The sequence below is a fragment of the Marinirhabdus gelatinilytica genome, from assembly GCF_003353425.1.
GTDB lineage: Bacteria > Bacteroidota > Bacteroidia > Flavobacteriales > Flavobacteriaceae > Marinirhabdus > Marinirhabdus gelatinilytica.
Window position 1 is genome coordinate 1 of record NZ_QRAO01000003.1, and the last position, 57,671, is coordinate 57,671.

Annotated in this window: 52 protein-coding genes (1 of these 52 running past the window's edge); 28 read left to right on the top strand and 24 right to left on the bottom strand. The window is 42.4% G+C overall.

What is annotated here, in order from left to right; all coding sequences use genetic code 11:
- Nucleotides 1-614: 614 nt before the first annotated feature.
- From C8D94_RS09005 to C8D94_RS09025, 5 genes are all read right to left on the bottom strand, one after another.
- A complete protein-coding gene (locus C8D94_RS09005; RefSeq protein WP_115123625.1) occupies nt 615-3,497 on the bottom strand; it encodes a T9SS type A sorting domain-containing protein in 2,883 nt (960 codons plus the stop codon).
- Nucleotides 3,498-3,515: 18 nt separating this feature from the next.
- Nucleotides 3,516-4,211, bottom strand: a complete 696-nt coding sequence (locus C8D94_RS09010; protein WP_115123626.1) for a response regulator transcription factor — start codon at nt 4,209-4,211, stop codon at nt 3,516-3,518.
- Nucleotides 4,208-5,587: a sensor histidine kinase gene (locus C8D94_RS09015; RefSeq protein WP_170134748.1), complete on the bottom strand. Its 1,380-nt coding sequence runs from the start codon at nt 5,585-5,587 to the stop codon at nt 4,208-4,210. Before C8D94_RS09015 ends, C8D94_RS09010 begins: the two co-directional genes overlap by 4 nt.
- A gap of 81 nt (nt 5,588-5,668) precedes the next feature.
- Entirely contained in the window at nt 5,669-6,067 is a 399-nt protein-coding gene (locus C8D94_RS09020) for a thiol-disulfide oxidoreductase DCC family protein (RefSeq protein ID WP_115123628.1), read from the bottom strand.
- A 59-nt stretch (nt 6,068-6,126) separates the two neighbouring features.
- The gene (locus C8D94_RS09025) at nt 6,127-8,286 is read right to left on the bottom strand and encodes an endonuclease MutS2 (protein WP_115123629.1); all 2,160 of its coding nucleotides are present in this window, start codon (nt 8,284-8,286) and stop codon (nt 6,127-6,129) included.
- 97 nt (nt 8,287-8,383) lie between these two features.
- Between C8D94_RS09025 and ung the strand changes: the two genes are divergently transcribed.
- Complete coding sequence (gene ung / locus C8D94_RS09030) at nt 8,384-9,049, top strand: uracil-DNA glycosylase (protein WP_115123630.1); 666 nt, start codon at nt 8,384-8,386, stop codon at nt 9,047-9,049.
- Between the two features lie 26 nt (nt 9,050-9,075).
- Nucleotides 9,076-10,509, top strand: a complete 1,434-nt coding sequence (locus C8D94_RS09035; RefSeq protein WP_170134749.1) for a CotH kinase family protein — start codon at nt 9,076-9,078, stop codon at nt 10,507-10,509.
- A 209-nt stretch (nt 10,510-10,718) separates the two neighbouring features.
- Here the strand turns inward: C8D94_RS09035 and C8D94_RS09040 are convergent, their stop codons facing one another.
- The 4 genes from C8D94_RS09040 to C8D94_RS09055 all read right to left on the bottom strand — a co-directional run bounded on the left by C8D94_RS09040 (nt 10,719) and on the right by C8D94_RS09055 (nt 13,795).
- Nucleotides 10,719-11,567: a substrate-binding domain-containing protein gene (locus C8D94_RS09040; RefSeq protein ID WP_115123632.1), complete on the bottom strand. Its 849-nt coding sequence runs from the start codon at nt 11,565-11,567 to the stop codon at nt 10,719-10,721.
- A complete protein-coding gene (locus C8D94_RS09045) occupies nt 11,554-12,435 on the bottom strand; it encodes a nucleoside phosphorylase (protein WP_245946251.1) in 882 nt (293 codons plus the stop codon). Before C8D94_RS09045 ends, C8D94_RS09040 begins: the two co-directional genes overlap by 14 nt.
- An 81-nt stretch (nt 12,436-12,516) precedes the next feature.
- Nucleotides 12,517-12,843: a translation initiation factor gene (locus tag C8D94_RS09050; protein WP_115123633.1), complete on the bottom strand. Its 327-nt coding sequence runs from the start codon at nt 12,841-12,843 to the stop codon at nt 12,517-12,519.
- A gap of 1 nt (nt 12,844) precedes the next feature.
- On the bottom strand, nt 12,845-13,795 hold the full coding sequence (locus C8D94_RS09055) for an isopenicillin N synthase family dioxygenase (RefSeq protein WP_115124027.1): 951 nt from the start codon (nt 13,793-13,795) through the stop codon (nt 12,845-12,847).
- Nucleotides 13,796-13,917: 122 nt separating this feature from the next.
- On the opposite strand from C8D94_RS09055, the gene C8D94_RS09060 reads away from it, so the two are divergent.
- From C8D94_RS09060 to C8D94_RS09120, 13 genes are all read left to right on the top strand, one after another.
- Entirely contained in the window at nt 13,918-15,924 is a 2,007-nt protein-coding gene (locus C8D94_RS09060) for an alpha-ketoacid dehydrogenase subunit alpha/beta (protein WP_115123634.1), read from the top strand.
- A gap of 99 nt (nt 15,925-16,023) precedes the next feature.
- On the top strand, nt 16,024-16,185 hold the full coding sequence (locus tag C8D94_RS09065; RefSeq protein WP_115123635.1) for a DUF1328 domain-containing protein: 162 nt from the start codon (nt 16,024-16,026) through the stop codon (nt 16,183-16,185).
- Nucleotides 16,186-16,240: 55 nt separating this feature from the next.
- Entirely contained in the window at nt 16,241-16,726 is a 486-nt protein-coding gene (locus C8D94_RS09070; protein ID WP_115123636.1) for a lipocalin family protein, read from the top strand.
- 4 nt (nt 16,727-16,730) lie between these two features.
- Nucleotides 16,731-17,441, top strand: a complete 711-nt coding sequence (locus C8D94_RS09075) for an OmpA family protein (RefSeq protein WP_115124028.1) — start codon at nt 16,731-16,733, stop codon at nt 17,439-17,441.
- Nucleotides 17,442-17,535: 94 nt separating this feature from the next.
- Nucleotides 17,536-18,651, top strand: a complete 1,116-nt coding sequence (locus C8D94_RS09080; RefSeq protein WP_317047716.1) for an NAD(P)/FAD-dependent oxidoreductase — start codon at nt 17,536-17,538, stop codon at nt 18,649-18,651.
- Complete coding sequence (locus C8D94_RS09085) at nt 18,648-19,388, top strand: methyltransferase domain-containing protein (protein ID WP_115123637.1); 741 nt, start codon at nt 18,648-18,650, stop codon at nt 19,386-19,388. Before C8D94_RS09080 ends, C8D94_RS09085 begins: the two co-directional genes overlap by 4 nt.
- Before the next feature lie 51 nt (nt 19,389-19,439).
- A complete protein-coding gene (locus tag C8D94_RS09090; protein ID WP_245946284.1) occupies nt 19,440-20,498 on the top strand; it encodes a type III polyketide synthase in 1,059 nt (352 codons plus the stop codon).
- Nucleotides 20,498-21,268 (top strand): SDR family oxidoreductase, encoded by a 771-nt coding sequence (locus C8D94_RS09095; RefSeq protein WP_115123639.1) that lies wholly within the window; start codon nt 20,498-20,500, stop codon nt 21,266-21,268. Before C8D94_RS09090 ends, C8D94_RS09095 begins: the two co-directional genes overlap by 1 nt.
- 9 nt (nt 21,269-21,277) lie before the next feature.
- Entirely contained in the window at nt 21,278-21,718 is a 441-nt protein-coding gene (locus C8D94_RS09100) for a 3-hydroxyacyl-ACP dehydratase FabZ family protein (protein ID WP_115123640.1), read from the top strand.
- Between the two features lie 111 nt (nt 21,719-21,829).
- Complete coding sequence (locus C8D94_RS09105; protein WP_115123641.1) at nt 21,830-23,095, top strand: beta-ketoacyl-[acyl-carrier-protein] synthase family protein; 1,266 nt, start codon at nt 21,830-21,832, stop codon at nt 23,093-23,095.
- An 8-nt stretch (nt 23,096-23,103) separates the two neighbouring features.
- A complete protein-coding gene (locus tag C8D94_RS09110; RefSeq protein ID WP_115123642.1) occupies nt 23,104-23,349 on the top strand; it encodes an acyl carrier protein in 246 nt (81 codons plus the stop codon).
- On the top strand, nt 23,349-24,569 hold the full coding sequence (locus C8D94_RS09115) for a class I SAM-dependent rRNA methyltransferase (RefSeq protein WP_115123643.1): 1,221 nt from the start codon (nt 23,349-23,351) through the stop codon (nt 24,567-24,569). Before C8D94_RS09110 ends, C8D94_RS09115 begins: the two co-directional genes overlap by 1 nt.
- Nucleotides 24,570-24,662: 93 nt before the next feature.
- Nucleotides 24,663-25,025: a hypothetical protein gene (locus C8D94_RS09120; protein ID WP_147278528.1), complete on the top strand. Its 363-nt coding sequence runs from the start codon at nt 24,663-24,665 to the stop codon at nt 25,023-25,025.
- Between the two features lie 71 nt (nt 25,026-25,096).
- Here C8D94_RS09120 and C8D94_RS09125 read toward each other — a convergent pair whose 3' ends face one another.
- From C8D94_RS09125 to C8D94_RS09135, 3 genes are all read right to left on the bottom strand, one after another.
- Nucleotides 25,097-25,561, bottom strand: a complete 465-nt coding sequence (locus C8D94_RS09125) for an arsenate reductase family protein (protein ID WP_147278529.1) — start codon at nt 25,559-25,561, stop codon at nt 25,097-25,099.
- A gap of 20 nt (nt 25,562-25,581) precedes the next feature.
- Nucleotides 25,582-25,884, bottom strand: coding sequence for a ribosome hibernation-promoting factor, HPF/YfiA family (hpf, locus tag C8D94_RS09130; protein ID WP_115123646.1), 303 nt, complete (start codon nt 25,882-25,884; stop codon nt 25,582-25,584).
- 66 nt (nt 25,885-25,950) lie between these two features.
- A complete protein-coding gene (locus tag C8D94_RS09135; protein ID WP_115123647.1) occupies nt 25,951-26,916 on the bottom strand; it encodes a TerC family protein in 966 nt (321 codons plus the stop codon).
- Nucleotides 26,917-27,057: 141 nt separating this feature from the next.
- Here C8D94_RS09135 and C8D94_RS09140 point away from each other — a divergent pair, with 141 nt between their 5' ends.
- The 6 genes from C8D94_RS09140 to C8D94_RS09160 all read left to right on the top strand — a co-directional run bounded on the left by C8D94_RS09140 (nt 27,058) and on the right by C8D94_RS09160 (nt 31,303).
- Nucleotides 27,058-27,648: a nitroreductase family protein gene (locus C8D94_RS09140; protein WP_115123648.1), complete on the top strand. Its 591-nt coding sequence runs from the start codon at nt 27,058-27,060 to the stop codon at nt 27,646-27,648.
- Nucleotides 27,649-27,652: 4 nt separating this feature from the next.
- Nucleotides 27,653-27,901, top strand: coding sequence for a hypothetical protein (locus C8D94_RS09145; protein ID WP_147278530.1), 249 nt, complete (start codon nt 27,653-27,655; stop codon nt 27,899-27,901).
- Nucleotides 27,902-28,009: 108 nt separating this feature from the next.
- A complete protein-coding gene (locus C8D94_RS15310; RefSeq protein ID WP_170134750.1) occupies nt 28,010-28,147 on the top strand; it encodes a hypothetical protein in 138 nt (45 codons plus the stop codon).
- Between the two features lie 153 nt (nt 28,148-28,300).
- Nucleotides 28,301-29,422, top strand: coding sequence for an alkene reductase (locus C8D94_RS09150; protein WP_115123650.1), 1,122 nt, complete (start codon nt 28,301-28,303; stop codon nt 29,420-29,422).
- A gap of 26 nt (nt 29,423-29,448) precedes the next feature.
- Nucleotides 29,449-30,846 (top strand): NAD-dependent succinate-semialdehyde dehydrogenase, encoded by a 1,398-nt coding sequence (locus C8D94_RS09155; protein WP_115123651.1) that lies wholly within the window; start codon nt 29,449-29,451, stop codon nt 30,844-30,846.
- A gap of 58 nt (nt 30,847-30,904) precedes the next feature.
- Nucleotides 30,905-31,303: a GlcG/HbpS family heme-binding protein gene (locus C8D94_RS09160; protein ID WP_115123652.1), complete on the top strand. Its 399-nt coding sequence runs from the start codon at nt 30,905-30,907 to the stop codon at nt 31,301-31,303.
- A gap of 30 nt (nt 31,304-31,333) precedes the next feature.
- On the opposite strand, the gene C8D94_RS09165 is transcribed toward C8D94_RS09160, so the two are convergent.
- Nucleotides 31,334-32,542 carry a multidrug effflux MFS transporter gene (locus C8D94_RS09165; protein ID WP_115123653.1) on the bottom strand — a complete coding sequence of 403 codons (1,209 nt, stop codon included), beginning with the start codon at nt 32,540-32,542 and terminating at the stop codon, nt 31,334-31,336.
- A 77-nt stretch (nt 32,543-32,619) separates the two neighbouring features.
- Here C8D94_RS09165 and C8D94_RS09170 point away from each other — a divergent pair, with 77 nt between their 5' ends.
- On the top strand, nt 32,620-33,345 hold the full coding sequence (locus C8D94_RS09170; RefSeq protein ID WP_115123654.1) for a DUF6090 family protein: 726 nt from the start codon (nt 32,620-32,622) through the stop codon (nt 33,343-33,345).
- A 793-nt stretch (nt 33,346-34,138) separates the two neighbouring features.
- On the opposite strand, the gene C8D94_RS09175 is transcribed toward C8D94_RS09170, so the two are convergent.
- The 3 genes from C8D94_RS09175 to C8D94_RS09185 form a co-directional block, all read right to left on the bottom strand.
- Nucleotides 34,139-34,597, bottom strand: a complete 459-nt coding sequence (locus tag C8D94_RS09175) for a cold-shock protein (protein WP_115123655.1) — start codon at nt 34,595-34,597, stop codon at nt 34,139-34,141.
- A 146-nt stretch (nt 34,598-34,743) separates the two neighbouring features.
- Nucleotides 34,744-36,879, bottom strand: a complete 2,136-nt coding sequence (locus C8D94_RS09180) for a catalase (RefSeq protein WP_115123656.1) — start codon at nt 36,877-36,879, stop codon at nt 34,744-34,746.
- Between the two features lie 204 nt (nt 36,880-37,083).
- Entirely contained in the window at nt 37,084-39,105 is a 2,022-nt protein-coding gene (locus C8D94_RS09185; protein ID WP_115123657.1) for a M13 family metallopeptidase, read from the bottom strand.
- Nucleotides 39,106-39,358: 253 nt separating this feature from the next.
- Here C8D94_RS09185 and C8D94_RS09190 point away from each other — a divergent pair, with 253 nt between their 5' ends.
- The gene (locus C8D94_RS09190) at nt 39,359-39,949 is read left to right on the top strand and encodes a hypothetical protein (RefSeq protein ID WP_115123658.1); all 591 of its coding nucleotides are present in this window, start codon (nt 39,359-39,361) and stop codon (nt 39,947-39,949) included.
- A gap of 4 nt (nt 39,950-39,953) precedes the next feature.
- Here the strand turns inward: C8D94_RS09190 and C8D94_RS09195 are convergent, their stop codons facing one another.
- The gene (locus tag C8D94_RS09195) at nt 39,954-40,808 is read right to left on the bottom strand and encodes a winged helix-turn-helix domain-containing protein (protein ID WP_245946252.1); all 855 of its coding nucleotides are present in this window, start codon (nt 40,806-40,808) and stop codon (nt 39,954-39,956) included.
- Nucleotides 40,809-40,925: 117 nt separating this feature from the next.
- Between C8D94_RS09195 and C8D94_RS09200 the strand changes: the two genes are divergently transcribed.
- On the top strand, nt 40,926-41,501 hold the full coding sequence (locus C8D94_RS09200) for a YceI family protein (RefSeq protein ID WP_115123660.1): 576 nt from the start codon (nt 40,926-40,928) through the stop codon (nt 41,499-41,501).
- A complete protein-coding gene (locus C8D94_RS09205; RefSeq protein WP_115123661.1) occupies nt 41,498-42,100 on the top strand; it encodes a hypothetical protein in 603 nt (200 codons plus the stop codon). The genes C8D94_RS09200 and C8D94_RS09205 overlap by 4 nt, the downstream gene beginning before the upstream one ends.
- 98 nt (nt 42,101-42,198) lie before the next feature.
- On the opposite strand, the gene C8D94_RS09210 is transcribed toward C8D94_RS09205, so the two are convergent.
- The 5 genes from C8D94_RS09210 to C8D94_RS09230 all read right to left on the bottom strand — a co-directional run bounded on the left by C8D94_RS09210 (nt 42,199) and on the right by C8D94_RS09230 (nt 48,696).
- Nucleotides 42,199-43,146, bottom strand: a complete 948-nt coding sequence (locus tag C8D94_RS09210) for a carbohydrate kinase family protein (RefSeq protein WP_245946255.1) — start codon at nt 43,144-43,146, stop codon at nt 42,199-42,201.
- Entirely contained in the window at nt 43,143-44,315 is a 1,173-nt protein-coding gene (locus C8D94_RS09215) for a glycoside hydrolase 100 family protein (RefSeq protein WP_115123663.1), read from the bottom strand. The genes C8D94_RS09210 and C8D94_RS09215 overlap by 4 nt, the downstream gene beginning before the upstream one ends.
- Nucleotides 44,316-44,324: 9 nt before the next feature.
- Nucleotides 44,325-45,596 (bottom strand): MFS transporter, encoded by a 1,272-nt coding sequence (locus C8D94_RS09220; protein WP_394340214.1) that lies wholly within the window; start codon nt 45,594-45,596, stop codon nt 44,325-44,327.
- A gap of 45 nt (nt 45,597-45,641) precedes the next feature.
- Entirely contained in the window at nt 45,642-45,977 is a 336-nt protein-coding gene (locus C8D94_RS09225) for a glutaredoxin family protein (RefSeq protein ID WP_115123665.1), read from the bottom strand.
- A 91-nt stretch (nt 45,978-46,068) separates the two neighbouring features.
- Nucleotides 46,069-48,696: a TonB-dependent receptor gene (locus tag C8D94_RS09230; RefSeq protein WP_115123666.1), complete on the bottom strand. Its 2,628-nt coding sequence runs from the start codon at nt 48,694-48,696 to the stop codon at nt 46,069-46,071.
- A gap of 153 nt (nt 48,697-48,849) precedes the next feature.
- Here C8D94_RS09230 and C8D94_RS09235 point away from each other — a divergent pair, with 153 nt between their 5' ends.
- Together C8D94_RS09235 and C8D94_RS09240 are read left to right on the top strand one after the other, a co-directional pair.
- A complete protein-coding gene (locus tag C8D94_RS09235) occupies nt 48,850-49,872 on the top strand; it encodes a LacI family DNA-binding transcriptional regulator (protein ID WP_115123667.1) in 1,023 nt (340 codons plus the stop codon).
- Nucleotides 49,873-49,982: 110 nt separating this feature from the next.
- Nucleotides 49,983-50,777, top strand: coding sequence for a cation transporter (locus tag C8D94_RS09240; RefSeq protein WP_115123668.1), 795 nt, complete (start codon nt 49,983-49,985; stop codon nt 50,775-50,777).
- Between the two features lie 55 nt (nt 50,778-50,832).
- Here C8D94_RS09240 and C8D94_RS09245 read toward each other — a convergent pair whose 3' ends face one another.
- The gene (locus C8D94_RS09245) at nt 50,833-51,477 is read right to left on the bottom strand and encodes a papain-like cysteine protease family protein (RefSeq protein ID WP_115123669.1); all 645 of its coding nucleotides are present in this window, start codon (nt 51,475-51,477) and stop codon (nt 50,833-50,835) included.
- A 115-nt stretch (nt 51,478-51,592) separates the two neighbouring features.
- Nucleotides 51,593-54,691 (bottom strand): WD40/YVTN/BNR-like repeat-containing protein, encoded by a 3,099-nt coding sequence (locus C8D94_RS09250; protein ID WP_115123670.1) that lies wholly within the window; start codon nt 54,689-54,691, stop codon nt 51,593-51,595.
- A 194-nt stretch (nt 54,692-54,885) separates the two neighbouring features.
- Here C8D94_RS09250 and C8D94_RS09255 point away from each other — a divergent pair, with 194 nt between their 5' ends.
- Nucleotides 54,886-57,671, top strand: partial view of a VPS10 domain-containing protein gene (locus C8D94_RS09255; RefSeq protein WP_115123671.1) — the 5' portion only. The gene runs 493 nt beyond the window's last position; 2,786 of the gene's 3,279 nt are visible here — the first part of the coding sequence; its start codon is at nt 54,886-54,888; its stop codon lies off the right edge, out of view.

A 57,671-nucleotide genomic window follows, 5' to 3' on the forward strand; every position in this document is an offset into this window, starting at 1 on the left:
GACAGAAACTGACTGAATGTAACACCGATTTAGCCACAAAAAAAATTTCGGATACGGTTCCTCTTTGGATACAGAAACTACACCCACAGAAAGGAAAAGGCAACTCTGGTGTTTAGTTCCCAAAAAAGGACTCAGACATAAACCACAGCAAAAAGTTACTCATAAATGATGAGGCCTCTTTACTCCACTAAAATGCTGAAATTTCGCTGAGGTACTGTTTTTGCTAACTTGTTATATAAAGTAATTTATCGTCGTTATACCGTAAATGGATTAGGATAATAACGCAAAATCGTCGTTGTTATCCCGTAAAGTTACTATATTTTTTAAATAATACCATGACAGTAGCCCTTAAGGTCGCAAACAGTTTTAAACATTCCTATCCGTCTCGGCCAATCCCATACTATTGCTTTTTCTACACCACGACTTTACAAGAGTTTTACCATAGCTACTCCATATGTAGTCCAAGTCAAAATCCAAGTGTAGTTCAATACATCTCAAAACCATTCGCTGGTAATCTTGGGATGTATATGCCAACCTAGGTAAGGGACCTAAAAAAAAAAGCGGAGGCACTACCTCCGCTCTTTTTTAAATAGAACGCTGTAATACTACAGTACTTATTGTTTTACCAACTTACGCATACTGGTTTCGCCCTGTACGGTTATCTGTACCAGGTAGGTTCCTGCTGCAAGTGTGCTCACGTCCAGGGTGGTTTTGGCCTGTGTAGCCGTTTGCTGCAGTACTTTTTGCCCCAATAGGGTGTATATGGCCACCCCATCTATAGGCTGCGTAGTGGCAGTCTCTATGGTAACCGTCCCTGTGGTTGGGTTGGGGTACATCGCAAAGTTGTTCATGGTAACGTCCTGTGTCCCCAGGAAGAAGTCGCCATCTATCACAATATCGGTGGGTCCTCCTGTATTGGCTACGTACACATAATAGGCCTGTCCTGCCGTTACGGGAATACTGGCATCTGCACCGGGAGCACACTGGTTGTCAAAATAATCTACCAAGGCAAGGTCTGTCTCTACGGCATTCTCGTCTGGAGCGGTATAAAACGTAACCGAGGTAAATCCAGCTGGCGTAGTTACCAAGGCTGTAGCAGTTCCACCTTGTGTAGGCACAAAGTTATACCAAACGCCCAATACACCTGCATTATCACAGCCTGCTGGGGTACCGGCCTCGGTCGTCGCAGCCTGCATCACCACACCCGGATCTGTGTAAGGGAAGCCTATCTCATCTACATCAATACTGTTCTCAATCATATCGTTGGGAGGGGGGAGTAGGGTGCACTCCAGGTTAAGGGAGAAGTCTCCAGTGTTGGTTCCAAAACCGTGTACCAGGATATAGTACGTTGTGCTACCATCACCCTGGAACGAGACTTCAGACTGTAACCCACAAGCATCATCGTTATCTACCTCGCACACCAAGGCGCCACAATCGCCACTGTAAACGGTTAACTTACTGTCGTAGGTTGTACCGCCATCACATAAGGAGAGGGTATAATCTGTAGTAAATCCGCTGGTATCCTCAAACACATACCAAACCCCTGGTGCCGTAATGTCCTGTGTACACACGGGAGAGGTATCCAACGTAGCCGTTGCGGTACTTCCTGTAAGGGTCTCCCCGCAAGTAATGGGCAATGCACCACTACAAAAGTCGTTATCCGGTAGTTCCTGGCAGGTAATCTCCATACTGAAGTTGCCTGATTCCATATCGTTCCCTTCAATCATGATATAGTATGTAGAAGCACCATCGGAAAGAAACTGAACTTCAGACTGAAGCCCACAAGCATCATTGTCCATCGCTATCTCATTCATAAGGTCACAATCGTCATATATTCTAATTACCGAATCATAGTCGGTATTGTTACATAGCGAAACTGTAACCAGCTCCAAGGAACCATTTCCTGTATAACTGAAGAATTCGTCCGGCGCTGGGTTTCCACCGCTATCGGTATCAAAAATTGTTTCACCGGCAATAACATCGCCACAGGCTACGGTGATAGCCCCAGCACATTGGTCGTTGCTAACAACAAAAGGGAAGTAGCGTGACACATACGAGTCTATACTTGCAACAGCAGTAAAGATATCTTCCCCGGCAAAGGGATCCATATCTACCATATCCCTAAAAGACCCTATGGCCAATAGCTCTCCCGCCATATTAAAAACGTTATGCGGATTGTTCTCAGACCCAGATCCACCTACAAACCAGTGGTTTTTATAGCTTCCATCGGCAGCTTGGTGAACGGTAAAGTTATCTCCCACACCATTGGAAGTACCGGATGCCATCCCTGGGCCTGCATCAAAATCTGAAGTACCAATAAACGACCCTGAAATAAAGAGATCGCCATTGGGCGCCTGTACAATACTATATACATCTTCCAAGTCTGCATTGCCCTCGCCACCTGTTACGTAGCTCATCAAATAGTTACCATCGGTATCAAACTTAGAGTAAAAAGCATCAGATGTTCCGTTGGTGGTAATGGTGTTGTCACCAACGCTAGGGTCTAGATCTACGGTTCCGCTCACGGTTCCACCTACATAGATTTCAGAGTCAATTTCAGTGATAACATTCGCTAGTTCCAGTCCAGAACCTCCAAATACCTGGCCCCAGATATAGTTTCCATCGTTATCCACCTTGCTCACAAAAATATCGTCACTTCCGTTTGTAGTGTAGTTATCCACACCGGCACCTGGATCAAGATCTACTTGGTTCCTGAACCTTCCAGTTACCAGGATGTCCTCATTGGCATCCAGTTCAATGTCCTCAACTTCTACAATGCCTCCAGCACCTTCGTAGGTTTTAACCCATACAAAGTTACCATCGGTGTCCAATTTCAGTAAAAACCCATCGGGTGTAGAACTATCTGCCGAAAAGATGGTATTGTCCACTGCTGGGTCTGGATCAAAATCTGCCAACAAGAAAGAGCCGCCAATATATACGTTCCCGGCACTGTCCACTTCAATGGTTTGTGCGTCTTCGTTTATGGGACCAAAACCAAACGGGTTACTCACCTGTTTTGCCCAAACAAATTCCTGGTTGCTATCCAGCTTTATAACAAATATATCTCTACTCAAACCAGGCGCTGGTTGCAGTAAGGGAAAAACACCGGGTCCCGGGTCTGCATCAAACGGGTTGGCTGCGAGTGCCCCTTGGAAATATCCTGTAAGATACAAATTGTCATTTGCGTCTATGGCAACATCTATAACCACATCGTCAAAACCGCCACCAAAACCTAATACGCCCACTGGATCTCCATTGTTATCGTGTATGGCCACATAGCCATCTGCATTTCCACCGGCAATTGTAATCGTGTCCGGCCCAATGGTAAGGGTGTTCTGGTACAATCCTGTTGAAAAAATTGTTCCATTGCTGTCCATAGCAGTACTGAACACAATATCTATACCTAGATCGCCATAGGTAGAAGTTCCAAAATATTGCTGTGAGAACCCAAATAGGGGAGCTAGCAAAAATTGTAAAATAAGTAACTTTGTTTTCATGATCTTCTTTATTAATAGTTATTGAGAGAGGTTAAACTGAAGGCCAATCCCACGAACACTCTCAATGCTTATGTTGGGATCTTCCTTTAAATACTTTCTAATTCGGCTCACAAATACATCCATGCTGCGGCCCGAGAAGAAGTCGGTCTTTCCCCAAACTTGGCTCAATATTTCTTCCCGCCGAAGCAACTGGTTGCTATTGCTGAACAAATAATAGAGCAGCTTGGCTTCCTTTTCGGTAATTTTTGAAGTGTTGTTGTGTATGGTAAGAGTAAGGTTTGGATAATCGAAGGTGTATTTTCCTATGGCAACAGTCTCGGTAGTTCCTTCTACGCCATAATTGCTTTGCTGTGAGGCTCTTTTAATGATGTTATGCAACCGAAGTACCAATTCTTCGGCTTCAAAAGGTTTTACTATATAGTCGTCTGCCCCTAGTTTCAACCCTTTTATACGATCTTCCTTTGTCTTTCTGGCCGTAAGGAACAGGAAAGGGGTATCAGGTTTTAATTCAACTATCTTCTTGGCAAGGGTAAAACCATCCATAATGGGCATCATTACATCCACTATACAGAGGTCGAAATCTTTTTCCTTGATAATTGTATACGCCTCCTCACCGTGCAGTGCCCAGGTTACCCCAAATTTGTTCAACGTGAGGTATTGTTTCAGCATAGTGCCAAAATCTTTATCATCTTCTACCAGTAGGATCTTTTTCATGCGCTCACGGGTATTTTAATGGTGAATGTGGTTCCTTCTCCTTCGTTGCTGTACACCTCAATGGTTCCGTTGTGGGCTTTTATGATCTGGTCTGTATAATAGAGCCCAAGTCCCAAGCCCTTGTAATTGTGGGTATCCTTTTCGCCCACACGATAAAACTTTCCGAAGATATATTTCTGGTATTTTGGAGCAATCCCAATGCCATTGTCCATTACCGAAATGGTGTGGGAGTTAAGCTCTGTGTCCAGACTGTAGGTTACCTGTAAATGGGTGCCACCATACTTTACGGCGTTGTTCAATAGATTAATGATGGCCGTACCTATATAAAAGGTATCCGCAACCAATAGCACCCCCGTGTTTTCAATATCTCGCAATATGGAAACGTCTTCTGAAAGGGTATGCCCATAATCGTCCAACAGGTCGTTGAGGAAGGTGGTAGCGTTGCATTCTTCTTTGTTCAACTGGATTTCTTTGTACCCCAGACTGCTTTTTAATACCTGGTCTATCAATTTTTGAAGCCTCGTGTTCTGTCTTTCCACCACGGCTATTGCTTCGTTGGCTACTTCTTTATTTCCTTTGGCATATTCGCTCGTGAGGGTCTTTGTGGCTAACGATAGTGTGGATAAGGGCGTTTTAAGTTCGTGGGTAATATTATTTATAAAGTCTGTCTTAATTTCGGCAACCCGCTTTTGTTTCAGCAAATTTTGAATGGAATAGTAGAGCAAACCAACTACAAAAAGGAATAGCAGGGTAGAGAGGATGAGCAATACTGAAAGTTCACGGATGAGGAGTGAATTCCAGTTTGAAATGTTCATATAGATGCTGGACTTAAAATCAAGATCTACAGTTTCAATTCCGTTTGGGGTTGTTACGTCATGGTCTTTTTTCCACGAACTATTGTTAATGAGCAGTGCCTCATTAGAATTGAAATTTTCCCCCAGCAGCACTATGGTATCGGTACGGCTTTCTGGATATAGGGTCTCGGTACTCCCCAGCGAATCTGTCACGGTAATGGAAGTGACTATTTTTTTTATTTTAATGTCGAAGTCGGCATCATACTTTTTAAGACCCTTATTAAAAATCTCTATAAAGCCCGGGTTTATTTCCGTGCTTTTTTCTTCCAACCGTTTCAAAAGCTCCCCGTTATCTATTTGGTTGTTCCTATAGGCCTCGAGATTGGTAAGGAAATCGTTTCGGTAGCGCCACGCAATGGAGTCTACTTTTGGGGAGGTGTAAATTCTTGCAATGGCATTACGAGCGTCTATGGTAATGGTCTTCTGTTTTAGCTCGTAGGTATTGTAGATTAAATACCCCTGTATTCCTACCAGCGAAAGCAGGGTAAAAATAGAGATTGCTATAAGTATCTTAAACTTCATTGCAACACAAATGTAGCGCATTGAGCTTCAAACTTGTGCACAAAAAGCGTGCGTTAACCGTTCGTTAACTTAACGGTTCACCTACAAAAACTTCCCCCGTAGTTCAGGAGTCGGAATCATACAGCTCTCTTTCTTGCCGTACCATGTGTAGCGGTTTTTTGCCACATAGTCGTACACCCAATTACGGATACACTTGGGAACAACCATAAAACCATAGAGTAGGGGGTACAGTCCTCCCAAATGGCGGGCTACCCTTAAAGCGGCTGTTGATTTTGTATACGCCTTGCCCCCGTCTATCAATACAATGGAATCTACCACGGAAGGATCAATATGGTGCTTGGCCAATAACGAGGTGCCAGGTTCTTCCTGCAAGGCGGCAAACCGGAACAGGTCCTTCTTGTCCCGCTGTATCACAAACGTAACCGAACCGTTGCAAAGATTACAAACACCATCAAATAAAATGGTTTTATGCTTTTTCATTACTATTTACATTTGGACGTACACCCCTGTAGTCCCCTCGAGGGGACAACTTTTGTTTATTACACTTTTTCTAATTCTTCCAAGCTCACGTTGGTGGTGAACATGCCGTAGTTTACAAAAGCCTTGTTTTTTTCTATAGCATCTATAGTCCCAATGGCACGGCCATCGATCATCCGTACCCGGTCACCCACTTTTAAGGTTACCTTTGGTTTGGGTGGGGGTGCTTTCTTGGCCTTGGCTTTTTCCTTTTTCTTCTCTTTCCTAATTTTGGCTACTTTTTGCTCTACTTCCTGTTTTAACTCATGCTTTTTCCTCTTTACCGCTTTTTTTTGTTTAGGAGCCAGTTTTTTTCTTTTGCTGTTCTCGGTCATTACCAATTTGTACAGCTCGTCCATCAATTGCTTTTTCTGCTTGTTGTTAAAGAACTTTTCAGCAAGACTATCAAAACGTCTTCCTAGGGTAAGCAGCTTTTGGTTGGCATCGTACAGTTCTTGGTAGCTCTCCAGCTTTTCCTGCACCTTTGCATTTACCTCGGCCAATTGTTCGCTCTCCTTTCGGGCCTTCTCTGCTGAAGTTTCCAAGGTTTCCGAAGTCTTCCGAAGCTTGGAGCGTTCCTTCTGCAAATTTGCAATGGTCTTATCAAACCGTATCTTTCCCCGCTCGATCTTTTTTTTGGACCTGTTTATCAAACTATACGGAATACCGTTTTTCTGCGCCACCTCAAAGGTGAACGAGCTACCTGCTTCGCCCATTTGTAGCTTATAGACCGGGGCAAGGGACTTACTGTCAAACTGCATATTGGCGTTCACGGCGTGTGGGAGCTCGTTGGCCAACAGTTTCAAATTTGCATAATGGGTAGTGATAATACCAAATGCTTCCCGCTCGTAGAAGACCTCCAAGAACGTTTCGGCCAGCGCACCACCCAGTTCTGGATCACTCCCCGTACCAAACTCATCTATTAAAAAGAGGGTGTTCTCGTTGCATTTCCGCAAGAAATGTTTCATCTTCTTCAGGCGGTAACTGTAGGTACTCAAATGATTCTCGATACTTTGGTTGTCGCCAATATCGGTAAGCAATTTGTCAAAAAAACATACTTCGCTCTGTGGTTCCACGGGAATCAACAAGCCACTCTGCAACATAACCTGCAACAGTCCCACGGTTTTAAGGGTAATACTTTTTCCACCTGCGTTGGGCCCGGAAATCACGATTATGCGCTTATCTTGGGACAACTGTATGGTTTGAGGATAGGTTTTTTCTTTTCGTTTACGATTGGAAACCAACAGCAATGGGTGGTATGCATCCAGGAGATGAAGCTGGCGTTCCTTGGTGAGCAGGGGTAATACACCATTAATTTCAACTGCGTACTTGGCTTTTGCATACATAGCATCTATTACTGTGAGATACTCTTGATAGGAAGCAAGATGGTGGTTGTAAGGGCGTACAAACTCTGTAAGCACTTTTAAAATGCGCTTCACCTCTTCACGCTCCTCGTACTCAAGATTACTCAGTTCATTAGCATACTCCAGTGTTTCCTGTGGCTCCATATACACAATACTCCCTGTCTTGGATTGTCCCAGGACGGTACCTTTAATCTTGCGGCGGTACATTGCCGTTACGGCCAGCACACGCCTGTTGTCCACAACAGTTTCCCGTATGTCATCTAAATAGTCGGAGCCCGCATATTTGCTCAATGCTTTCGAGAACGAGGAGTTTATCTGTCCTTTCACCACGTTCAATCTACGCCGTATCGTGCCTAACTCTGTAGAAGCTTCATCCTTTACGTTTCCGTATTTATCGAAGATCTTTTTAATTTCCTCCGCAATGCTGGGTGCAAACTCAATTTGTTCTGAAAATTCTTGTAATGAAATATAGAATTCCTCAAATTTTTTGAAAAACTTCAGAAGGCTTTGTGTAGTTTCTGAAAGCGATAACAACTTCCTAAAACTAAAACTTTCCAAGGTGCTGTTTTCAATCTCCAATAATTGAAGTTCCTTGTAAATAGGCTCAAAACCGTGATTGGGAATAGGGGAGTCACTGCCAAAAGAGGCCGTGAATTCCTTGACGCGTTTCAGCGAAGGCAGTACTTTTTCGGTATTCTTGAAAGGTGTAATTTCCAGCACCATCTTATTTCCGGGAGCTGTGATGCAAAATTCAGAGACTTGCTCCAAGACCTTCGGAAACTCTACATCTTCCAGTGTTTTTTTATCAATCTTTACCATAGTTTTTCCTTGCAAATGAAGGATATACGCACAATTTTTTCTTAAACGCTTCACAAAAAAGCGCTAGGCTACGTAATTTTACACAAAAGTACATATAATGGATGTAAAAATTGAACCGAGTTGGAAGCAGGTTTTGGCTCCTGAATTTGAGAAACCCTATTTTCCGCAGCTCATTCAGTTTGTAAAACAAGAATACTCCCAAAATACCTGCTACCCACCAGGCTCGCAGCTATTCTCGGCTTTTGACCATGCACCCTTCCACGATGTGAAAGTGGTTATTTTGGGGCAAGATCCCTATCACGGCCCACAACAGGCCAACGGGTTGTGCTTCTCGGTGGCAGATGGGATTGCGCTACCACCCTCATTACAGAATATTTTTAAGGAATTGCAAACCGATGTAGGCACACAACCACCCACATCGGGAAATCTGGAACGATGGGCAAGACAAGGAGTGTTGTTGCTCAATGCCACCCTCTCGGTAAGGGCACACCAGGCAGGAAGCCATCAGGGTAAGGGCTGGGAACAATTTACCGATGCTGTGGTCTCAAAACTTTCGGCGGCGCGTGAAGGTTTGGTCTTCTTGCTTTGGGGCGGTTACGCCAAACGGAAAGGAGCGAAGATTGATACCTCCAAGCACCTTGTCCTCACCTGCGGACACCCATCGCCATTAAGTGCAAACAGAGGCTATTGGTTTGGCAATAAACATTTCAGCAAAACCAACAAATACCTTGAAGACAACCAAAAAGAACCCATTAATTGGTAAACGGAATGAAAATTGATTTTAATACTATGATGAAAACTACACAACATATCGCTTTGCTGTTCACACTTTGTGTAACCTTGCTGGCCTGCGGACAAAACTCGCCCACCTTTACACCCACACAAAACAGTTTCCAAATAGACCACGACAAAAACATCATCGTACTGAATATTGATGTTGAGGACGACATAACCCACGATCTCACGATGCTTCAGCTAGATGAAACGTACCATTTTTCAACTACTGCCGAAGGATTGAGGGATACCGAAAATTATGAAGTAGAAAAGGACGGGGAAACCTATAAACTGTTTATCACCAAATCTCCTATCATCGCCATTAAAATAAAGGACAGCTTGAGTAAGCACCCCAGAAAATTAGGGTTTTTTCGCTATTTTGATGCAGGTACTACCTTTACCAGCGTGATAGGGATGGACCTGCGCGGTAACCTCTCGCTTACATACCCGAAGAAGTCTTTCAACCTAGAGTTTTATACAGATTCGGTTTCCAAAGGTCAAAAGGATATTAAGCTAAAAAAACTGCGAAAAGACGATGACATTATCCTTGACGGACTCTACAACGAACCTCTTTTGTTACGCGCCTACACCTCCCAAAAACTTTGGAAGGACATCCACACGCCTCACTATGCCTCTGAAGAAAAGAAAGCACGGGCTACGGTAGATGGTTTTTATGTAGACCTGTTCGTGAACGACGAATACCGAGGCATTTATCTGGTTTCAGAAAAAATAAACCGCGGATTGCTAAAATTGAAGAAAAAGAAAGATGGTGTAGTGCGTGGCGAATTGTTTAAAGCAGGCTACTACGATCCCGGGACATCGTTTAAAGGAGCACCGGATTTTAAAAACTCGTTACCCACTTGGGCGGGCTGGGAAATGGAATATCCCTATGAAGACTACACAGCTCACTACGACAATCTCCATAAAGCCATAACTTTTGTAACTACTAGCACAGATGCTGAATTTACCCAGCAACTACCCAACTATTTTGAAGTAGACAACTTGGTGGATTATTTTCTGTTCATCAATTTAATACGTGCAACCGACAACCTGGGGAAGAACTTTTACCTTGCCAAATACACTGTGGACACCCCCTATTTTATTGTACCGTGGGACATGGATGGCGTCCTGGGTACCATACAGGCAGGGAAAAGGATCCCAACCACCGATGATATATTGAGCAACCATCTTTTTGATAGAATGGTGAAGGATGTAACCTTCAAACAAAAAATGAACCAACGTTGGGCTGCATTGCGAAGCACGTTTTTTACTGAAGAAGCTCTTGAAGAAAGAATACGGGATACGTACACAGAACTATTGGGCGAAAAAAAATACGAAAGGGACCTACTGGCGTGGAACAAAGGCCACGAAGAGGAACACCTCACGTATATGCTGGACTGGTTACAAAAAAGAATAACGTATTTGGATACGTATTTTAAGGAAGAATAGGAGAGGAGTACCTAGTCTTCGGTTTCCTGCTCGGTGGCATTACAGCTAAATTGTAACAAAAGAAAATTGGTTACAAGCAAAGCCCCCAAAATGATAAAAAATATGCTCATACTATTACTATTTACAGTAGTAAGATGCAAAGACAAGAAACGGGTTGCGTTTGAGTGTTGAAAAAAAGAATAATTAATGGAGGGAAATAATACTGTAGGTTACCTCAGGATATGCGCTACGGGAACATTTTTTTCAATCAATTCTAATTGCAGTAATTTTTCCTGAACCCTTTCAATTTCTGCTGAGGTTAGTTGCTGTTGGCTCCACTCGGTCAACGAGAGCCATTCTTGCACATCATCCAATTGCTGGTTGTATCTATTGCTTATCATCCTGTCGATACTTGGAATATCCTTAAATTCTGAAGTAGTGCGATTGATGATTTCCAAAATAGTATTCACGTTATATGCATCATCCCGCAACACTTGGTCACGCACCGCTATAACAAAACAGGGCCAAGGCGTGGGACATTCGCCCACTCTACGAAAAGGGCCATTGTCCACATAAGGTTTTGTGGTGAATTTTTCCCACATAAAATAATCGCCGTTTCCCTTTGGAAGCTCCTCGAGAGCGCCCTCAAGGTTTTTTATCACTTCAAAATTCAGGTCCTTTTCAAGATCCCAACCTTGATTTTCGGCATTCACGTAAGCCATTAGGTGCGAACCCGAGCCAAAACGGCTAATGGCAGCATCGGTCCCCTTTAGATCTGAAATATTTTCATACCTGGAATTTTCAGCAACATGGATACCCCAAAGCAATGGAGACTGCACAAAACCCTGCACAATTTTTGACGGATTGCCGTTCACGATATCACGAATGATACCCTCGGTTAATATCACTGCCATATCGATCTCTCCCTCCCGCAGTGCCTTATTCATCTGTCCAGTGCCGCCGTGATAGTCTATCCACCGCAGGTTGATGTCGTGCTCGTGGTATTCCTTGTTTTTAAGCGTGATGTACCACGGAAGGTTAAAATGCTCTGGTACACCTCCTATTTTAATTTTTTTCATCTACAAGAAGGTCTAATGTTTTAACAATAAGGCTATCTATGGTTTGTTTCGGGTTTTTACTGAAATCTCCTGTAGCCCTGTTTGCCAAGATAGCATTCAAAGATACGGCACGGTGGCCTAAAAGTTTCGCCAACCCATAAATTCCCGATGTTTCCATTTCAAGATTGGTTATGTTTTGGCCTTTATATTCAAACGAATGTAACTTGTTATTGAGTTCACCATCCTGAAGTGATAGTCGTAATTTCCTACCCTGAGGACCGTAAAAACCAACGTTCGTGGCGGTAACCCCTTTCAGAAATCCTTCTGAAACAAACGTGGAAACCAATGTATCATTTCCCGAAACTACATAAGGTGAAGATTTGTGGATGCTCCAATTTGTGTGTTCTTTGAAGGCTTCGGAAAAATCTTGATCCAAAAAATCTGTATTGCCGTAATAATGAAGCAATCCGTCAAATCCGATGGCTTTTTCAGACACCAAAAAACTATCCAAGGGAATACCTTCTTGGATGGCTCCCGAAGTCCCAATACGTACAAATGTAAGTTCTGTGTGGTTTTCTCTGATCGTTCGGGAATTTAAATCGATGTTCGCCAAGGCATCCAGTTCGTTAAGGACGATATCAATATTATCGGTCCCGATCCCTGTGGAAATCACCGTGAGGCGTTTTCCCTTGTAGGTTCCTGTTTGGGTTTTAAACTCTCGTTTGTGTACCGTACATTCGATACTATCAAAATAATTGGTAACATCGCTCACCCTGTCCGGATCGCCCACCGTGATAATGGTAGTTGCCATTTGTTCAGGGGTTAAGTCAAGATGGTATATACTACCGTATTCGTTTAGGATAAGTTCGCTGGGAGGGAGAGGTTTCAATGGTCTAATGTATTGTTTGTAGTTTATTGTTTGTGGGGTTGGCTTCAATTTAAAAATCAGCAATCAAAAATCAACTATCTTTCAGCCTCCAACACGCTTGGTCTTAAAGCCTTTTTCTTCCAAAAAAGCCATAATTTGTTTACGGTAGTCGCCTTGTATGATAATTTGTTCGTTCTTAAAGCTACCGCCCACACCCAGCATGGTCTTTAGTTCCTTGGCAAGTTGCTTAAAGTCACTCTGGGCGCCATTGTAACCATCAATTATGGTAATAGGTTTTCCTTTTCGCTTTTCATATTTGCAGAGCAGGGGCTCGTCCTGTAACCAAACCGTGGGCTCTTCATTAGTCTCAGGTGTTTCCTCAGGTTCGTGGTCGGGAAAAAGGTTTTTGAGTTGGTCCTGTAAATCCATTTTACTTTTTAATGAGTCCGATTTCCACCAAACGTTGGTGTAAAAATTCACCTGCCGTGATATCCTCATACGCTTTTGGGTGCTCTTTGTCCACACATTCTGGCATACAGCTTAAGTCCATATCGCTTCGCGGGTGCATAAAGAAGGGGATGGAGTAGCGCGGGGTCCCCCATTGGTCCTTGGGTGGGTTTACTACACGGTGGATGGTAGAGCGCAGTTTATTGTTGGTGTGCCTTTCCAGCATATCGCCCACGTTTATAACCAATTCGTCTTCCTCGGGGATGGCATCTATCCACTCGCCATCTTTGCGCAATACTTGCAAACCACCGGTAGAGGCTCCCATTAACAGGGTGATCAAGTTGATATCCCCATGGGCTCCTGCACGCACGGCGCCTTTTGGTTCTTCGGTAATGGGTGGATAGTGGATTGGGCGTAAAATACTATTCCCGTTGGAGGCCCAATGGTCAAAATAATGCTCGTCCACACCAATGTACAATGCCAAGGCACGTAATACGTAAATTCCTGTTTTTTCCAGCATCCGGTAGGCCTCCATACCTGTTTTGTTGAATTCTGGCAGCTCTTCAACCTGAACGTTCTCAGGATATTCATCAATCAAATTTGCATCTTCATCGGGTTCTTGCCCAAAGTGCCAAAACTCTTTGAGGTCGCCTTCTTTCTTGCCCTTAGCGTGTTCCTTCCCAAAGGATACGTACCCACGTTGCCCGCCCAGGCCTTCAATTTCATACTTCTTCTTTGTTTCAACAGGGAGTGCGAAAAAAGATTTTATTTCCTTGTAAAGATCTTCCACTAAAGCATCACTTAAAAAATGATTTTTTAGGGACACAAACCCTATTTCTTCGTAAGCTGTACCTATCTCATCCACAAATTTTTGCTTTCGCTTGGGGTCGTCGCTCAGGAAATCGGCTAAATCTACACTGGGTATATTGTTCATAAGTAAAGATTTTATACCGCAAAGATACCAAAATAGCGGCTCTTTTGTAAGTTCAAAAAAAAATTGGCTTCCATATATGCTCCCACTTAAATTTTCTACATTTGAACTAACAAATAGCACCCATGGAAACGGACACCAAAACAACTATATATTTCGATTATAACCGTGAAGGTATTTCCAACGAAAAATTGGAAGCACTCTACACCCGTATGCTGAAACCTAGACTTATAGAGGAGAAGATGCTCATATTGTTGCGGCAGGGGAAAATTTCCAAGTGGTTCAGTGGGATAGGGCAAGAAGCTATTTCGGTTGGGATTACCTCAGTACTGGAAAAAGACGAATATATTTTGCCCATGCACCGTAATCTCGGGGTGTTTACTGGACGTGACATTCCGCTACACCGTTTATTTTCACAATGGCAGGGCAAGGCAAACGGTTTTACGAAAGGTCGGGACCGTAGCTTCCATTTTGGGACACAGGAATACAAAATCGTTGGGATGATCTCCCACCTAGGGCCACAGTTTGGCGTGGCCGATGGAATTGCCTTGGGAAACAAATTGAAAGAGAACAACCAAGTTTGCGCTGTATTTACAGGCGAGGGCGGTACCAGCGAAGGCGATATACACGAGGCACTCAACGTAGCTTCGGTATGGCAGTTGCCCGTGCTGTTCTGTATTGAGAACAATGGTTATGGCCTCTCGACCCCAACTAGCGAACAGTATCACTGCAAAAATTTGGCCGATCGCGGCAAGGGTTACGGGATGGAAAGCCATATTATTGAAGGCAATAACATCCTTGAGGTATACAGTAAGGTAAATGCTCTAGTTGAAGATATGCGTAAGAACCCACGCCCTGTGCTATTGGAATTTAAAACCTTTAGGATGCGTGGGCACGAGGAGGCCAGTGGCACCAAATATGTTCCAGATGAATTGATGGATCAATGGGGTGAACGAGACCCGCTATTGAATTTTGAAAAGTATCTGCTTGCTGAAGGAATTCTTACTGAAACAAAAAAGGAGGTACTCTACACTGAAATAAAGAACGAAATAAACGAGAACCTGGAAATAGCCTTTAATGAAGAAACCATAAATTCAACTGAAAGTATAGAGTTAAATGATGTTTATGAACCTTTTAACTATCAGGAAGTTAAATCAGATACAAAAACTGAAGAACTGCGTCTTGTAGATGCTATTTCCCAAGGCCTGAGACAGAGTATGGAGCGACATGATAATTCAGTTATCATGGGGCAGGACATTGCAGAGTATGGCGGTGTTTTTAAAATAACCGAAGGCTTTGTAGAACAGTTTGGTAAAGATAGGGTGAGAAATACACCTATTTGCGAAAGTGCCATAGTTTCCGCAGCCATGGGACTTTCCATCAACGGCTTTAAAGCAATAATGGAAATGCAATTTGCAGATTTTGTGACTTCAGGTTTCAACCCAATTGTAAATTATCTCGCAAAGAGCCATTACCGCTGGAACCAAAAAGCAGATGTTGTGATACGGATGCCCTGTGGAGCCGGAGTAGGGGCAGGCCCGTTCCATAGCCAGACCAATGAGGCCTGGTTTACACATACCCCTGGCTTAAAGGTGGTGTATCCTGCATTCCCATACGACGCCAAGGGACTATTGGCAACCGCCATCGAGGATCCAAATCCAGTATTGTTCTTCGAGCACAAAGCATTATATCGTAGTATCCGCCAAGAAGTACCTACAGATTATTATACGCTCCCCATAGGAAAAGCATCATTACTAAAGGAAGGTGAAGATATAACCATTGTTACCTATGGTGCCGGTGTACATTGGGCATTGGATACCTTAGAGGAAATGAAGAATATCTCGGCAGACGTCTTGGATTTAAGGACGTTGGCCCCGCTGGACTCTGAGACTATTTTTGCTTCGGTAAAAAAGACTGGAAAACTCATCATCTTACAAGAGGATAGTTTGTTCGGGGGGATTGCCAGTGACATTTCCGCTCTGGTTTCAGAAAACTGCTTCGAGCATTTAGATGCTCCCGTACAGCGTGTAGCCAGTATGGAAACACCCATACCCTTTGCTGCTAGTTTGGAGGAACAATACCTTCCCAACCATCGGTTTAAAGCCATTTTAGAAGATTTAATAGCTTATTAATCCTTTAACATTTGCTGTTAAACTTCACACAAACAGTAATGGGTCGCTCCAAGTTTGCCGTATCTTAGTACTATTACTAATCACTAAAACTTATATATTATGGTACGCTGGATAATTATTTTTCTTGTAATCGCATTAATCGCTGCAGTATTTGGCTTTGGAGGCATTGCCGAAGGTGCTACAGACATTGCAATGATCATCTTCTGGATTTTTATAGTGCTCTTTGTACTATCTTTACTATCAAGGTTGTTTAGAAAGTAGAAACACACTTCACAACCAAACCAATTAAACACTTAAAATAACCAAACTTAAACAAATGAAAAAAATCATCATACTCATGGTTTTGGCCGTTACTGCATTTTCTTGTGGGACGCCTAAAACCGTAATCGAATCAAAAAAAGTAATCAAGGGCTATTGGTCGCTGGACAACATTAGTTACAGCGAAGCAGGAACCTACAATGTGACTATCTTTAACGATACATCAAAAGAATGTTTTGAAGGTAGTACTTGGCGTTTTATCCCTAACAACAATAGCGGGTTATATACTATAAATAACGGTAACTGCCCAACTGGTGATAGAAATTTTATCTTCACCATTCAGCAGGTTGATGAAACCACTGGTCTTTACGATTTCTTGTTAAAGCCAACAATGAAACTAGGGAAGCCCGATAAGGACAATTCTGTTGGTTTCAGGTTACGCTTAACGCAATTGAGCGAAAACAACATGCAATGGGAACAAACAGTTAGTGTAGATGGGAGCCCTTTTACAATAAGTATGAATTTTTCTAAAATAAATGAATAAACACATGAAAACAATCTATAGAAAATTAGCAATAGTAAGTCTAGCACTTGCAACCTTGGTATTCTTTACCAACTGTGAAGCCACTAGAAATGCCAACAACTCACAAAAAGGCGCCGTGATAGGTGCTGCCGGTGGTGCTATCCTAGGTGCAGTCCTAGGAAACAACATTGGTAAAGGAGGGAATGGTGAACTAGGAGCCGTAATTGGTGGTGTAGCCGGTGGAGCCGCAGGAGCCATTATTGGTAGACAGATGGACAAACAAGCCCAAGAAATTGAAAACGAGATCCCTGGTGCACAGGTAGAGCGTGTAGATGATGGTATTGTGGTAACTTTTGATGAAAATTCTGGAGTGTATTTCGATACTAACAAATATAACATCAACGCAGCCTCACAAGCTACATTGGATAAGTTAACGGGAGTATTGCGTGAATATCCAGACACCAATGTACTGGTAGTAGGTCATACAGACAGTACCGGATCAGACGAATATAACATGACGCTATCCAAGCAACGTGCACAATCGGTAACCTCATATTTTACCAATACCAAAGGGTTGAGCTCTAGCAGATTTACCACAAACTGGTATGGTGAGCAAAGCCCCGTGGCTGACAATAGTACTGCTGAAGGTAGAGCACAGAACAGACGTGTAAATGTGGTAATTGTACCGAATGAAAAAATGGTGCAAGATGCCGAAAACGAGGCTAACAAAGGATAATCACCTTTTTGAATAAATTCAAAAAATCCTGTGTCTAATTATAAGCACAGGATTTTTTTATGTCCAAAACTATCCCGTACTTTAATTTCGAGACGTGAAAACAATAAATGACTTCGATATTGCAATTATAGGAGGCGGACTTGCTGGATTGGCCACCACCATTGCGATGGGCAAAAACCACCGAATCCTTCTTATTGAAAAAGACAGGTACCCACGCCACAGGGTATGCGGCGAGTATGTATCCAATGAAGTATTGCCGTATTTAAGATCATTGGGGGTATATCCTATCGAGCATGGCGCAAAGGAAATAAACACATTACAAATCTCTACCCATACCGGAAAAAGCATTACGTCAAACCTTCCTATGGGAGGTTTTGGGATAAGCCGTTATGCCCTAGAACAATTATTGTACGAGCAAGCAATACAACATGCTACTATACAATTTGAAACGTGTCTCGAGATAGATTTTAAAGAGGATAGATTTAGCATTACCACGAAAGAAGGAAGCCAGCACACAGCGAGATATGTTATTGGCGCCTTCGGTAAACGATCTAACTTAGACAAACAGCTGGAACGGAAGTTCATCCAAAAAAAATCACCTTGGCTGGCTGTGAAGGGTCATTATCAATATAATTTCGAGGATAACCTTGTGGCACTACACAATTTTAAAGGAGGCTATTGTGGCCTTTCAAAAACAGAGACCGGTGTAGTGAACGCTTGTTATCTCACTACCTATTCTTCATTCAAAAAAGTAAAGAGTATCCAAGAGTTTCAACAAAAGGTGATGAGCAAGAATCCGTTATTGGATGTATTCTTCAGCAATGCAAAATCCCTTTTTGATGAACCGCTAACCATAAGTCAAATTTCGTTTGAGAACAAAAAGCCAGTTGAAAACCACATATTTATGGTGGGAGACTCCGCAGGTCTTATTCACCCACTGTGCGGCAACGGCATGGCAATGGCAGTACATAGTGCCAAGATACTTTCTGAAGTTTTTGAAAAACACCCGTTAACAGAAAGAAAAAAATTGGAAGTAGCCTATGCAACCCTGTGGAAAGACACTTTTTCTGGCAGGTTACGAACAGGGAGGCTAATCCAAAAAATACTATTGCGCCCCTCTTTGGCAAAGACAAGTTTCGGTATTGCAAAATTGTTCCCCAGTATGGTTCCTTTTGTTGTATCAAAAACCCACGGAGACATTATTGTATGATTCAATTTTCACCAAAATATCGCTCCAAACAGGTAGAAATACTCGACAGCTTTGAGCTCAAGGGTCCAGAAATGGAACAAATGCTCATAGACCTTAAAATAGTGAACAAGCTATTGGGAGGACAACAGGTAACCATTAACGGTGTTGAAAAGTTACTTAAGGGAATTTCAAAAAACGAAAGCATAACAATTGTAGATATAGGCTGCGGCGACGGAGAAATGCTAAGGAATATCGCGAGGTTTGGCGCTAACAACAATTACAATTTCAACCTTATAGGAGTTGATGGCAACGAACACATCATCAAGATAGCCCAATCAAGGTCCACAGCATTCCAGAACATTAAATTTGAAACAAAAAATATTTTTTCTGAAGGCCCCATAGTTCCCCATTACCACATCGCATTATGCACATTATTTCTACATCATTTTAAAAATGAGGATATTACAACAATTCTTGAAAAGCTTTCAAGCCAAGCGAAAGTTGGAGTAGTGGTCAACGACTTACACCGAAGCCGCATTGCCTTTTGGTTGTTTAAGCTATTCAGCCGTATCTTTATAAAAAGTAAGATTGCCAAGCACGACGGACTGGTTTCCGTAGCTCGTGGATTTAAACGGAAAGAGCTTGAGACCCTAGCAGAAACTATCGCAATGGGAACCTCAAAAATCCACTGGAAGTGGGCCTTTAGATGGCAGTGGATCGTTCGAAACAAGAATTACAAAACAGGAATGAGGAAATAGGGGTGTTAAGCCAGTATCACAAATTATAACCACTTAAAAAATTTAGAAACAATAGAAAATAACGTTACAATTACCGCAGTTGCCAAGCAGCTACCCAACTACACCCGCAAGACCAGCGAGATACTACCCTTTGTTGAAACTTGGATGGAAGGACAGGAAAACCGTTTTAAACGTAAAGTGCTCAAAATTTTCGAGGGGGCAGGTGTAGATCGTCGCTACAGCATTATGGATGCCCACGAAGTGTTTATGAACACGTCCTTCGAAGAACGTAACGACATCTATGTACGTGAAATAAAAAAACTGGGGAAACAGTCACTCCAAAAAGCACTGGAGAAAGCCCATTGGAAGCCTACTGATATAGATTTTATCATTACCGTAAGCTGCACTGGGATAATGATCCCCTCGGTAGATGCTTATCTCATCAACGAGCTGGAAATGCGACAAGACACAGTGCGTTTGCCCGTAACCGAAATGGGCTGTGCTGCAGGAGTGAGCGGCATTATCTATGCCAAGAACTTCCTGAAAGCTAATCCTGGGAAACGGGCAGCCGTGATCGCTCTAGAGTCGCCCACCGCTACTTTTCAGCTTAACGACTATTCTATGGTGAACATCGTGAGCGCTGCCATTTTTGGGGACGGAGCAGCCTGTGTTTTATTGTCTTCGGAAAAAGAAACTTCTGGACCAAAGATTATAGATGAAGCGATGTACCATTTTTACGATGCTACAAATATGATGGGCTTTAAAATGGTAAATACAGGATTGCAGATGATTTTGGACAAGGAAGTTCCACAGAAAATAGCAGATCACTTTCCGGATATTATCTACCCATTCTTAGAAAAAAACGGAAAGAACATTGAAGATGTTGACCATCTTATTTTCCATCCCGGCGGCAAGAAAATCGTACAAACGGTAGAGGACTTGTTTGGTGGCCTTGGCAAAAATATCGACGATACAAAGGAAGTGCTGCGCTTATACGGAAATATGAGCAGCGCAACCGTGCTCTATGTTCTGGAACGTTTTATGGATAAAAAACCGAAAAAAGGAGAATTGGGCCTTATGCTAAGTTTTGGTCCCGGATTCTCCGCACAACGAATTTTAATAGAATTTTAATGCAGCAAAAACAAAACAATACCGTTCTCATTTTGGGAGGAAGTAGTGGCTTGGGCCTTGCAACGGCACATAAACTGGCCTCAGCGGGATATGATATTGTTATAGTGCATCGCGACAGAAAAAGCAATATCCCCAAATTTAAAACAGAAATAAAGAAGATGGAAGCGGTTGGGGTTTCGGTAAAAGCTTTCAACAAGGATGCACTGAAAGAAGAAACCGGTACTGAAATCATAAGTGAACTTAAAGACAAAAGTATATCAGTACTCATTCATAGCATTGCCAAGGGAAGCCTCAAGCCAATGGACACCAAAGCTGAACAACTATCAAAACCCGATCTGGACATCACCCTACACGCTATGGCAACCAGTTGGTGGCAATGGACAAGGACGCTCTTGCAACACGGTAAATTTTCAGAAAATGTACGGAATATTGCTTTTACAAGCGAAGGGAACACTAAGGTGTGGCCAGGCTACGGGGCAGTATCGGCAGCCAAGGCAACCCTGGAGGCACTTATGAGGCAAATGGCAGTAGAATTGGCCCCCAAGGGCATCACGACCAACTGTATACAAGCGGGCACCACACAAACGCCCTCGTTTAAAATGATTCCGGGAAGTGAAAAACTGGCAGAAATGGCAACCAAAAGAAACCCGTTTAAACGCTTGACACAGCCTGAAGACGTAGCCAATGCCGTTTGGTTATTGTGCCAGGAAGAAGGAAAATGGATCAACGGCACGGTCCTAAAGGTCGATGGCGGGGAAAGTCTTAGATAGCAAGGAAAAATGAACCAAGACCAGATACTAACAAAACTACCCTATACCAAACCCTTCCTGTTTGTAGATGAGCTTATTTCAATTTCTGAGAATACCGTAGAAGGAAAATATACATTTACCGAAGATTCCTATTTTTACCAAGGCCACTTTGAAAACAACCCAGTCACCCCAGGGGTGATTTTGGTTGAATGTATGGCACAGATTGGTGTGGTCTGTCTGGGCATTTATCTATTGGGAGAAGCAACGGAAATTGCTGAAACGGAACCAAAGATCGCCCTTAGCAGCCACCAAATGGATTTTTACAAACCGGTATTCCCAAACGAAACCGTGACCGTGATTTCCGAAAAAGAATATTTCCGCTTCCACAAGCTGAAATGTAGTGTAAAAATGTTGAACGAAACAGGAGCGCTTGTGGCAAAGGGGAGTATCTGTGGGATGCTAAAGGTTTAAAGTTTAAGGCATAAAGCTTACGGCTTATAGCTTAAAAATTAAATTTTGTTACTATTAAATAAGTAATTAAACACCACAAATAATTTTATCGATTAACCTAACAATTAAATCATCAAAAACCGAGTCGTCATTACAGGATTAGGAATAGCCGCTCCAAATGGGGTAGGGGTTCCCGCGTTTACCGAAGCAATCAAAAAAGGACAATCGGGCATCCAGCACTTCACAGAATTGGAGCATTTAAAATTTTCCTGTCAAGTGGGTGGACTGCCTGAAATTTCAGAAGAAAAAAAGCGCGAATACCTTACGGACCTTCAACTCCGAAACTTTAACAGTAGTGGGATTCTCTACGGTGTAATTGCTGGGATGGACGCTATAAAAGATGCAAACATTGCAATCTCTGAAAAAGAGCCCAATTGGGATTTGGGCATTATTTTCGGTACTGGGACAAGCGGGGTAGATAAATTTCGTGAGGCGATTTACAAAGTAGACGACCAAAATGTAAGAAGGCTGGGAAGTACCACGGTAATACAAACCATGGCAAGCGGTATTAGCGCATATTTGGGAGGATTAACTGGTGCGGCCAACTTGGTCACTACCAACTCTTCGGCCTGTGCAACGGGTACTGAAGCAATTTTGTTGGGCTACGAGCGAATCGCGCAAGGAAAAGCCACACAAATGCTTTGTGGAAGCACCAGCGACCACGGTCCCTATCTTTGGGGCGGTTTTGATGCCATGAAAGTAATCACTTACAAACACAACCACGAACCACAAAAGGCATCGCGCCCAATGAGCGCTAGCGCCAGTGGCTTTGTTCCAGGTAGTGGGGCAGGAGCAGTACTCTTAGAATCTTTGGAAAGCGCACAAGAACGGGGTGCAACTATGTATGCCGAAGTACTTGGAGGGCATATAAATTCTGGCGGACAACGAGACGGCGGCAGTATGACTGCGCCCAATAGTGAGGCCGTACAGCGCTGTATTAAAAATGCCCTGATAGATGCAGGAATTGCCGCAGCTGAAATAGATTATATCAATGGGCATTTAACGGCAACGATAAAAGATGCCACAGAAATTGAGAATTGGTGTAGGGCATTAAACCGAAGCGGTGCAGACTTCCCGTATATCAATTCCTTAAAAGGGATGGTGGGGCATTGCTTGGCAGCAAGCGGTAGTGTGGAAGCTGTTTCAACCATTCTTCAAATGCAGGAAGGGTTTGTGTTTCCGAATATAAATTGTGAAGACCTACATCCTGAAATTGCAACTATGGTAGCTTCAGAAAAGATTCCGAGGGAGAAAATCCCGGCAACTATACATACTGCGATAAAAGCGAGTTTTGGCTTTGGGGATGTAAATGCGTGTGTTATCTTTAGAAAAATTTAATGCCAAGAATGACAACCGAAGAAATCTATACCAAACTGGAGCCCATAGTGGCAACCTACCTCCCTGAAGACATACCTATATCCGAAATAGACCCAGATAGTGACCTAACAGGCGAGCTCAATATAAACTCCGCACATCTTGTTGATATCGTGCTGGACGTGGAAGACGAGTTTAACGTGGAGTTTGCCAATGAGGATATGGAGACCTTGCGCACAATGAATGACGCTGTAGCCATCATTCAGAAAAAGATATAATGTTCAATAGCACTTTTCCTGCCATACAACCGCAAACCCTTGCCGTAAAACTTACCGCAAAAGGGGAGCGTTCGGTACGCAGTGGGCATCCCTGGATTTTTTCAGAAAGCGTCGAAAAAATCAACAAAGAAGGGAAATCTGGCGATATCGCTGTGATTTTCAGCCATACAAAAAACAAGGCTATGGGAGTGGGGCTTTACGATGCCCAATCGCCAATAGTGATAAAAATGCTGCATCACGACGGTGGGGCAAGATTGGACGAAGCTTTCTTCAGAAATAAAATTAATCGGGCGTATGCGTTGCGGGTAGATCTATTGGAAACCGAAACCAATAGCTACCGCCTTCTTTTTGGTGAGAACGACGGTTTCCCTGGATTGATTGCCGATGTGTATGCCGAAGTGCTGGTGGTAAAACTATATTCGGCTATTTGGTTGCCGTATTTGGAAACCATTTTTAAGCTTCTGATAGAAATCTCCAAAACCAAGACCGCAGTGTTACGATTAAGCCGTACGCTTCAGCATAATGAAAATTTTCTATTAACTGAAGGTACCGTGGTCTATGGCAACTTACCCAGCGAGACCGTTTATTTCAAGGAACACGGCGTTAACTTTTCTGCAAATGTGATAAAGGGACACAAAACAGGTTATTTTCTGGACCACCGTGACAACAGAAAAAGGGTAGGAGTTTTGAGCATAAATAAAAGTGTCCTTGATGTATTTAGTTATGCAGGAGGATTCTCGGTACACGCTTTGGCGAAAGGTGCTAAGGAGGTGACAAGTGTGGACATAAGCGAACAGGCTTTAGAGCTGGCCAAAGCCAACAGCACCCTGAACGAACAGAGTGGTAACCACACCACGCTAGTTGGGGACGCCTTTGAGATAATGAAGCAACTCATACACGAACAAAAACGATTTGATGTTGTGGTGATAGATCCGCCAAGCTTTGCCAAACGCCAAAAAGAAATTCCTGTGGCCAAGAAAAAATATGCCCAACTAGCACAATTGGGAGAAAAATTGACTGCTCGTGGCGGTTTGCTGGTATTGGCTTCGTGTAGTTCGAGGATTCCCGCAACCGATTTTTTCAAGATCAACAAAGAAGCCTTGAAAAAACAACCTCGGCATTTTTCGGTACAATTAAAAACGGGACACGATATAGACCATCCCGTTACTTTTCCAGAAGGCGCCTATTTAAAGTGTGGCTATTATAAGTTTCAGGAATAAAAGTAGTTTAAAACTTACTTAACATTTGTAGTTAAACTGTGCTAAACCTCTTTTTTCTAATGAGATAACTTCTTATATTAAAAATAAAAAGTTATGAAAAATATACTCGCAGTACTAGTTTTATTTATTTCATTTTCGGCAATGGGTCAAGATACCCATCTTCAAATTAGCAGTGATGAAATGCAAGAAAAGGCCAAAACCATCACCGATAAGTATGTAGATGCACTTGGGTTGAGGGCTAAACAGGAATTGCTCTTCAGGAAGAAAGTAGAAGAATACTTAATTCGTGAGCAAGAGATTAAAGAAAATAACGAAGGAGAGGATATGCTGAACAAGATGGTGGCACTACGCCAAAACGAGGCTGCCGAGATGGGCGATATCCTTACAAGGATCCAGCTTGAAAAATACAAAGAGATTCGCCCCGATATCCAACCATTGGCCCGGATTAAACAATAAAGATAATTGTATAAAAATTAAAAGAGCACTAGAAAATTAGTGCTCTTTTTTTATGTACTAAATGTAAGGGATTACTCCACAAAACCTTCCCCATTGGTCGTTTTTTCAATGGTGGGATCTTCGGTGTGGAATGTTTTTTCGAGACCTGCAGAATCTACCCCAAAAAACTTGAGGATATCGGGACCGTTAGCAATCTGCCTGGTCTTATCACCTTTAATGGCAATAGGGTGCGACAGTACCTCGTCATTATTTTGTAAAATCTTGATCCAGTCGTTTGTTCCAAAATTTGAAGTATCGTCCACCTTGACCAATCGCTTATCTACCAAGTCGCCTACTTTACAGCCCAACGCCTTGGCAAGTTCGGCCCATTGGGTGTCACTTATCTTTGTTTTTGAAATATCTATAGCGTTCAATTTATCCTTTACTCCTTGGAGGTACGCTAGTGCGTGTTTGCCCACTCTGGAGTTATGGCTATAAATTAACGTAAATTCTCTGTCGTCTCGTGCGAGTACTCCCATATTTGTTTCTGTGTTCAAAACGGTTATTATTTATTTTATTAATGGGTTTGCATTTTTTCTTTCTTCTTACGGAGTTGCTTGGCAACATCGTTGCAGGCCTCTGCCAGGGAAGCCTCGAAAGAGCCATTGTTGGCCTGTGCAAATAGAGTAGTGCCAGGAACATTGATTCGTACTTCCGAAATCATTCCAGTTTCTGGACTGGTTGTATTTTCTTTTTTGAAATATACATCGGTATTTACGATGAAGGTATATTTAGATTCCAATTTCTCCAATTTTTCGGTTGCCATAGCTTCTAGGCGCTGGCTTGCTGAAACGTCTTTATATTCAAAGTTAATGTTCATGATCTTTCTGTTTTTAATTCAACTTTAAAGATACAATTCCTAAGAGGGGAAGGCAAACTTTTAATATTATTTTGGCAAATCCTCCGCGGGTACCTCCCCAGAGGTGGCCGGGATGTAAATGGAGGCAAGGATACCGGCAAGTAAAGAGACGCCTATAACGGCCAGTGATAACCATTCGGGAATTTCAACATGGTGGGAAATAAGCATTTTTATCCCCACAAAACTCAAGATAGCTACCAGACTGTAATTGATGTATCTGAATTTTTTCAGCATACGTGAGATCAAGAAGTACATAGAACGGAGTCCAAGAATTGCCAGGATATTGGAGCTGAAGACTATAAAAGGATCTGCAGTAATGGCAAGGATGGCTGGGATACTGTCCAGAGCAAACAATATATCGGTTAGCTCAATAATGAGCAATGCTATAAAAAGGGGAGTGGCTGCTTTTATGCCCATTCTTCTTATGAAGAAATTTTCACCTTCAATTTTATTGGTAACAGGGAATATTTTTCGGATAAATCGATACACCTTAGAATTTTTTGGGTCGAAATCGGTATCGCTGGAGGTTGCCATTTTATACGCTGTGTAGAGCAAGAAAACGCCAAACACATAAATTATCCAATCGAATTTATTGATAAGCGCTACCCCAAAAAGTATCATCAATGCCCTGAACACGATGGCTCCCAATATTCCCCAGAATAAAACCCTGTGCTGAAACTTGGCCGGAATGGCAAAGGAACTGAAGATAACGGCTATCACAAACACATTGTCAATACTAAGGGACAGTTCAATTAAATAGCCCGTAATGTATTTTAGGGTAGCATCGCTGGCCGTGAGATTCGTTGGATTTTCTACCAGTCCACTGGAGAACAGCCAATATACGACACCCGAGAAGAGCAATGCAATGCTCACCCAGATACTCGTGAAGATGGAAGCCTCCTTCGTTTTTATCTCATGGGCTTCTTTATTAAAAACCGCCAGGTCCAAAAACAACAGTACCAATACAAAAGCAATGAATATCCCCCAAACCATAGTGTTGAAATTTCAGCAAAAATACAAGTTCGTATCACCAAAATATGATAGCGTTTTGTTAATACTCTGCAAATAGTTAAATGTTCTTTAATTGTTTTTGTGTGGTAGGTATAGATTGTAACTTTTCAAAAAAAGAGAACTATGAAGGAAAAACAGACCCCAACCGAATTTGAAATCCACCCCCTTATCAAAAATCGTTGGAGCCCGAGAGCCTTTGCCAACAAACCTATAGCCGAAAAGGATATTAAGGTCCTATTGGAGGCAGGCCGTTGGGCACCCAGCAGCAACAATTTACAGCCTTGGCGAATTATATGGGGTATTAAGGGCACCGAAACCTACGACAGGATTTTTAGCTGTTTGGTGGATTTCAACCAAGGATGGGTTGAAGGAGCTCCTGCATTGATGATGGGAGCGTTCAAAAAAGATATGAAAAATGGTGAAAAGGAAAACTTCCACGCCCTGCACGATTTGGGATTGTTTATGGGAAATGTGAGCGTACAGGCCACGAGTATGGGCATTGCCATTCACCAAATGGCAGGAATAGATTTTAAGAAGGCCGGAAAAGAGTTCAATTTTCCGAGCAATTACCATGTAGCTACAGGAATCGCTATTGGCTATTATGGTGGCGATCCAGAGACGTTGCCGGAAGACTTACAGGAAGAAGAAACCAAGGTGAAAAGAGAACGCAAGCCCCAGGGCGAATTTGCTTTCAATGGAAATTTTAAAAATTAAGACTATGAGTAACGAGAAAAAGACAAAAGAACACGCAGACTTTCAATCAAGCTACCGCAGGTCGTCCAATTTTGGAGGAACTACCCAAGGCAATGAGAACCTGAAAGCAAAAGGCGATGGAGAAGTAAAACTAAACAAAGACAACGATATGATTTCAAAAGAAAATAAGCAAAAAATAGCTGATGCCATGGACAAGATGCAGCGCAAGTACGAAAACACCGAAGAACGGGAAACAAGTAGGGAGGAAGAGTGATAAATGCAATGCCATTACGTTAAAATTCTGAAAATTAACACATTCCATTAATTTTAACTGAAGATTTTTCGATAGCTTTAACTTCCAAATTTTAAAATCAGGGTCGTTATGGAAAGACAAAAACAAAAATCCCACGCCGATTTCCAAGATAATTACAGGCGCTCTTCAAATTTTAGGAGCGTTATAAAAAAGGAGAAGTTTGAGATTACTAACAAAGGCGAAGTAAAGATCGTTTCAGAAGAGTAGTATACCTACTCTTGTGGAAAAAGCAGTATTGCAGCAATGCGATACTGCTTTTTTTGTTTAAAACTTAACAATGTTTAACCTCTTGCCCTATTTACTACAACAGTATTTAACATTTGTGATGGCTACCTTTATTGAAACAAAAAAAGGAAAACTATGAAAGAAGCACAACCTTTACTCAAACCTATAAACCTAGGAGATTTGGAATTGCCTAACCGGGTTATAATGGCACCAATGACAAGGAGTAGAGCAAAAAATGAACACGCAGCCCCTACCGAAGAATTACACGTACCCTATTATACACAGCGCGCCACTGCTGGCCTTATCATTACAGAAGGAGCTCAGGTTTCAAAGCGAGCCGTTGGGTATATATACACGGCAGGAATTCACAACCAAGCCCAAATAGAAGGCTGGAAAAAAGTTACCCAATCTGTTCACGATGCTGGGGGACGTATCTTCATCCAGCTTTGGCATGTGGGACGTATCTCACACCCAGATTTTCACAATGGGGAATTACCTTGGGCACCTTCAGCGATAAACCCTGAAGAAAAAGTGTTTACACCAGAGGGACAAAAGAAAACCGTTACCCCAAAGGCAATGACCAAAGAAGACATAGAAATCACCAAACAAGAATTTGTTGAGGCCGCAAAAAATGCAGTAGAAGCAAATTTCGATGGGGTGGAGATTCATTCTTCAAACGGATATCTTTTCCACCAGTTCTTCAGCAGTTTTAGCAATAAACGTGAGGATGAATACGGTGGGAGCATTGAAAACCGAGCCCGCTTTTTCTTTGAGGTACTCGATGAGATGAAAAAGGTACTCCCCGAAAATAAGATAGGGGCGCGGTTCAATCCATCCTTGCACGGTACCTTTGGGATGGAAGTAGTAGAGGATACCATCCCGACTTTCGATTATATCATCAAGAGACTTAGCGATGATTATGATCTCGCCTACATACATCTTTCTGAACCCTTTACCGATGTAACCAATGTACCACACGCTGTGAGTGATATAGCCAAACGCTACAGGCCTATGTACAAAGGAAACCTTATGATAAACACTGGGTTCACACAATCTACCGGGAATAAAGTAATACGGGACGGAGATGCAGATCTTGTTGCGTTTGCAAAACTATATGTCTCCAATCCAGATTTGGTAGGTCGCTTTAGAGAAGAAGCAGACCTAAGTGGCTGGGACAAGGATACATTCTATACCCAAGGTAAGGAGGGATACTTGGACTACGAAGCCGAAACCAGAGAATTGATTCCAAATACTTAAAATTAAATTTCAATAAAAAAATCACTATGAAAAACAGAGAAATAATGGGCGGTTATAGAACTATAAACCCCGCCACCGAAGAAGTTATAAAAGAATACACCTATATGCGTGATGGCGAAATAAACGATGCCATAGATGCTTGTCACAAAGCATTTACCCAATGGAAAAAGAAGTCCTTAAAAGAACGGGGTGAAATACTAAAAAAAATAGGCGAGGGACTTATGGAACGTCGTGAGGAGTTTGCAAAACTAATGACCCAAGAGATGGGAAAGGTAGTGAAGCAAGGTTTTCAGGAAGTGAAGTTATGCGCAGGGATTTGCGATTACACGGCTAAAACAGGTGCTGAAGAACTGCAAGATATAGAGCGGGAACTGCCAGAAGGTGGAAAGGGGATCATTACCTTTCAGCCCATTGGGATTGTATACGGAATTCAACCTTGGAACTTTCCCAGTTACCAAGCAGTACGGTTTGCTATTGCCAGCTTAATGGCAGGAAATGGTGTATTATTGAAACACGCCGAAAGCTGCACAGGCTCAGCATTGTTGCTACAGGAAATAATGGAAGATGCAGGACTGCCCAAGGGATTGTTCAAAGTACTCATTATTACAAACCAACAGTCCAACGATGTAATTGCAAACGACCACGTACGTGGGGTCACCTTTACTGGTAGCGTAACCTCTGGTACCGTTGTAGCACAAGAAGCTGCAAAGCACGCTAAAAAAACGGTATTGGAACTAGGTAGTAATGATGCCTATTTGGTCTTAAAGGATGCCGATATAGATATGGCTGCTGAAACTTGCGTACAGGGAAGGATTTATAATAATGGTGAAACCTGTGTGGCCGCAAAACGCTTTATTGTTGTTGAAAAGGTATACGAGGACTTTAAGAAAAAGTTTGTAGCCGGAATGAAGGATATAGCCTATGGAGACCCTACAAACCGTGACACCGCTATGGGACCTATGGTTAGAGAGGATCTACAGAAAAAGCTACATGACCAAGTAACCGAGAGTGTGGATAAAGGAGCTGAAATTCTAGTAGGAGGGAAGCTCCCCGATGAAAAGGGATTTTACTATCCAGCAACGGTTTTAGGAAATGTAAAGCCTGGACAACCGGCATATGACGATGAGTTGTTCGGTCCTGTGGCCAGCTTGATCAAAGCGAAGGATGATGAAGATGCAATGCGAATTGCCAACGATAGCCGTTTTGGATTGGGCGGGGGCATTTTTAGTAAAGATGAAGATAGAGCTGTACAATTTGCTAAAAGCCATTTTGATACAGGAATGGTGTTTATAAATAGTTTTGGGCTTGCGCAACCCAATATGCCTTTTGGAGGCGTAAAGAAATCTGGTTATGGTCGTGAGCATGGAGGCTTTGGTATCAAGGAGTTTGTAAATGCGAAGGCTATCAACATATTGAATAGCTAGAGAGGTAATCTTAAAAATTAATAATACCGTAAACTATACGGTAACAAAAACGAATACTATGGATATTACATTAAAAGAAGCTGAAAAAGTTATAGAAAACGCAAAGAAAAAAGCTGTTGAAATGGGTCTTAAAATGAACATTTCGGTAGTGGATGGTGGTGCCAATCCAGTGGCATTTGCCCGAATGGACGGTGCTTGGCTGGGCAGTGCGGATATTGCTCTAAAAAAAGCGAAGACAGCCCGTTATTTCGATATGCCAACTGGTGAGATAGGAAAACTCAGTCAACCAGGGGAATCACTCTACAACATTGAACATTCAAACGGTGGACTGATCACCTTTCCCGGTGGGATCCCATTGAAGAACAACGATGGAGCTATCATTGGCGCAATAGGCGTTAGTGGCAGTACCGTGGATAATGACCATACTGTTGCAAAAGCGGGTGTAGAAGCACTATAGATTTTCAGCATAGAAATCTAAGCAGGGCGATTATTTCACGATAGTCGCCCTATTTTTTTTTACGTACCAAAGAATCCCCAATGAGATAGCACTGCATACCGAAAAGCCAATAAATAGGGGAAGAGTGCCCTCTACTACAAATCTTCCTATAAAAATGCTTATGGGTACTGCCATCAAGGTAGATATCAACCCTGTAATTGCGGCGGCTATACCTGCGATGTGTCCCACGGGTTGCATGGCCAATGCGCGTAAATTTCCGAAGAGAAAACCAATACAAAAAAACTGAAAAGCAAAGAACCCCAGCAATATATAGATATTAGGCTGTTCAACATTGAAGAAGAAAAGAAGGTACAATACCGACACCAAAAAAAACCCTAGGAGGGAGGTAGTTACCATTTTTTCCATACCAAAGCGTACTACCAACGTTCCATTCAGGAAAATGGCGACACCTATGGCAACGGCAAGACCTGCAAAAATATAGGGAAATTCGGCTTCTAGGTTATATTGGTTCTGGAAAATCTCTTGGGAGGCACTTAAATATACCAAGAACGAACCCACCACAAAGCCCGAAATAAAGGTATAACCCATGGTGGTCTCATAGCGAACCGTTTCTTTAAATCCATTGATAATTCGGGATGTGGAAAAGGGTATACGGTTAGCAACGGTTAATGTTTCCGCTTGACGGAGCCAGAACCACAACGCCACCAAAATACTGATGACCACTTGTACATAAAAAATCCCTTGCCAGTTATAATGGTCGAGTATAAATTGTCCCATTGCGGGTGCAATAATGGGGATGAGCAGGAACACTACGGTTACAAAGGACATAATACGCGCCATGTAATCGCCCTCGTAGGTATCCCGAATAATGGCAATACATACCGTCCGGGGGGCGGAGAGACCAAAGCCCTGTAGCATCCTTCCCAGCACCATTACCCATACGCTTTCGGCATAGATACAGATAAAGCTAGCGGCAATAAACACTGCAAAACCCATATATACCGAGGGTTTTCTGCCCAAGGTGTCCGAGAGTGGACCAAATAGCAACGGACCAATACCTAAGCCCAAGAACATCATGGTAATAAGCAATTGGTTATCGGCTGGAGATTGGGTGTGTATCGCGGCTCCAATAATGTCCAATGCCGGGAGGAGTGCATCTATGGACAGTGCAGTTACCGACATCAATGCCGCCATGAGGGCAACAAATTCTATTTGGGAAGTGGCGTGGCTGATTTTCAAGTTGCAAAAGTAGCCAATAATACGGGTAGTACAGCCCCAAATGGTGATGCGTTTAAAAAAACGAGTATATTAGAGGTATGAAACTGTTCTCAAAAATGCGTATGGGCTCGATAAGTGGAAAACGCTTTGGCAATTATATACTCTATGCCATAGGCGAAATTGTACTGGTAGTACTAGGGATCCTAATAGCTGTGGGCATCAATAATTGGAATGAAGATAAGAAAGAAGCAGACCGCTTAGCTACCTATCTACACAACTATAGGACTGATCTGGTGACGGACACCACGGTAATAGGCATAAACCTCCGGTTGTTGGAACAAAAGAAAGAGGCATTCCATTTGGTGCTTAGTGACACGATGACCAAGCAACAGTTAATGACGACCCCTTTGGCGTTTTCGTTGATCACAACCCACCGTCCGCTCCAATTACAAAATAAAGGCTATAACGAACTAAAAAACTATGCCAGTAACGACCGTACCATGACGGACAGTCTGGTAAGTACCATAATTACCACCCACGCAGCATTTGATGATTTGATCATGCAGGCCCAAGAGCGTATCAATAAAGATATAGATGAGAATCTTGGCTATTTTAAAAATAATAAGGAATGGATGGCCGATTTACTTTCACAAAAACTCTCTGATGATGTCATTGCGTATTTCCTGAGTGATGATTACCGAAACCGCGCCTCGTTACATTATGTACTGGTATATAAAAACCTGCACACATTTCTATCGGCTTATAACGATCACGCAATAGGATTGTTAGAACGTATAGACGAACGCCTGTCCAAAACCCCATAAAATTACTAACTACAACTAAGAGTAGTGGTGCTAGTTTAAAATGCTAATTGTTGTAGCTATAGATACTTTAGTAAGTTCCATTTATTCTATTTTACATAATATAGATTATAGTACATTTCTGAAATTTAAAACGGCGAATAGAACTTTTTCAGTTCTATTTTATATAAATGCAGATATAGCGCCTTTAGGTCTATATCGTCAGCATTTATGTAACAGCCGTTTTACGACTATATTCGTAAGCTATAATTAGCCGTTATGTAAAATTGCCGCGCAACTTGTGCTTAATTGATAGATTTTCCTTTTAATTTATTTTTGATATAATTTCATATTCAGTAGAATTTAGCCAGCCGATACAAAGCATATTTTGTTCTTAATTGAAATGCTCGTTTATTCTAAACAATTGTGCTGGAAAAGTTTTTTAGGAGAATTACGGTAAGATTTGCCGTAACCGTTAAAAAATTACCATTGATTCTTCCAGCGCTTTAAATTTCTTAGCCGTTACTCCATTTGGTTGATCTGTTTACTATTTTTTTGTTGAGTGCATTAATATTATGTCAAATAGAATTAAGCTCGGATAAAGTATTTAATCTTGCACTTTTTTAAAGTAATCATAGGTAAGTAAAAAAATAAAAGAAGAATGTTTGTACGAACCGCTTTCACCTAAGCAGAGTCATCCCAATAGAAAAAATCGGGACAGGCTATAACGCAGAAGGTTATATTACATTTATCTAGTAAATTATATATTTAAATAATGTACCAGAATTAACTAATTGGCTCGGGAAGAGATATTCTTTTAGGCTAACTGCACTTTCACAGCATTCATCCCGCGTTGTCCCTTTTCAAGTTCAAAGGATACTCGATTGCCTTCGGTGATCTCGTCCAGGTGGCCGCTTATGTGTGTAAAGTATTTTTCGTTGTTCTCGGCATCGATGATAAATCCGAAGCCTTTGGAATGGTCAAAATAATCGACCGTGCCCGTACGGGTGGGGTCAAATTCTTCTTTTTCGCCCTCCGGGGTCTTGGGCACACCCACAACAATATCCTCTGCCTCTATCTCCTCTTTTTCTGAAGGGTCCGGCGGGGTATCTACCAGGTTCCCCATATGGTCTACATATACGAGGTCTATACCGCTCTTTTCCAGCATTTCCTTGTCCAGCTTACGGGCTTCTTTTTTCTTTTTCTTTGCTTCACGCTTTTCTAGGCGTTTCTTCTCTTTTTCAGATTTGTTGTAGGATTGATTTGATTTTGCCATTGATAGTTATAAAATAAGTAGTGTAATATACTTATGAAGTTTGAAATATTAAAAATGTTTATGAAAATTTTAAATTAAAAATACAAACCCTTCATCTTTTGGTCCAGTTAAAACAGATGTTTTTGTTGAAGGGTTTGTACATTGTATTATACGGGAACCTGCATAGCCACTTCCCTCCTATCCCAGTTGCGGTGCTGGGAGATGCTTTCAATAAAATTATTTGGGGACGCACTTATATGGATGGCCGCATCATCTTTGTGGTCTTTTACAAAGCTTGCATCCAACAGTTGTTCCCCCGCACCATCTACAGCAATGGCTTTACAATGCTTAAAAGCCTCATTGATAAACTTGATATACTTTCCCTCTTTCTTGAGTTGCATTACAGCTTTTTCGCCACCTGGAACATACACAGCATCAAACAAAACGCTTTCAGTGGTCGAAATGGCGGCATCAACCTCATGATCCATACCTTCATCACACGTAACTGTACCACCATGAGGTGCTATAAGTTTTACCATAGCATTTTCCTTCTCAAGTGCCTTTTTCATTTTTTTGAAAGCACTCATATCAAATTCGTCTGCAACCAAACAAGCAATTTGCCTTGTGGCAATACTATCAAATTTGGTATTGGCCTGGCTAAGTGCCGGATCCTCCTCTAGGTAATTCTTCTTATTACCGGGCTGTTGTTCTTTTTTGGAAGCGTCTGCCCCAATAGCTTGGTTTATGGGCTTTTCTACAATTTTTGGCACCTTGAGCCCTATATTTTCAGCTACTATTTTGGCAAGGTCACTATCAATTTGTGAAATCATGTACAGCATACGCTCTTTTATATCCTGTACCTTGCATTTTCCAAGTTCAAAAGAATAGGCTCCAGCCACATGTTCTTGTTCCCAATCTGACAGGCTGCGGTAAAAAAGGGCTGGTTGTGAAAAATGGTCATTAAAACTCTCGCTTCGGGCCCTAATCTTTTTTGCGTCAATTCGCTCTTCGTAATGTGTGAACCCGCCATCGGCCATTTTTGCCAGGTGCGGACAACTACCCATCAACGAATTTGGGAAATAAGCGCCGCGACCCTCTGGGATATCCATTTGCATATGTCCGTCGCGCTGGTTATTGTGTACGGGGACAATAGGCTTGTTTATGGGTATTTGGTGAAAGTTTGGTGTGCCCAACCTCGATAGTTGTGTATCGCGGTACGAGAACAATCGCCCCTGCAATAGGGGGTCGTTGGTAAAATCTATTCCTGGGACTATATGGCCAGGCAGGAAGGCAACCTGTTCGGTTTCTGCAAAAAAGTTATCAGGATTCCTGTTGAGCGTCATTTTCCCAATGATCTGTACGGGCACCATTTCTTCGGGGATTAATTTTGTGGGATCCAATAGGTCAAACTCGTATTTGTGTTCATCTTTTTCTGGAACTACCTGTATGCCCAACTCCCATTCTGGGAATTGCCCGGCCTCAATGGCATCCCAAAGATCACGGCGGTGGAAATCTGCATCGGCACCATTTATCTTAACTGCCTCTTCCCAGGTTACCGAATGTACCCCCAACGTAGGCTTCCAATGAAATTTTACAAAATGTGATTCCCCTTTTTTATTGATCAACCTAAAGGTATGTATGCCAAACCCTTCCATCATACGTAAACTACGGGGGATGGCACGGTCACTCATGGCCCAAATGTGGTTGTGCAATGTTTCGGTGGTCCTGGAAACAAAATCATAGAATGTATCGTGCGCCGAGGCAGCCTGTGGGATCTCATTATTGGGCTCAGGCTTCACCGAATGGATCAAATCTGGGAATTTCATGGCATCTTGAATAAAAAAGATAGGCATATTGTTGCCCACCAAATCCCAAGTTCCTTCCTCAGTATAAAATTTTACGGCAAATCCGCGTACGTCACGCGCCAAATCTGGTGATCCTTTAGAGCCTGCTACAGTAGAAAACCTAACAAACACAGGGGTTTTTCGTTCGGTGTCTGTAAAAATGCCTGCTTTGCTATACTTTTCGATGCTCTCGTATAGTTCAAAAAAGCCATGGGCGCCACTTCCCCTTGCGTGAACAATCCTTTCTGGAATACGCTCATGGTCAAAATGCGTGATTTTTTCCCGTAGGAGGAAATCTTCAAGCAGTGTAGCGCCCCGTTCTCCAGATTTTAATGAATTATTGGTGTCATTTACCTTTAACCCTTGGTTGGTAGTCATCACTTTTTCATCGCTATCCACCCTGTACTGCTCTAGATCATTTATTTTCTGTGTGTCTTTGTTGTTCTTTTTCTTTGCCATATTTCAAGTAGTTTACATTTTTGCTTGAAATTACTAAGAAAAGACATATTCAAAAAAAAATTTGCATTTAATTATGTTTACCAATACCCACAAAAAGCAAATGTGACATTAAATGTATCAAATGAGTTAAAACTCACAATCTATCGCACTAGTGGTTTTTCCACTTGAAACACCACTCAACATTACAAAATAGTTTTTATAAAACTACCAGATTTTAATGCGCTCTTCCTCGGTTTTGTAGTTGGCCTCACCGGGCTGTACGTTAAAGGCTTCGTACCATGGGGTAAAGTTCATCAAGGGACCGTTTACACGCCATTGGGGTGGCGAATGCGGGTCGGTAGCTACGTAATTACGCAAATACTCGTCACGGGTCTTAACGCGCCAGATACGGGCAATGGATAAAAAGAAACGTTGGTCCGGGGTGTAGCCTCCTATTTTTGTGGTGTCCCGGCCTTGTTCGGTCATTTTAAAGGCGTCGTAGGCTATGGCAATTCCGCCATTGTCCGCCGTGTTTTCCCCAACGGTCAATGCTCCTTTTAAGTGTATGCTGTCCAATACCGTAAAATTGCTGTATTGGTCCACGATTTGCTGGGTCTTTGCCTCAAATTTTTTGTAATCCTCCTCGGTCCACCAATTGGTTACATTTCCGTTTTTATCGTATTGCGCACCCTGATCGTCGAAAGCGTGGGTAAACTCGTGGCCAATTACCATGCCTATTCCCCCGTAATTTACAGCATCATCGGCATGCAGGTCGAAATACGGTGCTTGGAGTATTCCGGCAGGAAATACAATTTCATTGAGCGACGGATTGTAATAAGCCGTTACCGTAGACGGTGTGGTGTGCCACTCGTCGCGATTGGGTGCCTTGCCCAGTTTTGCAAGTTCGTATTCAAAATCGTTTTGGCGCAATGCCACCACGTTTTCAAAGAATTTATCACGGTCTATGGTTACATCGTAGGTTCTCCAAACATCTGGGTAGCCTATTTTCTTTTTAATGGCAAAGAGTTTTTCCTTGGCTTTTGTCTTAGTGCTATCGCCCATCCAATCTAGATTCTCGATACGTTTTTCCAATGTTTTCTGAAAGTTGTTCACCAAGTCCAATGCCCGTTGCTTGGCATCCTCGTTAAAGTAACGCTTTACATACACTTGCCCCAATGCAAAGCCTATCTGGTTATCTACACGGCGAACCATTTGTAACGATCTGGGTTGTTGCTCTGCCTGCCCCGTGAGTACTTGGGTGTACGCAAAAGAAGCATCGTTGAACGCCTTGCCCAACATAGTATCGTGCGAACTCAGGGTATTTGCCTTTACATAGGTTTTCCAATCTGCCAGCGGTACCGAAGCGAGCAGTTCATCCAGCGTATCATAATACGCAGGCTGCTTCACATCTACCGAGTCCACGTTGACCCCTACTGTCTCAAATAATGTTCCCCAACCGATATTTGGGTGTGATTTCTCCAAATCTGCCACCGCCATTTTGTGGTAGTTTTCTTTAATTACCCTGCGCTCCACACGTGTTTTATGCGAGGCTGCCAGTTGTTTTTCAAGATTGTACACGGTCTCGGCTTTCTTTGCCGGATTGGGTTCATCCACCAATTCAAATAAGGTGGTCAAATATTTTTTGTAAGCATCTTGTATCTTTTTTACTGAAGGGTCTTCCACAAAATAATAGTCCCTGTCCGGGAGGCCCAAGCCGGTTTGTGATAGGTGCAGGATGTTTACCGAGCTATTTTTCTGATCGGCTGAAATATGGGGTCCCATCATAGAAAAATCGCCCGTTTTTAATTGATTGGCAACGTATTGTAACAGTTCTTTTTTGTTGGAAATAGCATCAATAGTATTTAAGAGTGGTTGTATGGGTGCGATGCCCCTGTTATTAATGCTAACGGTATCCATCCCCGAAGCATAGAAATCTCCCACCATTTGCTCCACACTTCCCTTTGGGTATTCCTTGGCCGAAAACTCTTCCAAGATATCCTGCAACAGCTCTTGCTGCGGGATGTTCAAAAAGCGGTACGCCCCTACTCCTACTTGGTCTTCGGCGATCACGGCATTATCGTACCAGGTCTTGTTTACATGGTGAAAAAAGTCGTCCCCGGGTTTGATGGATGGGTCAATTCCATCGAAGACTACGGGTTCCTGCTTGGCAGTGGATGGGTTCTCTTTGTCGGTTTTACAAGCAACTGTCAATAGTGCGAAAACGACTAGGTAGGTGAGTTTTTTCATAACGGTAGTGGTTGTTTCTTCAAAGATACACAATAGTGGTGGTTTTTGGAGAATGAAAGATGGTAGGTGTGAGGTGTGAGGTGTGAGGTGTGAGGTGTGAGGTGTGAGGTGTGAGGTGTGAGGTGTGAGGTGTGAGGTGTGAGGTGTGTAAGATTATTTTATCTAGACTGTTGTGCTGGAATTTTTACATTTATTTTACAGTTTTTACATTCTGGGTGCTGCTAGATTGTATAGTTTTACTGAAACTATAGTTATGAAACCAATCGCTACACTCTTTGCTCTTTTTATAGCTTCTAACTTCTGTATCACTGGGGTGTTGGGACAAGAAACCGAAAGCCGCGCAATTTTAAAAGCTGGTGATGACTGGGGCAAGGAAATTATAGTATTCCCAATTGAATGGGCACCTAAACTACACCTTGAAGGCTTTGAGGAGCTACGGTTCTCCCCGGGCTGGTCTTCAGCAGAAAACGAACATTATTGGAGTCTCGTAATGGCTTGGAAAATAGACACTACCAATCTTTTATCGTTACAAGAACTTGAATATAACCTAGAAGCCTATTTCGATGGGTTGATGCACCCCAACCACTGGGCAACGCAGTTTCCTGAACCTATCGTATTGTTTTCAAATGAAACTGGAAATAGTACACCATTTCAGTTTAGAGGCAAGATGAAGTTTTTTGATGGATTCCACACCGGCAACGTAATTACCGTAAACATACTTGGCGAACAACACCTTAACGCCGAAGCAAAACAAAGCATCCTTATTTTCAGAATGTCTCCGCAGCCAATCACACATACCGTATGGCAAGGATTAGGGGAAATCACCAAATTACCAGAAAAGTAATTGGTTACCGTTCAATCTCCAGCTTGTACCCTACTCCGTGCACGTTGGTTATCTTTATAGAGGCATCGTCCTTCAGTTTTTTACGAAGTTTGGAAATGTAGGTGTCCAAACTGCGTCCCACGATCACTCCATTGTCCTCCCAGACCCGTTTGGTGAGTTCTTCCCGTTTTACAACTTGGTTGATGTGTGCCACAAAAATAGCCAGCAACTCACATTCCTTTTGGGTAAGGCTTATTTCCTGTGCGGCCTTTACCAATTTGTTCTGTTCAGGGTAAAAACTGAAACTCCCCAAATTGGTCGCCTTTTTATTTTTTAATTCCGTGTGATATGCGGTGTAACGGCTATAGAACACAAAGGCCAGAAAAGCCAAGACCAGGAACACCAAACTATAGAACAGGGTAGTGTCCTGCTTGGGAGCGGTATCATCTTCAGCAAAAGTAAATTGTATGGTGTAACAATCTTCAGGTAGTATCCTTCCGCCACAGGGTATTAAATTTTCTTCTGCCTTTCCTATGATCTGAAAACTATAAGCTACTTCCTGGGTTTCGCAGAGCAGTACTTCGGCCACATACGCCTTTGGGAGTGGTGTTTTATTGAATACATTAGAAACGATAGCGTTCAAATCTGCCGGATCGAACGACAGAGAGTTTTCAAAGGAAAGTTTGTATACATTCTTCGACTGCCGTACAACAGGTAGCACCAGGGAAGCAGTGTCGTTCTGCACTTTCAACAGCTGGTTGCCTACGGAACGGATGCCCACTTTAGCGGTTTTTTCTGAAATAGTTTCTTCTGTTTTGGTACACGAGACACAACAAAGCACTATCGCTACCAGCAAATATGGGATCCATTTCAGTTTCATAATACAAATAACAAGCATTTTAGGAAGATTTCACAGGCGTTGACACTTCTTTTACATTCTTTTGACACTTTTAAAACGGTATGCGGGTAGTTTAGCTGAAAATAAAAGAATCATATTATGCAACAACTACTATTTACATTCATCATCCTTACCAGCTTGACCGCAATAGGACAATCGCAAAAAACGTACAGTTTACAACCTGAAAGCTCCACGATACAGTGGCTTGGCTCCTACACCTTTTTAATGAGCGAACACAAGGGGACAGTTCAATTTAAAGAAGGCGAACTCTATACTACTAATGGAAACATTACCGGAGGGCAGTTCACCATAGATATGACCACCATCACCAATCCAGAATACCGTGACAAGGGAGTAGGCCCCGTAGACCATTTACGGAATGAGGACTTTTTCGACGTAAGTCGATATCCCGTTTGTTATTTGAAGATAACCTCGGTAGAGTATTTTACTGAAAACAATAAGCATAAATTCCTGGCAGATCTTACCATCAAGGATGTTACGAAATCCATCGAGTTTTGGGGAACCGCCCATCCCGAGATCCAACAGCTTACAACCCAGTTTAAGATAGACCGAACCCGTTGGGGCATTGTCCACAACAATAAAATTAAAGAGCATGCCATATCTGAAGCTATTGCGTTTGATGTAACTTTACAGTTTAAAGCAAACACCCTATGAAGCAACTAATTACCACTCTTGTACTGCTAGCAACTACAGTTACATTCTCGCAAGAAGCAACCCCATATCCAAAACTCCTAAATACTCCAGCAGATTGGAAAAATGAATTTTTCACCATACCGCTGTCCTTCGCACAGGAATTACCCCTACAAGGTTTTGAGGAAGCGGTTTTCCCTCCAGGTTGGAGCGATGTTGAAAGTGAAGCCTTGTGGAGCTATGCATTTGCTTGGCATGTATCGGCCCAACAGCCGCTATCGGCCTTGGATCTTGAAGCCTACCTACAACAGTATTTCGACGGATTGATGCAGGTGGAGCTAGTCCAAAAAGAAGATCCCAATGTTTCGCCCACGAATGTACTGTTATTAAAACAAGCTACGCAAAACAATAGCACACACTACATAGGCAAGGTAAAGACCTACGATAGGTTCCGAAGCCAAAAAATGATGACGCTACATCTGGAATTGGAACAATATTATTGTCCGAAGGAAAAAAAATCTGTGACTGTATTTCGGTTTTCGCCAAAAGAAAGGCATGAAACAGTTTGGGATATGCTCAGGAGCGTTATCTTATTGGATGGTTACTGTACCATAGAAAAGTAAACAGTTTATTTTCCTTAAGATATGAATGCATTTTGTGAGATATAGATGAGTTTAATATTGATATCGCATTATGTCCGTCGCAAATGAGTGGTACTCTATTAAATTTCCTCTTTCAGAAGGTCTGAAATTACATTGATATTATTAGGCAACCTACCAACATTCTGAAGTTTAAGTGCCGCCAGTCTCAATGCTATTTCTAAGGCTTTCTCCAACGGGAGTTTGCTAACGTAGGCATATAAAAATCCGCTCCAAAAGGCATCACCCGCTCCAGTGGCATCCATGACCTCGTTTATCTTAACTGCTGGAAGGTGTATGGTAGGTTTGCTTTTTTGTGAAAGTTTTACACCATTCTTTCCCAAGGTAAGGCAAATGAGGTCTGCTCCAAAACCGTGGAAGTAGTCAAAAATTTCTTTTTCAGAAAGCGTTTTGTTAAAATACCGCTCCATATCGTCCTCGCTCACCTTAATAAGTGGGTTGTAACCACAATACTCCCGAAGTGTTTTCGCTGCCTCCTTACGGTCTGGCCAAATTTTCTGGGCGTAATTTACATCAATACTCAACTTACAACCTGCTTCACTTGCTTCCTTGGCCTTTGCCAAAATAACGTCCCTTGCTGGGTTTTTGCTAAGTGCGAAGCAAGTAGTGTGGAATATAGAGGCCTTCGCGATCAAATCTGAAGGAAGTTGCGAAGCTAAAATATTGCAGTCTGCCGCCCTATATGGAATAAAATCTGGCGTGGCCGAAGATCTTGATACAAAGACCGTACTGGTAGGTTCCTCATCAATACGGCGCAAGTGGTTGGTATCTATATGTACTTCTTCCAGGCGATGGAGAATATATTCTCCAAAACCATCATTTCCCACGGTTGCTACCATTGCTGGTTGCAATCCCAGCCTAGCAAGGTTCATCGCTACGTTGGTAGGCGAACCTCCAAGATACCTGTGATAATCCCGGGTATGGTTAATAAGAACTCCAGGTTGGTGGCCAATGAAATCTATCAGGGCCTCACCTACACAAATCACGTCTATTTCTTTTTTTCTTTTCAAACCAATAATTTTTTTCCGTTTAGATATTGCGCCACCAAGATTTGTCCTGCGGCGCTCCATGTACACTTTTCAACACCGTTTACGGCAATAGTTTCTGTGTTGAAGTTTTCATAAAAGCCATAGTTTTCCTCACTGTTCAAACTTTCAATATTTGCGAGTATTTCTTCTGAAATTTCAGCATTGTGATGGTAAGCGGCTATACCATAAAAACCATTCACCATTTGCCAAGTGCCACCATTATGGAACTCGAACGGAAAGTTCCTGAATTCATACTTACAATTGTTCTCCAAAAGTCTCCAGTCTTCGTCCTCAGGGGTAATGGGAGGCCAAAAAGCTGGGAGTAATTGCAACTTGAGTTCCTTCCGAAGCTCTTCACAATGTGATATTAATGCATCATGCTGTTTCTTATCACCCAATTTGAGCAACAATGCCAATGAATTTCCGAAGGCATCGAACATACCTTGATACCCAGATGGTGTTACAGAGGCCATATAGTAAGGATGTTCTTCTAGTTGCAAATAAGCCCTAGGATGATATGGTTTATCCATACCCACAGCCCTATAATTGCCCAAGAGGCTATTGGTAATCGCAACAATTTTCTCCTCTAAAGGTTTAGAGTTGTTCAGGTGGTTATAACATTGCAATGCCCAAAGCCGTAACACTTGGTCGTAAAAGGTATGGCCTTCGGTTATGTACTCGTCTGCCCAATTTCCAGAGCGAGGAACATACACTAAATGGTTGTTATTAAACTCCCAGGACTGTAAAAGTTTCAATCCCTTCTCTATATTAGGTTTTAATTGCTCCAGGAAATCTTGGTCTTTCATAAACCAAGCATAGTTACATACTCCAACTATAAACCAAGAAACAGTATCTACCCTTCCTGCCAAACCGCCAAAGCTAATATTAGTGGTTCCGTCTTCATTAAAATGCACATTGGAAGGGATATGCCCCAATTCGTGCTGATGCTCTGCGAGGGTAAGTAACGTCTCTTTAGTAGTGCCTATAAGGTTCTTATCACCATCCAACAAAGCAGCTAACCCACAAATTACCCCATCTCTGGCCCAGACCCTCTTATAGTTGGTAATCTCGTTTGCGCTGGCCAAGAAGCCATGGGGCGAACTGGCTTGCACCATAATTTGCACTGCCTTTATGTACGGAAGAGATTGCATCTTTTTGATTTAGTTTTGTAAGACTTCGTATTTTTTTCTAACCTTGATCCTTAACGTTAAAACTGCGCTTACCACCAATAATACCCCTGCAAAGGTTATGGCATTTCTTGGGTCGTTATTGAGAAAGTTACGAAGTACATAACCAAAGGTGAGGTTTTGCAGGATCATGGGTAGTACGATCATCATGTTTATAACACCCATATATACCCCATATCTTTCCTTTGGAATATCTGCCACAACCATCAAATATGGAATTCCCATCATACTGGCCCAACCAATACCAAACCCTGTAATGGCGAAGAACAGTAGACCTTTTGATGAAATATGCGGGAATGCAAGAAAACCTGCAGCGGCAATAATCAAACAAACGGTGTGTACCCATTTAGCACTATATTTTTTTGCGAAAACTACCAGTAAAAAAGCCACCAAGAACGTTACTACATTATACCAACCATTTACAAGTCCCGTCCAACTTACTGCCTGTTCATACACTTCGGGATTACTGGCGGGGGTAACATTGTATACTGAAAGGGCTACACTCTTTGAAGAGTTTTGCCAGTAACAAAATAGCGCATACCATTGAAAAAGGTATACCAAGGCAAGTTGCCACATAGATTTTGGCATATCTTTTATAGCGGAAAATATTTCAATCAAAGGATGGAAAATCCCGTTTTTTTCGGCTTTGAGGGCTGCGAGCTCTTCTGGTGTTGGGGGAATTTCTTTTGTGGTCTTAATGCTCCACAAAATAGATCCTATGGAACAAACCGCTCCTAAGAAAAAAGAAGCGTAGACCCAAGTTGGCAACGACCCCGTTGTTCCTATGAAAATCAACGGAAAAACAAACAAGGAAACGTTTGCCAATGTCTGCCCAAAACCTGTAAAGAAACTCTGCATCTGAAAACCTAAGGGCTGTTGATCCTTATCCAACTTATCGGCAATAAATGCACGATATGGTTCCATTGCGGTATTGTTACCTACATCGAGTATCCATAATAGACCAGCTGCCATCCATAACGAACTACTGTACGGAAATGCCAATAATGCCAAACTACATAATATGGCACCTACTAGAAAATAGGGTTTTCTTCTTCCCAATTTGGGGCTCCAAGTCTTGTCACTCAACGCTCCTACAACTGGCTGCACCAAGAGGCCCGTAACAGGTCCGGCTAAGTGTAGAATTGGGATTTGATCTGCGCTCGCTCCCAAAAAGTCATAAATAGGTGTGACTGCGCTTTGCTGAAGACCAAAACTGTATTGGATTCCGAAGAAGCCTACGTTCATGTTCAATATTTGCCAGAAACTTAATTTCGGTCTCGATAACATCGCTTATTCGTTTTTAATGAGTTTTTCAATAAATTGATCGAAGTCACTATCATTCATAAATACGTCTCCATTTCTATCTACTACCGGAAGTTGAACGTTGGACAAAGAAAAGTTGTTTTCCTCCAGCATATCTAGCATTTCCTGTAGTTTTGGCTTGTTTGTATCTACATCGTAGTATTGAAAATTTATTTTTTTTTCGGTCAAAATCTCTTTGGTCTCTATGCAATAATGGCACGTATCGCTCCCGTAAACTATTAACACCTGTTGGGATTGTGTTTCAGAAATACCCTGCGCAAGTAGCTGGGATGAGAAAAAAAAGATTAGGATTAAAATTCGCATAAGAAGAATTTAGGAAAAAAAAGAGCCAATGGGTGTTAATACATTGACTCTTTTCACATTAACAATATTCAAATATAAAACAAGAGTCGTATTAAAATTTGTAAGTTACTCCCATTGAGATAGATCTACCTGGTACTGGGCGAACACGTATGTAGTTGGTTTGCCCCTCCACGATACTTCCTTCTTCAGACTCTGTAATACCCAAAGTATCGAAAAGGTTGTTTGCGGAGATATTTGCTGCAAGGTTAGTTGTAAACTCATAATTTATAAAACTGTTCACTATTACGAAACCTGGCAAGACCAACTCGTTGCTATCCTGTGCATAAGCTTTGGTCTGTCCAATAACGCTAAGTCCGAAACTGTGCTGCTTGTTTCCTCCAAAGTTGTAGGAAGGAATAAGGTTGTAGATAAAATCTGGTTGTCTTCTTGGAGTATTACCCTCGTTGTCCCCAGAATCAATATCAGCATTGGTGTACGTAACACCACCACGAATTTCTAAGTTGTCCCAACGGTAGCTTCCTTCAAGTTCGATACCGAAAGATCTATAGTCATTTTCGATGATTTGCTGTGTAGTAGCCTCAAAACCACCTTCCTCTATTGTTTTGGCATAAAAGGCTGTTGCGTACAAGGATCCGTTTCCGAAGCCTCTCTTATACCCTACTTCTGCTTGGTTTATAAAATCCAGAGCGTTTATCTGGTCGCCATCCAAATAGTTTAGTCCAGCGAACAAAATACGGTCTGCTTTTGCAGATCCACCCCTACTGTAGCGAGCAAATACGGCTTCGTTCTCTTTAAGAAGGTAGTTGGCACCCAACGAGTATGATACGTAATCATAGTTGTAGTTTACTATAGTTGGGTTTGCAAGATCGATTCCTTGGACTGTTTGTTCAGCTAAAGAGATTTCTCCGTCGTTGTTCACATCGTAAACCGAAGTCACAGGACCGGCAAAAGAACCATCTACCTTTCCGTAATCGAACCTGATGCTACCGTCAAAGTTTAAGTTTTCGGTAGCCTGAACACCAACTGCAAGGTATGGAGCAGAAGTGGTGTATTGTGTATCGTAACTTCTTTGGCAACAGTTTCCGAAGAAAGCAGCACCATACCCCACAAGACCATTGTCTGTCAACCTGTTGCCATCGGCATCGTTTGCATTGATCAATCTTGCGTTGTTACCAGAAGCCTCCAATAGGTATGAGTTCCACAACCAAGACATTTTTACGTTTTGGTTTGCCTTGAAGTAACCTAAGGTTACGTTTACCATGTCAAATTTCTTTGTAAGTCTAAGATCGTTCATAAAGTTGTTGAAGTTGTTCAACTGTGTATCAAACAATACTATAGGAGTAATAAGTGCGTTGTCCGGAACCAATCCACCATTTTGGTATGCCAAGGTTGCATAGCCGTTGCCTGTTGCAAAATCTCCAGCAAGAAAATCGCCCGCTGTTTGTACCGAAGCTGGGAATGGGGAATTAAAACCTCCCTTGTTGAATGAAAATCTACCGTTGTTCTTGAATCTCCATCCTTCGGCCAGCTCAAAAGAAGCTTCCATACCCACGGATATAGACACTGGGTGCATTCCGTCCGTCACGTTAGATCTTCTTAGTTGCCCGCTTTCTCCAAGTCCTACGTTTTGTGTAAGGAAAGGTGTATGCAATGTTTCATTGTTGGCATCGAAATTAGGGATATCCTCAAAGTCTGGGTTGTCGTTGGTTCCTGTAACTTGGATAGGGTTAGGAAGATATGCAATGGCACGGTCATTAAGGTATTTAGTGTACAAGCGTACATATCCATTTTCGAATTCCTTTGTAATATTGAATTTAAACTGTCCTCCATTATTGGCTGTATATCCTGCATCACGAATTCCCTCACCCACTCTATAGAAACCACCCATGTGGAAATAAAGCCCTTCTCCTATTGGCGCACCATATTCAAAATCTGTCCTGAAATTGCTATAATCCAAACCAAATGATGTTGCTACGGATCCGCCTTCGGTCTTTCCTGTCTTACTTATCAAGTTTATGATAGCACCCGGAGAGTTTGAAGAAAGTGTAGAGGCCGAACCTCCACGAATAGCCTCAATTCTTGAGATGTTGGCATCGAATCTTGTAAATATATCTGCAGTACCAAATGCAATATCACCAAACAGCAATACTGGAAGCCCGTCCTCTTGTAATTGTACATATTTTGAACCACCTGAAGAAACTGGCACACCACGAACAGCAATGTTCGCATTACCTTCTCCACCTGAAGACTCAGAGCGGATACCTGGTACCGTCCTGAATATTTCGGCAGTTGTCCTTGGAGCAGATTGTACAATATCATTTGGCTTTAAAGAGGTAATGGACACACTGGATTCTATCCTAGATTGTGGATTGGTTACCCCCGTTACGATTACTGTATCCAAGGATTCAGCATCTTCACTCATAGATACATTAGCCGTAACATCTGCACCAGCAACTGTTACAGTTTCTTTTACATTGGTATAACCAATATAGCTAGCTGAAAGCACATACGTACCATCATCTACATTAGTGATTGTGTACATACCATCAAAATCTGTAATGGCACCTTTGTTGGTTTGTTCAAGTATCACATTTACTCCACTTATAGGAGCGCCTGTCTCATCGGTAATTATTCCGGAAATACTTGATTGTGCAAATACACTAGCTGAAAATAGCGCTACAGTAAATGCTAAGAACATTTTTAAGTTTGAAGTTTTCATTGGTTCAGTTTCTTATAAATTAATAATAAAAAGCTTTGTTTGGTACTAAACTAATTTATTCACCCCATGAAAATTATCAAATTCTCAACGAAATCGTTTTCGAAAATAACGAAAACGTTTTCGTTATATTTGCTTTTTATAGAATAGACAACAATGAAACCTATTACCCTACAAGAAATTGCCGATACGTTGGGAATTTCGGTATCTACAGCATCCAAGGCATTAAAAGATTATCCGGATGTAAGCCAAAGGACAAAACGCCTAGTTAAGGAACTTGCTGCAACCTTGAACTATACACCCAACTCTTTCGCTGTAAATCTCAGGACAAAGGAGTCTATGACCATTGGACTTATTATTCCCGAGGTGGTACACCATTTCTTTTCAAGTGTAATCAAAGGAATTATCTATCAAGCTGAAAAGAAAGGATATCTTGTAATCACCCTACAGTCCAACGAATCCTACGAACTTGAAAAAAAACAAATAGCCTTGCTTATGCGTAAAAATGTAGATGGTATATTGATTTCGCTGGCCAACCAAACCGCTAATTTCGATCACCTTAAGGAAGTAATTGAGCAAGATAAGCCACTAGTTATGTTCGATAAGATTGCCAAAGTACTGCCCTGCTCAAAAGTAATCATTAACGATAGGAAAGCAGCGTACACAGCTACAAAACACCTCGTTGACAGTGGTTGCAAACGGATTGCACATTTTAGGGGGCCGTTGTTACCACAAAACTCGATCGATAGATTCTTGGGCTATAAAAAGGCGATTGAAGACCACGACATACAGTACGATCCTTCCTTAGTATATATATGTGAGGATATGTCATTTGAAGAAGGTAAAAAATATGCCCAGAAGTTGTATGAAGAACATAAGGACGTGGACGGTATATTTGTAAATACTGATCTTGTTGCCATTGGCGCCATTACACAATTAAAAGAACTTGGTGTGAAGATACCCGAAGATATAGCCATTGTAGGTTTCAGCAATTGGTTTATGTCCTCTGCCATTACCCCTACCCTCACCACTATCGATCAGCCCGGGTTTAAAATGGGCAAAACGGCATTTAAGAGACTTTTAAAAGAAATGAAAAAAAAGAAAAATGATGAAAAAACAGACCCAAAGATCATTGAGCTTGAGACCAGTTTGGTCAAAAGAGACTCTACACCTACTTAAAAGCCTATAATCAAGGTATTTACTGAATTTCGCTCGATTGAAGTTATAAGTTGACCAATTCACGAAAATTTTTAAATGCTTTTATTTTATTCTAAAACATAATTTGATCCATGTTTAAAACAATTTTCGAAATCACTAAAATGGATTGCCCCTCGGAGGAAAATCTGATACGGATGAAACTTGATGGAATTTCGAGCATTGCCAATCTAGACTTTGATATCCCCAACCGCAAACTCACTGTTTTCCACACCGGTACTGCAGTTGTTATTGAAAAATCGGTTCTTGAACTGAATCTTGGCGGAAAGAGAATCTCTACCGAACCCACCCAACAAACCAGCTTCAAGGAACAAACAGACCAAAAAAAATTGCTGTGGACAGTGCTAGCGATAAACTTTGCCTTCTTTATCATAGAAATGATAACAGGACTTATCTCAAAATCTATGGGATTGGTAGCAGACAGTCTGGATATGCTGGCAGACAGTTTTGTGTATGGCATTAGCCTGTTTGCAGTTGGCGGCACACTACTGCGGAAAAAACATATCGCAAAAGTTGCTGGGTATTTTCAAATTACGCTTGCCATCATTGGATTTGTAGAAGTTGTGAGACGTTTTATTAACGCCGAAAAACTTCCCGACTTCTCCACTATGATCGTTGTTTCAATTTTCGCACTTATTGCAAACGGTATTTGTCTCTACATTTTGCAAAAATCCAAAAGCAAGGACGAGGCACATATGAAAGCCAGTATGATTTTCACTTCAAACGACGTCATCATCAATCTAGGCGTGATCATTGCAGGAATACTGGTACTCTGGCTACAATCCAACAAACCAGATTTAATTATTGGAACCATTGTATTTGTGCTGGTAATTCAAGGAGCTTTTAGAATTTTAAAGTTGAGTAAGTAGTTAGAAATCCTCGAAAGGAGACTTTATCTTCTTGGATGCAAGCCCTCTGCAAAACTTAATCAATATTTATACGAATTAACAAATTGGTACTATGCCACTCTTTCGAGGATAGATTCCTTCTTCTTCTAGGGTGTGTTGGCCAAGGATCGCGTACTGTCGCATTTACAACTTGTCCGTTACCATAGGCGTCCCTGTCGTATTCCACAGCAGTTAAAACCATAGCATGTCCAAGAGTCCCTATAATTAAAGGTCTATCATTGGCTAAATCCTGAGCAGCCGTGATAGGGTTTGAATAATATTCGGTGGCACTAGCCCTGAAACTCCGTCCGTTTCTATCTACATAGGTCCTGTTAAGAGCACGCAGAATGTCTTGCCTTGAGCCGCTATTGTTCCTTAAAGTTCCCCAAGCTTGATATACTATATCTTCCTGAGTTATATTGTATCCGTAATAATTAAACACGGCTTCTATGGAGGCCGCCCAGCACCATTGGCTCTTCAGTTGGGTCTTATTTGCTACGACATTCAAAATTGACGAATCTATACCAGCGACACAACGTTGTACTCCTCGAGAGTTAAAATTACCACAGCGTACCCCAAGGGTCTCTTCAGTATCTACTGAAATGTTTATTTTATCGAAATTTTCTTTTTTACTGTTCAGAAGAAAAAAAAGTATCAGTAATGGTGCAAAGTAATATCTCATAATAAACCATTTTAAAGTTAAGGAAAAACTAAATGCATACTTTTACATATACCATTGCAAGCTATTCTTTCCTACTTTAAAAATCAATACCCGGTACTGGTTATATTGCTGATTGTTAGTTTTTTAAACTCTTTAATTTCATTTTTAAAGTTTTATACCTATTCTCGGCTTCCTGCCCTGGCAACTGGTCTGCCCGGCTTACCATATTGTACAGGTAGCCAATTTGGGAAATGAGCATTTGTTGTGGATAGGCTCCCTCGTCATTTTTGAGCACTTGCAGTTTATTTTCAATGGTGCGCAACGTAGTTGGGTCTGGGCTGGCGTTATTGGCTGTCAATGTTTCTTTTTGGGTCTCTAGATCAGCTTGTAATTGCTTTGCTTCGGATAGCAGCTCGAGTACTTTATTCTGAAATGCCAACTGTTCCCCCATATCCTGTTGCGTAAAGCCTTGTTGTGTGATTCTTGGGTCTGGAACAATTTCGAACGTTTGCTCCAAGGTTTGCCCAGCCACGGTAAGCTTGGCAATGTAAGTTCCCGGTGCCACCATGGGACCTCGTTGGTATCTACGCTTAATATCCTTGTCCCACGCGCCACGTTGCCTTAAGTTCCAGTTGAAGCGGTGTAGGCCAGGTTTGCTGCTCAATCGTTCATCGGTGTATCTAAAAATCTGGCTCAGTTGCATATTCTCAACTTCGGTAACTTCGCTTACGCCTTCTTGTTCTTCCACTTCAATTTCTTCCTCTACCTCAGTTTCAACATCGTTATGTATAGCGCTATCGAACGCTTTCAACAAGGTACTATCACTTAAAATCGTGGTGATGGGTCTTCTGTTTTCGTTCATAATCTCCAATTGCACACTGCCCTTGTAGTTCTTCGGAATATAATAATCTAACGTCACCGCTGTTTGTGGGTACTGCAGATTAGAGATTCCACGAACCGTAGGGTATCGATACCGAATTGTAGTATCTGGCTTAAACAATACCGGAACTGTGCTTAAGCTATTAATTGCCTGCTGGCGTAATGCCGTGATGTTATCCAATATCCAAAACCCACGTCCCATGGTACTTATAATTAAATCGCCTCTAAAAATCTTAAGGTCGGTAATAGGCGTCACCGGTAAATTTTGTTGAAACTTTTGCCACGTCACACCATCGTTAAAGGAAACAAACACACCATACTCGGTACCAGCATACAGCAACCCTTCTCGCTCTGGATCTTCCCGAAGCACTCGCGTGGGGAAATCTGAAGGAATACCATTGTTGCCATTGGACAGCAACTGCCAAGAAGCCCCGTAATCTGAAGTTTTGTACACATACGGCCTGTCGTCTCCCAGCAAGTGGAAATCTACCGCAATATAGGCCTTGGCGGGGTTGTACTGTGAAGGCTCAATAGACTCTACCCTGCCCCCCTTTGGAAGACTGGCCGGCGTTACATTGGCCCACGTTTTTCCACCATCCCGGGTCAATGAAACCACCCCGTCGTTGGAGCCGGTCCAAATTAGTCCTTCCACAAGTTTGGACTCCCTAATGGAATAGAGTGTACTATAGTATTCTTCGCCCGTTATATCTCGCGTAATGGGACTTCCTGAGATAACTTGTTTGTCTGCCTCAAAGGCTGTGAGATCTGGTGAAATGGTTTCCCAAGTGAGGCCTTCGGTTACCGTTTTGTGTAAATACTGCGAACCGTGGTACACCACATCTGGATTGTGGGGCGAAACCTCTATGGGCGCCACCCGTTGGAAACGATATTCTAGATCTTTTGGGTTGTGTCCATAGATGTTGGATGCACCTACGTAGTACCCCTTTTCGGTACCTGTACGCTTATCGAATACACTAAACCGCCCTTTGCAATTGGCATACACAATATTGTGGTTTCCGGGTTTGGGCACGCCAGGTCCCGTTTCGCACCCACCAGTGTTGATGAGCCATCCTGTTTCAGGATTTTGTACCGAGTTGGGTGGAAAACTGGGCACCGCAATGGTAGACGAATTATCCTGTTGTCCCGCATACAGCCAGTAGGGGTATTGGTCGTCTACTGCCACTTGGTACAACTCTGCGGTGGGCTGGTTAAACTGGGTGCTCCAAGTTTTTCCGCCATTGTGGCTTACGTTAGCACCACCATCGTTCGCTTGGATCAACAAATCTGGATCGTTAGGGTTTAGCCAGATATCGTGGTTATCGCCGTGGGGAACTTCGAAATAAGTCCAGGTTTTACCACCATCGGTAGATTTAAGTCCCGGATTTGCCATGGAGAAGACTATGTTGGCATTGGTGGGATCCACTTCCACGTTGGTGTAATAAAAGGGTCGGTTTACCAATCGTACATCACTGGAAATTTGTACAAAACTCTTTCCTTCGTCTTCAGATTTGTAGAGGCCTCGCTCCTCTCCTTCGGATTCTATGATGGCATAGAGCCATTTAGGTTCGTCTGCCGAAACGGCCAAATCTATTTTGCCTATCAGCCCCTTGGGCAGCCCATTGCCCAACTTCTCCCAATCCTTACCGCCATTCTTGGATTTGTAGATACCACCTTCCTCCTGTGTACCTCCCGAAATAATGGTCCATGGCCTACGTTGCCCTTTCCAAGCGGCAGCGTAGAGCACATCGTTCTTCTTGGGATGGATCTCAAGGTCTGAGAAACCAGTTTCGTTTGAGATATGTAAAATTTTATCCCAGGTTTTCCCTCCATCTTCGGTTTTGTAGACCCCTCTTTCCTCATTGTTCTTAAACGCATTACCAATGGCCGCTACATATACTATATTCGGATCCTTTCTATCGATTTCCACAGCACCAATCTGTCCTGTGTTCTTTAGGCCAATGTGCTGCCAGGTCTCCCCGCCGTTCAAACTTTTATACACCCCTCGCCCACTAATTACGTTGCTGCGCAGCCCGTCGGAACCCGTTCCCACATAGACAATGTTGGGGTTATTGGGGGCAACTTCAATAGCACCAATAGAGGGCGTTTCAAAATAACCATCGCTCACGTTTTTCCAAGTGGTTCCGTAGTCTTCGGTTTTCCAGACACCACCTCCCGTTGCTCCCAGGAAAAATACATTTGGGATCTCTGGAATTCCTGTTACTGCTGTCACACGACCGCCTCTAAGCGGTCCCACATTTCGGTATTGGAAAGCCTTGAAATCTTGGGCAAAAACACAGGTAGTAACAAAAAATAATACAATAGACGAGAATAGATAGTGATGGTAATTACGTTGCATAGCATAAAATTTTAAATGCTTAAAAATACTGAAATTGTTATAACACACTGTCATCAATCTTCCTTGAAATACAATATTTCAAGAAAACTTCCGCAAAATGTTATAGCCTTGTTAAAAAAATAGTTAATTACATCGCAAGTAGATATTGGTAACTCCTTTTTAAATAATTTTAAAGTGAACCAAACATCACTTTTATGAAAATACGTTACACACTCATTGCCCTAGTGGTATTCAGCTTTATCTTTTCTGCTGAAACAAACGCACAACGAAAAAAGAATCAAAAAAACACAACTACATCGGCTTCCATCTTGGATTCGGTAATCAATGGACTAGAGTTTCGAAGTATTGGTCCCGCCTTTATGAGCGGACGAATCTCAGATATAGAGATCCACCCCTACAATGAGAACATTTGGTATGTTGCCGTGGGGTCTGGCGGCGTATGGAAAACTGTAAATTCTGGTACCACATGGACTCCTATTTTTGACGACCAACCCTCCTACTCTATCGGTACCGTGACCTTGGATCCCCAAAACCCCAATATTGTTTGGGTAGGCTCTGGTGAGGATAGCGGTGGTCGCCATGTTGGGTACGGCGATGGTGTATATAAAAGTATGGACGGTGGTACGACATGGAAAAATGTTGGTTTAAAAAACTCCGAACACATTTCTCGCATTATCGTACATCCAGAAGATAGCAATACCGTTTGGGTTACAGCACAGGGACCATTGTGGAGCAAAGGTGGTGACCGTGGTATCTACAAGACAACCGATGGTGGAGCAACCTGGAATAAAACGCTAGGAGATGACGAATGGGTGGGCGCAACAGATCTTGAACTGGACCCCACCAACCCAGATATTCTCTACGCCGCAACCTGGCAACGCCACAGAACCGTAGCGGCCTACGTGGGCGGTGGTCCAGGCACTGGCCTCTACAAAAGTGCCGACGGCGGCGATACTTGGACAGAACTCAAAACAGGACTGCCAGATACTTGGATGGGAAAAATAGGTATAGCTATTTCTCCACAGAGCCCAGATGTAATTTATGCAGCTATTGAAGAAGAGCGTAGGACCGGTGGGCTGTACCGTTCGGAAAATGGTGGGCAGTCTTGGAAAAAGATGAGCAACACAGTTTCAGGTGGAACCGGACCGCACTATTACCAAGAACTATATGCCTCGCCACATCACGAGGGCTTTTTGTATTTAATGGATAATACACTACAAATTTCAGAAGATGGAGGGAAGACATTTTACCGTATGAACCGCAAGAACAAGCACGGCGACAACCATGCCATTGCGTTTAGAGAGAGCGACCCAGATTATTTGATCGTGGGCACAGATGGTGGGCTGTATGAAACTTTTGACCATACCAAAACTTGGAAATATGTGGAGAACTTGCCCGTCACACAATTCTATAAGGTAGCCGTAGATGATGCTGAACCTTTTTATAACGTGTTTGGCGGTACACAGGACAACAGTACCGAAGGTGGTCCCTCGCGAACCGATAATGTACATGGTGTCCAGAATAGCGATTGGCGCGTAATCCTGAATTGGGACGGCCACCAACCCGCTACAGAACCTGGCAATCCCAATATTATGTATGCCGAACGCCAAGAGGGAACCCTTTCCCGAATTGACATGAAAACGGGTGAGGTAATTGACATTCAGCCCCAAGCGGGAGCCAACGAAAAAACCGAACGTTTTAATTGGGATGCGCCTATTCTGGTGAGTCCGCACAACCCTACTACTATTTATTTTGCCTCACAACGTGTGTGGAAAAGTGACAACCGTGGGGACGATTGGACAGCCATTTCAGCAGATCTCACCAAAAACGAAGAACGCATCACACTTCCCATTATGGGCAAGCAACAAAGCTGGGATGCACCGTGGGACGTGTATGCCATGTCCAATTACAACACCATTACTTCCTTGGCAGAGTCACCTAAACAAAAGGGTCTGCTCTATGCAGGAACCGATGATGGAAGCATACAGATTTCAGAAAACGATGGCGGCTCTTGGCGAAAAGTGAACGTAGGGAATATTCCCGGAGTACCTTCTACCGCTTTTGTGAATGACATTAAAGCCGATATGTTTGATGCCAACACCGTTTATGTTGTGCTGGATAACCATAAATACGGAGATTTTACCCCCTATTTACTGAAAAGTACCGATAAAGGGAACACTTGGACTTCACTACGAAGCAATTTACCAGACAGGACATTACTGTGGCGAATTGTTCAGGACCACGTAAAACCGAATTTATTGTTCTTGGCATCGGAATTTGGAATCTATGTAAGCGTTAACGGTGGTAAACACTGGACCAAGATGAAGGGCGGGGTTCCCACAATTTCATTTCGGGATTTGGCCATTCAACGTCGTGAGAACGATTTGGTGGGTGCTTCCTTTGGAAGAGGTTTTTATATTTTAGATGATTACACAGCACTACGCGAGATTACGGAAGATGCCTTGAAAAATGAGACCGCAATGTTGTTCCCCGTGCGTGATGCGTGGTGGTACATTCCTAAGTCGCATTTGAGTTTCGATGCCGGAAAGGGAAGCCAGGGCGATGACCATTTTGTGGCACCCAACCCGGATTTTGGAGCTATGTTCACCTATTATTTAAAGGAAAGCTACCAGACCTCCAAAGCAAAACGAAAAGCCAAGGAGAAAGATATGCAGGATACAAACATTCCCTTTGCTGGCTGGGAAGCCCTTGAAAAAGAAGTATTGGAAACCGAGCCACAACTTGTATTTACAGTGACCGATACCCAAGGGAATGTAGTAAGAAATCTCACTGCACCCGCCAAAAAGGGGATACACCGTATTGCATGGGATCTTCGTTATCCATCTCTGGATGCCATTACATTGCAACAGAAAAAGAAAGATGAAAACGCTTCTGGATTGTTGGCTCCTCCTGGCAGCTATAGCGTCACTATGTATCTAAACGACAATGGAAACGTAACCAAATTAACCGATGCAGAACG

Coding starts and splice junctions, on each gene's coding strand:
- C8D94_RS09005 (WP_115123625.1), bottom strand. CDS start 3,497: ATGAAAACAAAGTTACTTATTTTACAATTTTTGCTAGCTCCCCTATTT.
- C8D94_RS09010 (WP_115123626.1), bottom strand. CDS start 4,211: ATGAAAAAGATCCTACTGGTAGAAGATGATAAAGATTTTGGCACTATG.
- C8D94_RS09015 (WP_170134748.1), bottom strand. CDS start 5,587: ATGAAGTTTAAGATACTTATAGCAATCTCTATTTTTACCCTGCTTTCG.
- C8D94_RS09020 (WP_115123628.1), bottom strand. CDS start 6,067: ATGAAAAAGCATAAAACCATTTTATTTGATGGTGTTTGTAATCTTTGC.
- C8D94_RS09025 (WP_115123629.1), bottom strand. CDS start 8,286: ATGGTAAAGATTGATAAAAAAACACTGGAAGATGTAGAGTTTCCGAAG.
- ung (WP_115123630.1), top strand. CDS start 8,384: ATGGATGTAAAAATTGAACCGAGTTGGAAGCAGGTTTTGGCTCCTGAA.
- C8D94_RS09035 (WP_170134749.1), top strand. CDS start 9,076: ATGATGAAAACTACACAACATATCGCTTTGCTGTTCACACTTTGTGTA.
- C8D94_RS09040 (WP_115123632.1), bottom strand. CDS start 11,567: ATGAAAAAAATTAAAATAGGAGGTGTACCAGAGCATTTTAACCTTCCG.
- C8D94_RS09050 (WP_115123633.1), bottom strand. CDS start 12,843: ATGGATTTACAGGACCAACTCAAAAACCTTTTTCCCGACCACGAACCT.
- C8D94_RS09055 (WP_115124027.1), bottom strand. CDS start 13,795: ATGAACAATATACCCAGTGTAGATTTAGCCGATTTCCTGAGCGACGAC.
- C8D94_RS09060 (WP_115123634.1), top strand. CDS start 13,918: ATGGAAACGGACACCAAAACAACTATATATTTCGATTATAACCGTGAA.
- C8D94_RS09065 (WP_115123635.1), top strand. CDS start 16,024: ATGGTACGCTGGATAATTATTTTTCTTGTAATCGCATTAATCGCTGCA.
- C8D94_RS09070 (WP_115123636.1), top strand. CDS start 16,241: ATGAAAAAAATCATCATACTCATGGTTTTGGCCGTTACTGCATTTTCT.
- C8D94_RS09075 (WP_115124028.1), top strand. CDS start 16,731: ATGAAAACAATCTATAGAAAATTAGCAATAGTAAGTCTAGCACTTGCA.
- C8D94_RS09085 (WP_115123637.1), top strand. CDS start 18,648: ATGATTCAATTTTCACCAAAATATCGCTCCAAACAGGTAGAAATACTC.
- C8D94_RS09095 (WP_115123639.1), top strand. CDS start 20,498: ATGCAGCAAAAACAAAACAATACCGTTCTCATTTTGGGAGGAAGTAGT.
- C8D94_RS09100 (WP_115123640.1), top strand. CDS start 21,278: ATGAACCAAGACCAGATACTAACAAAACTACCCTATACCAAACCCTTC.
- C8D94_RS09110 (WP_115123642.1), top strand. CDS start 23,104: ATGACAACCGAAGAAATCTATACCAAACTGGAGCCCATAGTGGCAACC.
- C8D94_RS09115 (WP_115123643.1), top strand. CDS start 23,349: ATGTTCAATAGCACTTTTCCTGCCATACAACCGCAAACCCTTGCCGTA.
- C8D94_RS09120 (WP_147278528.1), top strand. CDS start 24,663: ATGAAAAATATACTCGCAGTACTAGTTTTATTTATTTCATTTTCGGCA.
- hpf (WP_115123646.1), bottom strand. CDS start 25,884: ATGAACATTAACTTTGAATATAAAGACGTTTCAGCAAGCCAGCGCCTA.
- C8D94_RS09135 (WP_115123647.1), bottom strand. CDS start 26,916: ATGGTTTGGGGGATATTCATTGCTTTTGTATTGGTACTGTTGTTTTTG.
- C8D94_RS09140 (WP_115123648.1), top strand. CDS start 27,058: ATGAAGGAAAAACAGACCCCAACCGAATTTGAAATCCACCCCCTTATC.
- C8D94_RS09145 (WP_147278530.1), top strand. CDS start 27,653: ATGAGTAACGAGAAAAAGACAAAAGAACACGCAGACTTTCAATCAAGC.
- C8D94_RS15310 (WP_170134750.1), top strand. CDS start 28,010: ATGGAAAGACAAAAACAAAAATCCCACGCCGATTTCCAAGATAATTAC.
- C8D94_RS09150 (WP_115123650.1), top strand. CDS start 28,301: ATGAAAGAAGCACAACCTTTACTCAAACCTATAAACCTAGGAGATTTG.
- C8D94_RS09155 (WP_115123651.1), top strand. CDS start 29,449: ATGAAAAACAGAGAAATAATGGGCGGTTATAGAACTATAAACCCCGCC.
- C8D94_RS09160 (WP_115123652.1), top strand. CDS start 30,905: ATGGATATTACATTAAAAGAAGCTGAAAAAGTTATAGAAAACGCAAAG.
- C8D94_RS09170 (WP_115123654.1), top strand. CDS start 32,620: ATGAAACTGTTCTCAAAAATGCGTATGGGCTCGATAAGTGGAAAACGC.
- C8D94_RS09175 (WP_115123655.1), bottom strand. CDS start 34,597: ATGGCAAAATCAAATCAATCCTACAACAAATCTGAAAAAGAGAAGAAA.
- C8D94_RS09180 (WP_115123656.1), bottom strand. CDS start 36,879: ATGGCAAAGAAAAAGAACAACAAAGACACACAGAAAATAAATGATCTA.
- C8D94_RS09185 (WP_115123657.1), bottom strand. CDS start 39,105: ATGAAAAAACTCACCTACCTAGTCGTTTTCGCACTATTGACAGTTGCT.
- C8D94_RS09190 (WP_115123658.1), top strand. CDS start 39,359: ATGAAACCAATCGCTACACTCTTTGCTCTTTTTATAGCTTCTAACTTC.
- C8D94_RS09195 (WP_245946252.1), bottom strand. CDS start 40,808: ATGAAACTGAAATGGATCCCATATTTGCTGGTAGCGATAGTGCTTTGT.
- C8D94_RS09200 (WP_115123660.1), top strand. CDS start 40,926: ATGCAACAACTACTATTTACATTCATCATCCTTACCAGCTTGACCGCA.
- C8D94_RS09205 (WP_115123661.1), top strand. CDS start 41,498: ATGAAGCAACTAATTACCACTCTTGTACTGCTAGCAACTACAGTTACA.
- C8D94_RS09215 (WP_115123663.1), bottom strand. CDS start 44,315: ATGCAATCTCTTCCGTACATAAAGGCAGTGCAAATTATGGTGCAAGCC.
- C8D94_RS09220 (WP_394340214.1), bottom strand. CDS start 45,596: ATGAACGTAGGCTTCTTCGGAATCCAATACAGTTTTGGTCTTCAGCAA.
- C8D94_RS09225 (WP_115123665.1), bottom strand. CDS start 45,977: ATGCGAATTTTAATCCTAATCTTTTTTTTCTCATCCCAGCTACTTGCG.
- C8D94_RS09230 (WP_115123666.1), bottom strand. CDS start 48,696: ATGAAAACTTCAAACTTAAAAATGTTCTTAGCATTTACTGTAGCGCTA.
- C8D94_RS09235 (WP_115123667.1), top strand. CDS start 48,850: ATGAAACCTATTACCCTACAAGAAATTGCCGATACGTTGGGAATTTCG.
- C8D94_RS09240 (WP_115123668.1), top strand. CDS start 49,983: ATGTTTAAAACAATTTTCGAAATCACTAAAATGGATTGCCCCTCGGAG.
- C8D94_RS09245 (WP_115123669.1), bottom strand. CDS start 51,477: ATGAGATATTACTTTGCACCATTACTGATACTTTTTTTTCTTCTGAAC.
- C8D94_RS09250 (WP_115123670.1), bottom strand. CDS start 54,691: ATGCAACGTAATTACCATCACTATCTATTCTCGTCTATTGTATTATTT.